The organism is Ohtaekwangia sp. (assembly GCF_036568665.1).
Classification (GTDB): domain Bacteria; phylum Bacteroidota; class Bacteroidia; order Cytophagales; family Cyclobacteriaceae; genus Ohtaekwangia.
In genome coordinates, this window is the sequence record NZ_DATCSD010000148.1 from 1 (window position 1) to 57,671 (window position 57,671).

Consider the following 57,671-nt stretch of genomic DNA (forward strand, 5'->3'; position numbering starts at 1 on the left):
GCACCAGCAAATTGTACCGATGATATTTCTGGTACGCAGAAATAATTACAACCGCCTCTCTGTAAAAATATCCGGCAACGATATGCAGGCTGGTCTCGCGCACCTGGAGAAAACCTGGAAATCATTTTTACCCGATAAACCCTTTGAATATACCTTTCTTAGTGAGCGCTATCGCAAGCTATACGAATCAGAGCAGAAACAGAGTCAGCTCTTCACAACCTTTGCAGGTCTGGCCATCTTCATTGCCAGTATGGGTTTATTTGGATTAGCCACCTTCAATACGATGCAGCGCATGAAAGAGATTGGTATACGCAAAGTACTGGGTGCTTCTACCGGAAGTATATTGCAATTGCTCTCGAAAGAAATCCTGGTGTTGGTTGGCTTAGCCAATCTGATAGCATGGCCAGTGGCCTGGTATTTTATGAACAAGTGGCTGGATAGTTTTGCCTACCGGATTGATATGAACATAGCCCTTTATATAGCAGGAACGATCTGCGCTATAGCTATAGCCTTGCTTACGGTGAGCACACAAACCATACGGGCGGCTTTGAGGAATCCTGCAAAGACCCTTCGGTATGAGTAAATATATAGTTTAAAAAATCTACCTCTGCAGCACAGAGGACCGGACAACGAGCGAAAGGGCTAGAATATGATGATTGCCAAAAGGGTCATCGATACGATAGAGCTGGCAAACATGATAGCGAGGCCCAGAAAGTGATAAACGTTAATCTGCTTCATAAAAAATTAAGAGTTTAAAAGCTAGACTAAGGGCCGACTTTAGACATGAATTGTCTGCAACACATTACTTTTCTCTGGCAGCCATCCCAATAAACCGATCTTGTTAAAGCCGTCAAGATCATTTTTTACGGGTGTTTAGACTGCTAACGTTTGAAGGGTGTTCTGCAAACCATTGCAATTTCCAAAAAAAATTCGTTTCTCAAAGTATTTGCCCCAATTTTTCTCTAAAATTTTCGACCAGATTGCCTGACAGGAAGATGAAAGAAGGTTATTCCGTCTTGAAACTATCGGATAGATATACTTTCACCAGTCAATTTGACCAGTTATACTCTGCTGAACAAGCCATTTTAACTTCAAAAAAGCTGTGGATAGTTTTTTGAGCGGCACTCTTCTACACAAGGAGATTTTTTATGGATGCTTTTTCTTCTATGATCATTGATGCCGTGGAAAAAACAAAAAACGCGGTGGTCAAAATTGATGTCTTCAAGCGAGACAAGAGTAATGTACTTCGCCCGGCCGGCTCTGGTTCGGGTTTTATTTTTTCATCCGATGGCCTCGTATTTACGAACAGTCACGTGGTGGACGGAGCTGAAAAAATTATGGTGAGCCTGTTGAATGAAAATGAGATTGAGGGATTTCTGATCGGCAAAGACCCGGATACTGACCTGGCTATACTCAAAATATATAGTGAAGGATATTCGGTGGCGAAACTAGGTGATGCACAGCAACTGCAGATCGGGCAATTTGTAATTGCCATTGGTAATCCTTACGGCTATCAGCACACGGTTACAACGGGGGTGGTAAGCGCACTGGGGAGAACGTTGCAAACACAATCAGGCCGATTGGTTGATAACGTAATCCAGTCGGATGCCGCGTTGAATCCCGGTAACTCCGGTGGACCAATGATCACTACGGATGGTGAAGTGATCGGGGTAAACACAGCTATGATACAAGGTGCGCAGGGGTTGAGTTTTTCAGTAGATATAAATACTGCGAAGGAGATAGCACAGCAATTGATCAAAGATGGTAAAGTATTCAAGGCTTATCTGGGATTGATGCTGCAAGAGGTAAACGTCAACCCGAAGATCAAACAGCACTATAATTTGAAGAACAAGAAAGGGCTGTTTGTGACAAAGATCCAGGAGAACTCTCCTGCTTCACGATCTCAGTTACAGGAAGGTGATATCATTACTTCCTTCAACAACAAGACGGTCAACACCACGCATGAACTCTTTAAGGAACTAAGCCGAAAAGAGATTGTAACGATGATTGATATTTCAGTGATCCGCCACACGGAGTTGCTCAACTTCGCTATATTTCCCAGCGACCACTAGATATTTAGCAGTAAGTATACGGGTATATATAAAAAAAGGGGCTGAAAATTTCAGCCCCTTTTTTTATAACTCTATCTCCATTTTCCTTTTTGGTTGGACGACCGTGATCTTCCTCCTCCTCCGGAATTTCTTCCTGAAGAAGATTTACCTCTGTCACTACGTCCTCCGGAAGAGCGACCGCGTGAACCTCCGGATTGTTTCTGCTCCGTAATCTCAACACGAACTTGTCTTCCTTTATACTCAATGCCATTCAGTCCGCTCACAATTTCTTCGGCACGGGAAGGCTCCACTTCAAAAAATGAATAGGCACCTTTGAGATCAATTTTACCAATGTCCTTTTTGCTCACACCGGCATGGTCGTCAATGAGTTCTAACATTTTAGAAACATCTATACCATCCATCTTGCCGAGGTTGATAAAGAAACGACTTCCGGTAGAGTAGCGCTCTTCGCCACCTTCACTGCTACTACCACGTTTACCTTCTACATTCAGATCAGGAGCATTGCGATAGTAATCCAGGAAACGGTTAAACTCGATCGAAGCAAAACGTTTGATCAACTCTTGCTTACTCACATCTTTCAATTCTGCTTCTATAGCGGGAAGAAACTCAGCGATCTCATCTTCATTTACTTTCACTTCGCGCACACGATGCATCAATGCGAGTAATTGTTTCTGGCAAACATCAGCACCGGTAGGAATCATCATCCGCTTAAACGGAGATTTCAAAGTCTTTTCGATCTGCTTTACTTTACCAAGCTCGCGCTTGGAGATCATAGCAATCGAAACACCTTTTTTACCGGCACGCGCAGTACGACCACTGCGGTGAGTATAAAACTCCATTTCATCCGGAATGTTGAGATGTATAACGTGCGTGATATCTTCTACATCTATACCGCGCGCTGCCACATCCGTTGCTACCAATATCTGTAACGCGCGCTGACGGAATTTCATCATTACGCGATCGCGTTGCTGTTGTGTAAGATCACCGTGAAGAGAGTCTGCATTATAGCCATCCTTCATCAGCATCTCAGCAATTTTTTGTGTATCAATGCGGGTACGGCAAAAGATCAATCCAAATATATCCGGATTGTAATCGAGTATCCTCTTCAACGCAGGATAACGATTATTCTCCTGTACTATCACATAGTTATGCTCGATGTTTACGTTACCGGTATTCTGTTCACCTACTGTTAACTCAAACGGATCGCTCATATAGTTCTTCATGATGGCCCGCACTTCGCGAGGCATCGTAGCAGAGAACAACCACGTGGCTTTATCATCGGGCGTAAAAGATAGTATCTTATCAAGATCATCTTTAAAGCCCATGTTCAACATCTCATCAGCCTCATCCAGTACTACATACTTGATCGTATTGAGGTTAATCGCTTTACGATCGATGAGATCGATCAGACGACCCGGTGTAGCTACAATGATCTGTGCGCCTTTCTTTACTTTACGGATCTGCTCGCTAATGCTTGAGCCACCGTATACAGCTACTATATTAAAAGACTTGAATTTTTCAGAGAAGTTCTCAAGGTCACTGGCAATTTGTAATCCCAGTTCACGGGTCGGTGCCAATACCAGCGCCTGCGTATCGCGGCTTCTGTCATCAACAAGCTCAAGCAGCGGCAATCCAAAGGCAGCAGTTTTACCGGTACCGGTTTGCGCGAGACCAACAAAATCGCGGTTTCCGTTCAATAAAACTGGGATCGCTTTTTCCTGTATTGGTGTAGGCGTTTCGAAGCCGATCTGCTGAACCGACTCTACCAATCCCCTGGACAGGCCCAGGGATTCAAAAGATTTCATTCTATATTATTGTGTAAGCAGTAAAGGTACGGCTATTAATCGAGATTATAAGATACCCTGCTAACAGCACCATTTTCTGTACCTTTTTTATAGAAAATCAGGAGCACATCCAAGTAAATATTCTATTAGCCCAATAAAGTAAAGCCGGATCGTGAATCTTTTATTAGTGGATGATCAGTTTCCTGTTCACTTGCCATGCAGGCGACACAATTCTTACAATATATATTCCACTCAGAATAGAACCTGATTCTATCGTTGCTGTTCCGGAAGATTGAGATACCGACAGTTGTGCTTTGGCAACTTCAATACCTTGTGTATCCATTATGGTAATGCTGTAGGCTCCAGCCGGCACATCTATCAAGTCTACGGTAACTTGTTCTCCTCTATTTGCCGGATTCGGATATATAGAGGCAAACGGTTCAGCTTGTCCATCCAGCTCTATCCGGATAATATCAAAACGAACAGTGGTTCCATCCAGATCAGTTTGTGAGAGGCGGTAGTAATATATACCTGATCTTACCTGATCATCTATATATTGATATTTACTGGCTGTTGATATAGTCCCGTTACCTTTTACGGTAGCAATCGTTTCAAACTCTTCGCCATTGGCAGAGCGCTCAATAGTAAAGTGATCGTTGTTATGTTCAGAAGCAGTAGCCCATCGAAGTTCTACAGCTTTAGATTCACTGTTATATAAACCCTTAAAGTATAGTAATGAAACCGGCAATGGAGTTGTGCCTGCGTTGCTGACTATTCCGGAATTGGCTGTACCACTGGCGGTGCTTGCTGAGGAAGAGCAGGAACTATTATTACAGCCACCTGTGCCACTTGCAGTGGTTGTTGTAACGTTACTGGTTGGCTGTGCTGAAGAATAAATAACTACTCCCTGACTACCACCACCGCCTCCGGCATGTATCGCTGCATCGGTTACAGATCCACCATTACCACCACTAGCTGCTACAGACAGCGTGCATCCGGGTGCAACACTAAAAGTGCTCACATCCATAATAATACTGCCTCCTGCTCCACCGCCTCCCGCGCCATCATTACCTCCTCCGCTTCCTCCATTGTTTGAGTTAAGCGCTGCACCACCATTGGCAGATATAGTAATAGAACCACAGGAACCAGAGGTTGTGATCGAATTGGCTTTTATTAAAACAATACCACCACCGTCAGCCCCGGCACTTCCAACACCATTATTCTGATGGCCTCCGCCTCCGCCTCCTCCCATAAATACGCGGGTGGAGTTTATATAAGAGCTGAGCGATATACCACCCTGCCCCCCTACCGGAGTAGACGTACACAAATATCCGGGACCGCCATCACCACCTGCAGCATAATTGCCACCACCGGCACCACCGCCATTGTGAATATTACCACCTCCGCCACCATTCAGAATCTTAGCTCGTCCTGCTACATAGCTTGAACTGGTGTTTTTATATATACCTTCTCCCTTTCTGCCAGAGTCACCACTGGAACTTGTTGTGATCCATGTTGTAGTAGCACAGGTTACAGTACCACCGGTACTCGATCTCGCGCCTCCTAAAAAACCTGCAGCATTCGCTGTAAGGCTATGCGCCAGGGTTAATACACCATTTACCCGAATAGCCAGAACACCGCCTACGTTTCCATCCCAATCCAAAGCAACCATGTTAGCTGTAGTGGTATAGTCCGGGCTACCGTACAATCTATAGGATATAATTTGTACCGTAGCATTCGAGTTTATATTGAACGTATTCGTAATCGCATTATTTACTGTAATTGTAGCCGGAAGGCCACCGCTTTCGGTATGAGACTGAATCCTCTTTACTTCATATAAACCCGCAGATTGTATAGAGCCGAGAACACCAAATGTAGAGGCGTTGGTAACATCACCAATCACATTGTCCTGCATCTGCATGATAATGATTTCATCACCATCCTCAAATGTGTGATACGTTTCGTTAACATTTGAAAGTGTGAGCACATTGCCAGATATAGCTGTAACCTTGGCGTAAGCGTTAACTTGCGCATAGGTATCTATACTTAGCATGCTTGTCAAACAAAACAGCAGCAATGATATCCGGTACTTCGCCTTCATATTCGATTATGTCAAGTATCCATTAATACTTCTGAAGAATCACTACCAAGCGTGGCACGCCCAATCAACTGTATTTCAGAAATTAATTTTACCGCTAACATAAAGACAATCCTCGACCCTGCCTGCAAGTATGTAAGTAAAAACAAAACGTTTTAATAAAACAGATCCCGATAGTGAACTTAATGCTATATATATACCTAAATATTAGGTACTAAATATTCACCTAATAACCGTAAGGTAAATATCACCGACACTCGTATAAATTCATTTCAGACGAGCACATCGGAGAAGGGCTAACAGGATTTCGTTGAACTAACTATAATTATTTAATTAAAATGATAGATAAACGGTCTGCCTGGCAGACTATTTATACAACGAGGAGGGATTGAAATTTACAAGAGTACATCTGATTGCTCTTTGAACTCTTGACTTATCTTTTAACTTAACTATAAATTATGGGGTGGAGAATATCGGAGTCGAACCGATGACCTCTTCCATGCCATGGAAGCGCTCTAGCCAGCTGAGCTAATCCCCCAAAAAACTTCCGAACACAATACGCAACAAATATACATCGGTTGGATAAAAAATCAATCGTCTTCGGTGATAGTATTGAATTAATCTGTGCTGGTTACACTCTCCATCTCTTCTTTTCTTTTTCGAAGCTCTTGCTTATGTTCTTCTTTAACACGTTTACCCATGGTTCCGCGAAAGCGCTGCCAGAAACCTTCCCTGTCAAGGATGGAAACAAAATTATCAACATGGCAACTGGTCGTATCTATCGCAGGAAGCGTTTTATTACCGATGTCCAGCATACCAAAAACAATGGGTATGGCTTTTACTCCCGGACAATAACGCCTGGTAAAACTTCGTAATAGTCCCGATTGATAGGGATCTGTAGCGAGCGCTATTTTCTTGAACCCTAAATCTTTCGCCATCTTCCAGGAATAGTATATATTTTCGGTGCTGTGCTCTGCTTTAGTCTCTGCAAAAGTATGTTCAGGCGGAATACCCAATGAATCCGCTATAGTTTTCATCGCCAACGCTTCCACAAACGGACTATATACTGCCGCTCCTGAAAAGATTATATTTTTTGTATACCCACTATCGTATAGATGCTTGGCCCAGAAGATACGCATTTTCATTACCATGGTGGTGTTCTCTTTTTCGTAGGGTACACCCGGAACAATGATCACATCATAAGGCTTATCTTTCCTGGCTTGCTTATACGATTTCTCGGCATATCGCTTAAATGTACAGTGGGTTAATAGCAGCGCTACGGCAATGAATATATGCACGTAAATAAAGATCCTCAGAAATTTTTTTAGTCCCTTTCCCATAATGCTATAACAAATAATCAATGTCTTGGTTCCGATACTTTTAGTCGCCAGGCATCATCGTATTCTAAAACTCCTTCATCTACAAGGTCGCGCACAACATCAGCAAATAACTCACGATCGGTCGGCTCAATCTGCTCTTCCAGTTGTTCAATGGTCATCGAAGTATTTCCTACAATACTTATAATTTCCGAACGCAGATCATCAAATGCTGTCTGGTTGTTATTCTTTCGCTTCTCAATACACACGTCACACATACCACACTCAGCAAATGTATCTTCGCCAAAATAGTCCTGTATAATTTGCATGCGACAACGATGCACTGTAGTAGTAAACGTAACAATAGCCCTCATCTTGTCCATGATAAGCTTCTTTCGTTCCTCCAGTCTCTTGATATTTAACGGAAGACGGTCAGCATCCTGCCGTGGTAAAACGAAAGTTATTTGAGGTTTATCTTTTAAAGGCTGGTATATAACAATCTTCAGTTCGTTCAAGTGTTTCAAAATGGAGGTCATTTCCTTTTCCGATACCTTCATCCCTTTCGCCAGGTACGACTCCGATATCTTTACAAAATCGGCAAACAACTCACCGCCATATAGTCTTAGCAACATTTTTATAACGGGGTCAAATCGCGCATGCGCAATCTGAAATTCATATAGTTTTGTTTTATCTACAGGTATAAACAGATGCGAGGGATTATAAAAACTCTCGTTGAATTGTATCAGTCCCTCCTCTTCCAGCTTCTTTAACGCGATATATACTTCCTGCTGATTGTAATGAAAACGATCTGCAAAATCATGCAGGTCGAAATCATAGCTTTCGCCACCGCTGCTGCCAATGGCAAGCTGATAATAATTGGCAAGCGCCTGGTATACTTTTTTGAGCGTTTCGGGCGCAGGGTGCGATTGTTCTGTTTTGAACTGCAGATTGACTACATCTGCTTCCTGGTATAGTATAACGGCAAATGAACGTTCCCCATCTCTCCCGGCCCGCCCTGCTTCCTGGTAATACGATTCAAGATTTTCCGGGAGATCTAAATGCACCACGAGCCGCACATCGGGTTTATCGATACCCATACCAAATGCATTGGTCGCTACCATTACACGACTCTTGTTATGGATCCACTCCTCTTGCCTCTTGGAGCGATCTTCAAATGAAAGTCCTGCGTGATAAAAGGATGCCGGTATATTTCGCTTCGACAACCACTCGGCTATCTGTTGTGTAGCTTTACGCGAACGTACATAGATGATCGCGCTGCCCTTTACTTTCTGCAATATCTCCAGCAGTTTCTTTTCTTTGTTCTCGGTTTTGCGAACCACGAACGACAAATTATCCCTGGCAAAAGATCGCTGAAATATACCGGCTCCCTCGCGGAAGGCGAGCTTCTGCATGATGTCTTCTTTTACCAGTAGGGTAGCCGTTGCGGTGAGCGCTATAACAGGTGTTTCAGGTTTTAACTCGCGCAGGGAAGTGATCTTGAGATAAGGCGGACGAAAATCGTAGCCCCATTGCGAAATACAGTGTGCTTCATCTACTGCAATAAGGCCCACCTTCATTTGCTTAGCACGTTCGATGAACAACTCTGTTTGAAGACGTTCAGGAGAAACGTAAAGAAATTTTACAGAGCCATAAATACAGTTATCGAGCAGTATATCTATTTCGGAACGGTTCATTCCCGAGTGTATCGCCACCGCCAGTATACCGCGTGCTTTCAACTGCTCTACCTGGTCTTTCATCAGCGCGATGAGCGGTGTTATTACAATACAAATACCTTCACACAACAACGCTGGTACCTGGAAACAAACCGACTTCCCTCCTCCGGTGGGGAGCAATGCCAATGTATCGCGACCACTCAGCACAGAATTGACAATATCTTCCTGCAACGGTCGGAACTGACTATGGCGCCAGTACTTCTTCAGTATCGAAATGGGTGTCTCCAATGGAGACGAATATAGTATCGTTAGCGGTTATTCGTTAACGGTTCATCGCTGTTCCGGTAAATTTATTCTGTAGAACCGGTGATATTATACTGGATAACGATCAAGAGCATCTCTATTCTATGTAAAAGGAGGGTCACTAAAACAGTGCTAGAGATGCCCTTCGTAAGACAACGTCAGCGCTACTGCTTGGAGGCCGATTGCATCAGTTTCATGCCCGCTTCTCCGAGGTGCTTCACCAATATATTTTTATACTGTGCGGTGTTGGTATAACCGCCATTGGCTTTAAGAAATTCATCGAGCACCGAGGCCCAGTCGCTTCCCATCGGCATAATGAAACCGAATTGTTCTGCAGCTTTATCTGCTATAGGATGGCGTTTAATGCTCTTCTTCATCTTTACCGCTTCCAGGTAAAAAGCCAGGTCGAGGTAAGCAAAGCCCTTCGGGTCGGCAAACAATTTCTCCAGTGTTTCCTGACTGGTAGTGGTGTTGACAATTTTCATATCCGGGTAGTAACGGGACTTCAGATCGAGTATACGTTTTTCGTTAAGCGTACCTTTTGCTGCATAAGCTGTGAGCCCGGCAAAATTCTTCGGCATATCTTCGAGTTTGTTAAGGGTAGACACTTTACCCTGTGTGATGAGTATAGCAAAGTTGGTAATGAACGGCTGACTAAACTTTACTTCCTTTTTGCGTTCATCGGTAATGGTAATATTACCGAGTCCGAACACACCACCTTTAGAAGCTTTCACATTATCGTACATGCCGTGGAAATTCGATCCATCGCCTACGAATTTTGTTGTTAGCTCTACTTTCTTTGTTTCTTTCAGCCACGTTACAAAGTCACTCATAATGTCAACACAAATACCGGTAAGTTTACCGGCATCATCTACATATACAAAACTGGGAGTTTGCACATAGGCCAGAGATACACTGCCTTTACTTTTCTTATTCACTTCCTTCCAGGTGTCACCTGAATACGGTTGGGCCAAGAGCGAAAATGAAATCGCACTCAGCAAAATACACATAAGCGTTCGCATGAATTGTTTTGGGTTTATATACTAAATATAGGTACCCTCATAATAAAACATTCAACGCATATTTACTAATGTGCTGTAATATTTAAGTGTTATTTGCCGTGATATTAAATAATTACCACTGTATTTTTTCTTTGTTAAGAAACGCCTGTATACCTCGTACACAATCGCTGCTCGCGCGAGCCTGGGCATTCATCTTAGACGCAAACGTTAGCGCATCTTCCAATGAAAGTGACTGAACAGAAGCAATCATGTGCTTGGTCATTTCCATAGAAGTAGATGAATTAGTGGTGATTAATCGCTGGGCAAAGGTTGTTACTTCCCGCTCAAGTGCATCCGGCGGCACTATAAAATTTACCAATCCTATATTTTGTGCCGCTTCAGCTGTGATCAGATCTCCACTCAGCAATAACTGTTTTGCTTTTGCTTCGCCAATTTTGCGCAGTAAAAAGATCATAACAATAGCCGGTATAAATCCGATCTTCACTTCAGTATATCCGAATTTTGCTTCCGGTACCGCGAACGAGAAGTCGCACACTGTAGCCAAACCACAACCACCGGCAAGCGCGTGGCCTTGCACTTGCGCGATCACCACTTTCTTTAAAGTATATATTTTCAAAAATAACTCTTTGAGATGATCGGAGTCTGCAAGATTCTCTTCGTACGAGAACTGCTGCAGTTGCTGGAGATAGGCCAGGTCAGCACCGGCACAGAATGCTTCACCGTTGGCTTTCAACACTACTACTTTTACAGCATCATCTTTTTCAGCTTGAGTAAAGGCATCTTTCAATGCAGCTACCAGTTCGTGACTCAATGCATTTCGTTTTTCAGGACGGTTAAGTGTGATAAAACCTATACGGCTTTTAACACTATATTCAATCACGTTCATGCTATACTATATTTTGAGTGTAAATCAGATCTCTACCGAAAAAGCTCCTGTATGCCAAACAGAGTGTATACGAATGTTCTGTGCAGAAGCTTGCTTCAGCAATTTACTGGCAAAATAATAAGAGTTACTGCTATCTAAAATTATTTCTGATGCCTCCACCTGTTTCAACAAGGCCGCCAGGTCTTTCACAGCGTTGTTTGAGATGATCAGGTAATCCACCTGAATATGCGAAGGCATGGACTTGTTGCCCATAATCTGCAGAATGAATTTGCCCTGCCATTGTAATAATCGGTAAGAAGAAGTCTGTTCCCTTACAGGAATAACCTGTTCAACACCGTGCTGCAGCCGGTTAGGGTGAATATGAAACCGCACTGCGGAAGCATTCCGCATGAGCAAGGAATCCGTCATGAAATATACCTGGCCTTCCTCCGTAAGATCAACAGCAGAATGATGCGGCACTTTGTATACCGTGATATAGCGTTTCTCTACATCGCTATAAAAATGAAACCACTGTATCGCCACAAACATTATACTGCAAACAGCAGCTACCCATATATACCCATAGGCTTTAAACTGGAAGAGTAACACCATCGATACAATCACAGCCATCAATAACCAGCTTTGTGCTGTGTTGATATAAATATTATCGACCAGGCTAAAGGGAAATGCCTCTACGGTAAACACCACGATATTGAGTGCTTGAATACTCCACTTCAGCAGTATACCAACGAAGGCGGCTACGGGTGGCATAAAACTCACGCATAACACTACGAGCCCGGCTATCAACACAAAAAACGATCCGGGTATTACCAGCAGGTTTGATAACAAAAAGTAGTTCGGGAATTGGTGAAAGTATAAAAGTCCCAACGAAAGTGTAGCGAGTTGTGCGGCTATGGATACCGTTGTAATCTTCCATACCTCATCCCACAATCGCGATGCAGGTTCCCATAACTGGTATAAATCCGGCTTGAGATATACTATACCTAACACCGCCAGGTACGACAACTGAAAAGCCACCGACATAATGAGATACGGCTCGTAGATAAGAAGAAAAAAAGCAGACGCTGCCAGAATGTTATAAATGTTCGTCTGCCGATTCCACGCCCGGGCTACTGCTACAAACGTAAACATAGTAACAGCCCGTAACACCGAAGGCGACAGTCCGGTGATATAGGCATAGCCCCAAAGTATAACCAGGCTTATACCGGCCGCAACCCATTGGCTGGTGCGCGAAGTACCCAATGGCTTTAACAACCAAAGGATGATCATATAGATAATACTGATATGCAAACCCGACACGGCCAGCACGTGCATCGCTCCTGTAGCAGCATACGCATTGAGTAATTCGTTATCCAGCCCGTCCGTGACGCCCAGCACCAGCGCAGAGGCTATAGCTTGCTCGCGCTCACCCGTTACAAACTTTTTCAGTGCAGCATCCGCCCATGTTCGGGCACAAATGGCATAGTATAACAAGTGCGAATCGGGCCTGCTCTCCAATCGCTTTACTTCACTATATTTTACAAAGTGCTGGTGGTATATTTTACGAAATGTGAGAAACCGCTTGTAGTCAAATTCACCAGGATTGCCGGGCACTGGTACCTCCTGCGGCTGCCCGCGAATCAACAATACATCGCCATACTGAAAAGGCGTTGGAAAATCTTTTTTGGGAAAGTATAGCAGAATATTTCCGCTAACATCCTTCCACTCATCCTCGCTCTTTACCTGCATTACTCTTGCTTCTACTTTCCAGGCGTTGGCTTTCTCCTGTATATAGCCGGTTACAACGGTCTGGTAATACGCCACCGGTGTTTTGAGGTTGATGAGATTATCGGCACGCCTCGAATCGGTGCAATGAAGCAACTGCAAATATCCCGCTAACAAAATAGCAAGCAACCCAACGGCTCCCGGATTGAACAACGCCTTTCGGGTGATGCGCTGAAATATAAAATGCCCTATATATACTATAAGAAGTGTTACGAATACAAGCGTAATAATGAACTGCGGAAGAAAATCAGGAAGATATATACCGAGAAGTATACCGGCTATAAAAAACAAAACAATCCGAACAACGGCAAAAGGGATCCAATGAAGCATAACGGGTAAAGTAAAAATGAAAGGTAGGAAAATTCCGCAGAGTCTTCCTAACCTTCCTATACTTTATCGTATATCGTTCGCTTCGCGATGATAGGCTTCAATGATATCGCGCACCAGGCGGTGACGCACTACATCTTTTTCGTTCAGCTCCATAATCCCTATACCACGCACATCGCGCAGTATACGGATCGCTTCTTTTAATCCTGAGCTTTGCTTGGACGGTAAATCGATCTGCGAAGCATCGCCTGTAACAATCATTTTTGAATCGGGGCCCATACGCGTCAGAAACATTTTCATCTGCATCGGTGTGGTGTTCTGCGCTTCATCCAACAGTATAAAGGCATTGTTCAGCGTACGGCCGCGCATATAGGCCAGCGGAGCAATCTCAATGATCTCGCGCTCCATATAATACCGGAGTTTCTCGAACGGTATCATATCGTTCAGCGCATCATATATAGGGCGCAGGTATGGATCGATCTTTTCTTTCAGATCGCCCGGAAGAAATCCGAGGTTCTCGCCAGCTTCCACCGCAGGGCGGGTAATAATAATTTTCTTTACCTGTTTGTTCTTGAGGGCGCGCACCGCGAGTGCCACCGATATATAGGTCTTACCCGTTCCAGCAGGGCCGAGAGCAAACACCAGGTCGTTCTCCTTTACCGTATCAACCAGTTTTTGCTGGTTAACCGTTTTCGGTTTTATAGGGAAACCTTTTGTACCATATATAATAATATCATCGGAGGCCTGCTGGTTTTCCGGAAGCATGATCTCCTGCTCGTGCGAAATGTAGTTCTGTACGTTCTCCTCTGTCACTTTACCGTATTTATGATAGTGTTCTATCAGCGAAGCAAGGATATCATCGATCTGTACAATTTCAGAAGTAGATCCCTTGATGTGTATCTGGTTGCCGCGCGATATTATACGGCTCTTGGGAAAGGCTGCTGCCAGCGTATCAATTGTTTTATTCTCAACCCCGAGGAAATCGATCAGGGAAATATTCTCCAGTGTTACTGTTTTTTCGATCAACTAATTAATGATTTGGTGTTATACATTTTCAGCGTGTGCAGGTGCGCGTGTGGTGTAGCGATGATTATATCTGGTGAACCTTGCACGACTTCGCAAAGTTCAGATACGCTATATGGTTTAAAAATGTTTATTTTGCCATATCAAAATTAATGAATATCTGCCGCAGCATCAACCATGGCCATAGTAACCCTTCTTACAGACTCCGGTGAAAGTGACCATTATGTGGCAGCCATCAAGGCTCGCATTATCAGTATCAATCCGGGTGTACGGGTTGAAGACATCAGTCACCAGATAAAACCATCCGATATAGCGCATGCTGCCTTTGTACTTCGGGCGGTGTTTCGCGATTTCCCCAAGGGCACCATACACCTGGTGGGGGTCGACTCCACCGGCAACCGGGGCGATGCATTTATCGCGCTGCAACTCGAAGATCATTTTTTTGTTGGATGCGATAACGGTTTATTCGGACTCATCAGCGATAAATCTCACCAGCAACTGGTGGAGCTCAACGCCATCAATACCATCAGCACTACATTTCCGGAGCGCGATGTATTTGCACCTGCAGCCGTAAAACTGGCCAGCGGTGTTTCCATTACCAACCTGGGCAAGCCGATGCCTTCGTTCAAGAAGATGATCGACCGCCAGGTGAAAGCCACCAAGAAACAGATCACCGGCAGTGTGATACATGTGGATGGTATGGGTAATCTTATCACCAACATTCCGCGCGAAGCGTTTGATATTCTCAGCGCCAACAAACAATATACTATACAGTTTGGTGGCGAGAAGTTTAGAAGAATCCACACACAGTATAATCAGGCCGAACAAGGCGAATGCTTTATTGTGTTCAACAGCCTGGGCTTGCTGGAGATTGGTATTTATAAAGGTAATGCAACGGAACTGCTGGGGCTCGACTACGACAGCACGGTAAGTATTTTCTTCGAAGAATAGATAACGTTCCGAATATGATTATCAGAATTGTACACATGCATTTTAACGAGGCAGATGCAGAAGAATTTCTGACCATCTTCGAAAAGAATAAACATGCCATCCGGAATTTTGAAGGCTGCACACATCTGGAATTACTGCGTGATGCTAACAACCCGGCCGGCTTTACCACCCTTAGCCACTGGAACCGCGAGCAGGATTTGGAGCAATATCGCCAGTCAGAATTGTTCAGGGCGGTATGGGGCAAGGTAAAACCACTTTTTTCGGAGCGCACGCAGGCTTTTTCGCTTGAGAAATTTATAGAACTATAATTGTGAGAGTTGCAAAACTTTAGGCATATTTGCAGCCCATTTCCACAGCATGCCTGAGTGGCGGAACTGGTAGACGCGCACGACTCAAAATCGTGTGCCGCAAGGCGTGCCGGTTCGATTCCGGCCTCAGGTACGTTATAAAAGGATGGTAAAAGCCATCCTTTTTTTGTTAGCAAAAAATCTATCGTTATGTTCTATGTATATGTACTCGTTAGCCTATCCAGAAACTATATATATGTTGGTTTGACCAACAATCTTCAACGAAGAATTGGAGATCATAACTATGGCTATAATAAAACTACAAAACCATATCGCCCCTTTCGAGTATTGATTACCGAGCAATTCAATTCACGAATGGAAGCCCGCGTTCGAGAGAAATATTTAAAATCTGGAGTTGGTAAAGAGTTTCTCAAAGCTCTGCTTGCAAAACAGAACTGGTAGACACGCACGAATCAGAACCTGCCTATCGGCAAGCAGGTTCGTGTGCCGCATGGCGTGCCGACAGGTAGATTCGATTCCGGCCTCAGGTACGTTAAAGAAAAGGTCTCCTTCAACAGAGACCTTTTTCTTTTTTCAACGTATCACAAGAAATATCTTTCCTACTTCTTAAAATCCTTCGCTGAAAAACTCTTTTGGAGTCACACCCAACGCATTCAACACTTTTAAAAAGCTACTGATCCTTAAATCCTCGCCTTTTTCATACCGACCATACTGAGAGCGACTGATGCCATTTTCATAGGCAAAAATTTCATAGCTTGTATACCCCGCCTTGATCCTCAATTGCTTCATTCTCTCTCCAACCTTTTTAAGGTCAACATCAAGCTCTTTATCTGTTTTTGGTTTAGCTGAAGTTCTTTTAATTGATTTTCCCATAGTCAAATCAAATAAAAGGCCTCCTTTTTAGTTACCCCAAATAGAGAACCACTAATAAAGAACCACTAATTAGGAATATATATTGAAAATAGATTACTTAGTAAAAAGATAGCCTCAACTATATAAACACATAACTATTCCGTTTTATGGCCACACAGAAAGACGATTTATACTACCACAAAATTTTAACGTTCTATAACATATCTCCTACCCCAATCAAAATTGAAGTGCTGCGAGGTATATATACCTGCAAGGCAACATTTGATGAACAGCACTTACGCAATGCCCTGGAAAAGAACGAAACGTATATAAGCCAGAACTCGCTTACAATTATTTTACGACTCTATATAAAGACTCACCTACTGGTGAAAGTAAAACAGGCAAATGCAGATCGCGACACAGAAAAATCATATTATGCATTGAGCGGGAATCATATTTTGCTAATCCCGGCAATTTGATTATTAATAATATAATGGATAGTTTTGTATATAAATAAATACGATTGTATACGTTTTTATCCATGAAGAAAGTAGCGGCAGATAGTACCGGAACGGCAAGGGCTTTCATCAAAAGCCGCGGTGGTATCTTCCGTACTTCCGAAGCATTGAAAGCCAAAATTCATCCACGAACCTTGTATCAACTTCGTGACGCAGGAGAAATTGAGGAAATTTCCAGAGGCCTCTATAAACTTTCGGAGGTCGACATATCGCAACCTGATTTTGTAACAGTAGCATTGAAAATTCCTGAAGGAGTTATTTGCCTGGTATCTGCTTTGGCATTTCACGGCATTACAACTCAAATTCCTCATAAGGTTTTCGTAGCTGTTAAACAAGGAGCCAGAACATCCAGTATAGATTTTCCCCCGCTATCAGTTCATCATTTTTCACCAGATGGGTATATAGCCGGAATAGAGACTCACAAGATCGACAAGGTTCAGGTAAAAATATATAGCGTAGAAAAGACTTTGGTAGATTGCTTCAAATTCAGAAATAAAATAGGAATGGATGTATTTCTTGAAGCACTTAAATTTTACAAATCAAGAAAAAAAATCAGGGTAAAACAGATACTTGACTTTGCTAAAACATGCAAAGTCGAAACCGTTATGCGTCCTTACATTGAAACATTGATATGAGCAAAGTTCCGAAAATCATAGCTGCATCTATTAGAGAAAAATTATTGGTTCGGGCAAAAACAGATAAGAGACCCTTCAATGAGCTGTTACAATATTACGCTATGGAGCGCTTTCTGTATCGCTTCTCTCAATCAAAGTATGTAAAAGATTTTATACTCAAAGGAGCACTCATGTTACGGATGTGGAACGCTCCTGAGTTCCGGGCAACGATGGATATTGATATGCTCGGCAAAACAAAGAATGATGAAGATCACCTGAAGTATATATTTACCGAGGTGGTTCAGATAAAAGTTACTGACGATGGATTGATATTTCTGCCAGACACGATTCAATCTGAGCGAATCACCGAAGATGCCGATTATGAAGGGATCAGAATCCGATTTCAGAGAAAACTTGGCACAGCAAAGATATATATGCAGGTTGATATAGGCTTTGGCGATATTATCTTTCACGGGCCTCAACAATCAACTTTACCAACAATGTTTGGATCACCTGCACCGGTTCTTCAGGCATATACCCGTGAGAGTTCTATAGCTGAAAAATTTGAAGCAATGGTCACTCTGGGCTCTGCCAATAGTCGCATGAAAGACTTCTATGATATATGGCTTTTGTCACGTCAGTTTAATTTTGAAGGCGTAACAATGGCCGAAGCGATACGGTTAACCTTTGAAAAAAGAAAGACCATATTGCCCGAAAAAATAGATGCGTTTGAGTCTGCCTTTATTGACGCCAAAAAATCTCAGTGGTCCTCATTTCATAAACGTCTAAGTCAACCACATATACCAGATATATTTGATGAAGTGATAAAACAGGTTGAACTATTTCTAAGTCCAATTACACAATCATTAACGGGTAAAGATAAAGTTGTTACATGGAATGCACCTGGTCCTTGGGCATAGTATTTCCACGTTCAGACAAGCGCCCGACTGATCAGCAAAGAAAGCTGTACAAGACTGCCCTTCTCCAAGTGTCGAGTAGAAACATCCGATAGCACCAAACAAAAGAACTATATCCTGCCAGATTTTACTCCGGCAGGAATATAGTTTGCATAGCACCGTTGCGGCACTTTTTAATCTCGCAGCTTTACCACGCGATGTTATCGTGAAAGCGAAACACAGCTGTGCGTATACCCAGTGTTATTTCGTGGGTGGTATATCTTGTTCCTACTGAATTGTTGGTTGGTATCTCAAAAGCATATGCAAATTTGAAACGCTCCAGGAAATTCAACTGCGCCAGCAAGCCATACGATTGGAGGTTGCGGGTAAATATACCGGCCGTAAATTTTCGATCAAGGATTACACTGGCGCTGAAATCGGTGGAGAGTGGTGCATGCTTGAGCCCTTTGAAGAGAATAGCTGGCCTGAAAACGACTTTGTCTGACAGATGCATGAGATAATATCCTTGCAGGTAATAATGCTGTTGATATACCTGTAGCTTTTCGTTGCCGGCATCCAGTGTGCTGGGTAATAATCGGGGAACGGAAAACCCAACCAGGTATCGATCGCCTTTTAGTATAGCACCAGCCCCTATATTTACTTTCATCTGACTATAGGAGGCAAAAGCCGGATCGTCTGCGTTATATACCTTAACCTGCGAGGGGTCGGACTTGAAGTTTGTAAAACCTGCCTGCATACCGAAGGAAAAAATCTGTGCTGCATTCAACTTTACCTGGTATGCGTAAGTGGCATTTAAACTGGTATTGGTGTTTTCTCCTATTTTATCTTGCACCACAACAAACCCTGCACCCATTGTATTATTACGTAGCGACATGCTGGCATTGGTCGTTGCTGTTGTGGGATGCCCATCAAAGCCTGCCCATTGATCGCGATAATCTACATTTACTTCCAGGTTATGATACAAGCCGCTATAGGCAGGATTTATAGCAATAGGATTATTAAGGTATAAACTATAGAGAGGGTCTTGCTGAGCAAACGAAACAGTATATATCGTTATCATCGATACGATGAGTACAAATTTTATATTTTTCATGAGGAGAGTTCTTATCGTTAGCGTTTAAGAGAAAGGTATCCGGTGTGGGTCTTTTTGCCAGACGCAAATTCTATTTTGTAGAAATAGGTGCCGGCTGAGAGATCAGCACCACTATTATTTTGCCCTCGAAAAACATGTTCAACATTATCATAATTATAGGTATCGAACACAGCATCACCCCAGCGGTTGTAGATAGTTACATGATTGTTTTTTGTATCTGCCAGCACATCAATAAACTGAATGAAGAAGATTGCATTCTTATCATCGCCATTGGGAGAAATGCCTCCGTATACCACTATATCACCGGCTACATCAATGCTGATCTGCTGCTGCGCACAGCGATTCGTAAGATCACATACTTCTACCAGGATCGTTTCTTCTCCTGAAAAAGCTATACCGGTATAATCGATAATGAGTTGATGATCGGCATTGATAGAAGCAATCGCTCCGCTGGCCGGAGGTTGTACAATCTTTAAAGACGACAAGTCTATATTATTATCCGGGTCGCTGACCAATGGTGTAAGGTCAACGATAACTTTTCCTTCCAACGCAACGGATACGGTACTGGCCGATATAGCCGGAGGATTATCGCAGGGATTGATCACTACATTGATCGCATCTGAAGAAGGACTTATACATCCCTGTGCATCACTCACCACAACGCTATAACTGCCACTGGCAGTAACATTTATTGCCTGACTTGTTTCATTATCCGACCATTGATATAGAAAACCCGCTGGCGCTGTTAACGTAGTTGTAGTTCCATCGCACACTGTAATGGTATTTCGTATTAATGCCGGCTGTGTAGTAATAGCAGGCTTGGCCAGTGTAACCGGGTTGACAACGGCATCGACATTGGTTCGTGTACTCTCGCACAAGCCGTTATTGATAGCAACAAAATATGTTGTAGTGGCATTTACCACGGGTGTGCTATACGCACTTTGAGTTTGGCCGGCAATCGGTGTTACCGCGGTAGCAGAAGTATACCATCTGTACTGTCCGTTGGTTCCTCCACTGGCTTGTAAAATTACGGAAGCCGCTTTACAGGTTTGTGCGCTGGTTGTTACAGGCGCGGGTGGCACTATATTTACCGTAACCGTAACAACGTTGGTATATATAGTCGGTGCCAGATCGCCGCTGATCTTACACCGAAAACTGATCACACCGTTAATACCTCTTGTATTCATAGAAAGTTTACCGGTAGCATAGCCGCTATAGGTAGCATCATCATTTACGTCTATATATCCTCCGGCATTTTTGTCGTATACCTGCCATTGATACACGATATTCGTAGTACCTGATGCTGCTGTGGATAACGATGCCCCTGTACCTTCGCATACCGTTGTTGATGCCGGCGGTGTTGTAACGGTAATTACAGAGGCGTTGCTGATCTTGTTTTCAAAAACAGAGAGCACTGCTTTTGGCGAACCGGTTCTGGCAACAAGTATATCGGCTTTACCATCCAGATTCATATCGGCTGTTGCCAATGCGTAGGGTACATTCGGGAGACTATAGGTTATTGCCGAACCAAATGAAATTGTTCCGGATATACTCTTATTCTGAAACAAACTGAACGAACCTGCAAGCGATACCTGGTTAATGATAACGATCTCCGCTTTACCATCGCCATCCAGGTCATCGGCCACTATACCAACGGTACCGGCAGGCGCAGGTATATCGGTGCGCTGAAAGTTTATTATGCCCGATGTACTGGTATTACGATAAACAGTAACAAAAGCACTGCTGTTATTTCCTACTGCTATATCATTCTTTCCATCACCATCAAAGTCGGCTACCGCCATATACTGTGGATCATTACCGGAAGAGAATGTTACCGCTGCTGCAAACTGCGATGCTGTTATATTCTGCTTCAATCCATTGTTACGCATCACAGCAAGTGTCGGTGCGCCTCCGGCAACACCCATCGCTATATCTTCAAAGCCATCACCATCAAAATCGGTTATGGCAAGATCCGTCACTGTGCCACCTGCGTTAATAGTTACGGGCGACATTGTGAACGATGGAAATGTGCTTGATGAAAAAGGAATGTTATTACGAGTAAAGTTCTCGCTAATACCCACCTTGTTACCGGTAGAATATACCACTTCAGGTTTTCCATCCAGGTTAAGATCATGATTGGGAAACAGACGATTTACGCTATTGCCTGCAAAATATACCGGAGCGGCAAATGATATAGGCTGAGCTTGTGTGCCACTGTTATTTTTATAGATAGAACCATTTACCACAAGGTCAATCCATCCATCACCATCCAGGTCGGCAGGCTTGCCGTGGTATACATATGTGAGCGTATTGGTGAGAGCCGTGAGTGTTGTTGCTGTTACGGCACTACCGGCTGTTGTCTGTGTATTCCGGAAAATCTTTCCGGTAATATTATCATCAATCAGCACATCAGGTTTGTTGTCGTTATCGTAATCGGCTATAGCCATGGCATCGCCCGCTACGGAAGACGATAATGCAAAATCTACACTGGCCGGAAATGTAGTATTATCCAGCACACCAGAACTGGAAAATGTAGTGGTGAACGACTGTTGTGCAAATGCCGAAAGACCATGCAACGTTACCCCTACATGCCTGTCGCTATTGCCTGCGATCGCAGATGCCGTGGCCGATGTATTGCTTACTGCCGACAAAGCACCCCGTAATCCTTCCACTCGCGAATCGGGTATATCGCCATACGTGTTCAGATAATTACCAACAATCTTGAACGATGTGTTGGCATTTCCCGCTGTGCTGCTCAGCGAGGTGATCTGCGGTGGCGGGAAACTTTCATTCCTGTAAATAAATATAGCTTTAGAAGCGGTAGCGATGGAAGGATTGGTATATCCCATAATCACTTCCGGTTTGTTATCGCCATCAAAGTCGGCAATGCAAGGGCCGGTAGCATATATAGCATCACCACCCGCTGCGCCTTCAAATAGAACTCCGGGCAAAAATGAATTAACATTCAATGATCCGCTACCCGTATTCTGATATATAGCCATGTCAGAAAATCCGACCACCACTATATCATTCAGTCCATCGCTGTTTATATCAGCTGATGCCAAATGCGTTGGGTGAGCAATGGATGATGTATAGGTAAGGTCTGCACCAAAGGCAGTTGCATCCAGGGTACCGCTGCTATACTGGTTCTTTTTTACAAATAGCGATGTGGCGCTATATCCCGCCCATGCCAGATCGGTTTTAGCGTCATTATCCAGATCGGCCAATATAAGTCTGGCATCGCTGATTGTAGCTACCGAAGGCGTAATAGTAAAAGATGGCCCCATCGATATAGTGCCTGGTATAGATGCGTTGGGGAATACCAGAAATTGATTTGAGGAGTAGTACGAAACAATCATTTCCTTTTTACCATCATTATCGATATCGCCCGTGGCAATGTGACTATAGGCACTCGGTGTACCCAGCAATATAGATCCGGCAAAGTCTATGTTGCCGGGTGAACTCAAATTCTGGTTTACCCATATATAGCTTCCCGAACTCCCGTTGGTAGCGATCAGGTCAATACGTCCGTCACCGTCAAGATCATCGGCATGAATAACAGCCGCAGTATAATTGGGAAGTTGTACTGCTACAGGTGCTGCAAAAGATATACTTCCCGGTGAGCTGGTGTTTCGGAATACATTAAAATATTCGAAGGAAGCTCCCTGATAAAGACCTGCTATATCCAGCAAGCCATCGCCATCAAAATCGGCTGTTACCACTTCGCCATCTACCTGCCCCGGCAAAGTAACAGGCGTAGCAAAAGAAGAAGGTGCAACCGGCATTGTTCCTAACGACCGGTATATATATACCTTTTTGGTAGCTGTTTCGGTAGTCACCAGATCTTCTCGACCATCCTGGTCAAAATCGCCCATCGCTAATCCGCCAAAATTATTGGAGCTGTTGCTCATAGGCAGCACCGTCTGGTTCGCGATAGACATGGTAGAGGGTATAATTCTCCCACCGTAATCTTTGTTGTTATCAAAGCGCGAATAAAAATGCAAGGTTGATATAGCCTGCAAACCGGTGCCTGTATTTACTACTGTGATTGGACCTTGTGGTGCACCAGCTGGAACGTTCACCGTAAGCTGCGTTGCTGTAGCAGCTGTAACCGTGGCTTTAACCCCGGAGAAGTATACACTGTTCTGGGCAATGGTTGTATGAAAGTTCGATCCTGTTATAGTTACCGTTGTGCCCGGCAAACCATTTCTAGGAGTAAACGAAGTAATCACCGGAGCTATACCCAATGTAGCAACCTGCAGCACTACATTATCCAGTTTGGCAATATAACTACCCGTAACAACGCCCATATACTTGGCGCGGATCTTTAGCGAAGACAGATTTACCAGTGTCCGCTTCATTTCATCTTTGGTAGGCGCTGGCCCGGAAAGGTTTCCTTTTTTCCAACCGGCTGTTTCGTTCAGCGCTATAGTATAGGAAGACCACGATGCTGTAGCCGGCTTGGTTGGCAACGGATAATACAAAGTATAGCCATCAGCCGTATTGGTTAATACTACATCTCCGAATATACTTACATCCGTTCCGCTCTGCGACTGCTGCAAATCGAACGACAAGGTCTGGTTATATGAGAGACTCCGATTACCCAGAAACTTGGCAGGCGCCAGCCAAAACCACAGGTTGGAATTAGGCAGCGATGTAGTAACGATATCTTGCGAAAGGTATCCACCGGGGTTTCCACCGGCAGCACTATAGGCAGGCGTAACCGTAGTGCCTCCTTGTTCGATGCACGTCCATCCATCGGCACCGGAATTAAAATTGCTCACAACTTGAGCCTGACTTACCGTGGCCAGGAGACTGAGCAGCACGGCAAGCCGCATAACAGATTTTGCAACCATAATAGATTAAAGCGTTAGACAGGGTTTAAGAATATTTGTCGGGCGACAAAAATAAACGGGCAGTATAATGCGAGTAAACGGCTGTGACTTGCTGTTAACCTGACGGGCTTTGTTTTCAGCGCAATTTTGAGGTTTACCTATATCTTGTTAACCTTTTGCTAACGGCTCTACCCTGATCATGTGATGCCCCAATGCCTATATATAGGGATATAAAAGTGGAGACATCCGGATGGTTTATCCAAATGCAGCGAGGAATTTGGAGAGGTTCTGGTCGGTTTCTAGATTGAGTTTTTTACGAAGACGCGATCGTGATACTTTGGCACTCTCGGGAGATATACCCATCAATGAAGCGATCTCTTTTGTTTCAAGGTTGAGTTTTAGCAGGGCGCAGAGTTTCATTTCAGTGGCCGAGAGGTCAGGGTATTGCTCCAGTAATTTTCCGAGGAAGCCGGTGTGCACCTGTTCGAAGTAACGCTTGAATCCATCCCACTCCCGATCGAGGTGAGCGCTATAGTTCAATTTCTGTATGAGCCCTCCCACGGGGTTTGATCCTTCTTTACTCAGACTTTCCAATCCGGTGCGCAGTTCTTCCATCACTTCATTCTTCTGAATAAGATTGAGTGTGTACGTGGTGAGTTCTTTATTCTTGAAATCGATCTCCTGCTTCAACCGTTCTTCTTCCAGTTGTCGGGCGCGAAGTTCTGCTTCCAGTAATCCCTTCTGTTGTATACTCAGTTGCTTCTCTTTGGCCGCCAGCTCACGTGCTGTTTTTACTTTCAATTTACTGCGACTTATCAACAGCCACGCCATTAACAACACCAGAATGAGAATGGTTGTAAGTGTATAGGTCCATAGCCGGGCGATGCGTTTATCTTTTTGCAGCAACGATATTTCAGATTCCTTCTGGGCACTTTCATATTTAGCGCTCATCTCTTCTACCACCTGCCGGTTCTCTGCCTGCGTTAAACTATCTTTCAATGTGGTAAATTTCTCATAGTATGCCAGCGCCTCCGGATAGTGATGTTCTTCTTTCTCCACTTCGCTCAGCATCTGGTAAGCGTCCATCACCAGGTAAGGATGCCGCGTGTTTTGCGCCAATAGTCGCGAAGAATCGAAATATACCCGGGCCTGACTCAACTGCTTTAATTCATAATAGGCAAACCCCTTGGAAGAGTATATATAGGTCATAATAGAAGGGCCTTCAATCGCCCTGGCATATTCCGTTGCTTTATCCAGCGCCCGCAGAGATTGTCTATATTCCTTTTTGTCGTAATAGATGTTGGCTATACTTTGCATGATCTCGGCTGCATTCAGCTTATCGCCCTCGCGAATATACTGCTGCAGTGCCTGCTGACATTGGTATAGAGCACTGTCTAACTTCTGTTGCTTGCGATATATGCGTCCTAATAATTTATAGGCAAAGGTGATTCCGCGATTGTGATGGCTGGCGAATGCCTGCTGCTTACCACGTGTAGCATACGAAACGGCTTTGTCAAGATTACCGAGTACGTAGTGTACATTACCAATATTGAGCAGTGCCGTGGCAGAACCAACACCATCGTGCAGCACACTGTCGTATAGCCGGGCCGTTAGCAGATATTCGTTCAGAGCTTTTACATAATCGTTTTGTTCGATGGCTACATTTCCCCAATCGTTGTGGATATGGGCCAGGCCCTTATAATCCTTCTCATTCGTACCGAGAGCCAGCGCTGTTGTGAGATAATATACTGATGAATCGAATGCTGACTTCCGCAGTTGAATCTGTGCCAACCCGCGATAGGCTTCTATCTTCGCTTCTGCTTCAGGGCGGTTCGCTAATGCCCGGTGAAAGAATATAGCACTTGAATCGTACTGACTCTGGCGGATGTAGAACCAGCCCAACGTACTGAATACACGCGGAGACAATGCAGCGTTGTCCTCGTTCAGCAGTTGCTCGGCTTGCCGGTATAGCTGGCGTGCATGCCGGGGTTCTTTTAATTCCAGCGCTACGCCCTCGCGCAATAAACGACTTATCACAGCGGTGTCTGTCTCTATCGCATGAGGAGTATAGTGGTCTTTGAAATTTCTGCGAGTTGTGGAAGAAGGACCGGCCACAGATATACCGATCGGCAATACAAACAGTACAATCCACCGGTATAGCACCGGCAACAAACGGGTAGGCATGATTTGAAAAATAAAAACTGGGTGTCTAAAGATATAGTATCTGCGGGGAACTTTCTTTACTACATTCCTTAATATTAGCTTAAAATTTGTCTGGTGGTAATTATTTTTTCTGACCGGAGATTCATCCCATCATTTTCCTAAAAAAAAAGAACTTTTAAACGAAACCAATCTTTTAAGGTCACGTTACTTAATAAGTACACATATTATATTAACAATTATTATATAAGCCATTATGATTACCGGAACATTCTCTGCTACAACACGCCTGGTTACAAAAGAAAAGATCTGGCACCTGATGGCCGATGTTAACGGCTGGAAACACTGGGATACTGGCGTTGAACATGCTGAACTGCTCGGCAAATTTGAAAGCGGATCTTCCTTTATACTAAAACCCGCGAGCGGCCCGCGTATAAAGATCAAGCTGGTAGATGTACAACCCTATGGCTACTTCAAGGATCAGACAACTTTTCCATTGGCAAAGATGTACGGCGAGCATTGGTATGAAGATACTCCGGACGGGTTGAAGATTACGGTTCGCATGACTATGACCGGTTTATTGGGTGCCCTCTGGAATAAACTGGTGATGAAGGATATAGTATCAAAACTGGAAGAAGATGTACACCTGCAAATCGCTATAGCGCAAAAACGATAAGCACAATGCAATCTACACAACGCTATTGGATAACGGTGGCCTCCAAAGACCATGTGCAGCATGGTATAGCCGGTGGCTTTATACAAGCCTGCCACGGAAAAGCTGCACCACTGAAACGGATGAGGCCGGATGACTGGGTAATTTTTTATTCACCCAAACAAACGATGAATGGCACGGCAAAATGCCAGACGTTCTCTGCTCTTGGCAAAGTATGCGATGAAAATGTATACTCTTTCGCTATGAGTGAAGATTTTATACCGTTTCGCAGAAATATAGCGTTTGTGTCGTGCCAGGAAATACCGATCACATCGTTGTTGCATGAGCTTGAATTTATAGCTGACAAAAAATCGTGGGGTTATCCGTTTCGATTTGGCTTTTTTGAAATCGGAGAAAAAGACTTTACTTTAATCAGCAATAGAATGCTGAATCATGAGCGATAATACTTTCAGTTTTGATCGGGCGGATGATAGCTCCGGATTTTTACTCTGGCAGGTAACTACTCTCTGGCAGCGGGGGATAAAAAAAGCATTAACCAAACATAAGATCACACACGCACAGTTTGTGTTACTGGCCAGTTTACTGTGGCTATCCAAACAGGAACAGGATGTTATGCAAATCGATCTGTCATCGCACAGCAAGATCGATCCGATGACTACATCTACTGTGTTGCGCACCTTACAAACCAAAGGCTTCGTTGCCCGACAAGAGCACGCTACGGATACACGCGCCAAAGTAGTAGCGCTCACTACAAAAGGTATAGCTATTACCAAACAAGCTATAAAAACCGTAGAGCAATTTGATAAAGATTTTTTTTCTATACTCGCTGGCCGCCAGCAGGAATTTAACAAGCTGTTGGTGAGGATAGCTGCCAGCGCTGGATGAGTAGCCGATAATCGTTATTCGTTGTTCGTTAATCGTAAAGGCACCGGATTCACTTCAGCATTCGGCATTCCGTGTTCAATATTCGATATTCAATCAACACGCATTACCATATATAGTATATCTCTCCCCACACTTCCCGTCTTTCCGTGTTTTCCGACTTCCTGACTTTCCGACTTCCCTAGCTACCAGCATTTATCACCGGCTTAATATCAATTACGGGTGTACCATCCAATACTTCCAACGGATATACCTGCAGATTTCCGCCTTCCACTATAGCCGTAACTGTTACGGGGTGAAGCCCTACAGGATTTGGGCGATCGGGTGAACGCGTACTGAACACACCAACATGCGGAGCGCTAATATTATTGCGCGGGTAGCATGTAAGTACACTGCGGTTGCCTGCGTGCAGCCAGGTGAGTAGTATCAGTTCACTGCCCACAGATATACCCTGCAAACCCTTCGCGTAGGCTGATGCAACTTCAATTATAGCGCTCACTTTTCCCTCATATCCCTGCAACGGACAATCTTCAAGCGATTTTAAAGGTGAACGAACAAAACCAATGGGTTCAATCTGTATATTTTCCATATAAACTATATTATCCCGGTTGTGTTCAACAAGTTATAAAAAATACGGATCACATTCTTTAAACTTTTTTTAAGCTCGCTATATATCGCATAGAAAAATGGTATGGTCTACAGAAATCCGGTATAACTCTCATACCCTATATTTTTGTTCGCCACAAATGTAACAAAAAAAGATACTCTGCCGTTTTGCATCTAACTGTGTCCTTGAACTAATTTTGAGGACCAAAGCGCATATATAGCGCTCAACCATTTCGATCGTTTACCCCTCTGATAAAACTGGTTGTTCCTTATCCGATGATATTTCCCGGATAAGATCATTTCGTTGTTACCCTTGCAATGAAAATCCAGGTAACTCCTTATTAAAACACTAAGCGAATGGTAACAACAGGCGTGGCAGTGGCTTGTACCTTACTATGCATCGTAATGGATGGATATAGGAAGTAACACTGCTACACAAACTATAACCCAAATAAAAATATATATCATGACAGAGCTTTTGCATAACCTGAGTCTGAAAAGAAAATTTCTGATTCTTAGCTTAACGTTTCTAATATCTTTTATACTGGTGCTGGTGGTGGTTTTCGCCTCACAAAATATACTCAAAAAGAAAGCCGATCAGTTAGAAGCAATTGACAAGTTTGAAGTAGACCTTTCTGAATTACGCATGAGTCTCAATGCGCTGCGAGGCGAAATTCTTATTTCATTGTTGGCCGATACCCAAACCATGAGTACGCAGATTGCCAGGAACCAGGCAAACTACGATACTAATCGCCAACGAGTAGATTTATTGAAAAAAAACATTCGGGAGTCACAGAAAAAGCTGGGTAATACAAATCTCTCCAATTCTATCGAAACACTTTCCCTGATCGTTAATTCCCTTACCGATTTCACGGATCAGAATATGGCACTGGCGGCCAAAGCCGATGGCTCACGACAGGACACCCTATATATGTCGGTGCGTGCTAAAATTCTAACGGAATATGCTTCGATGTTCGAATCATTTAAAAAGTCGATTGCCAAATCAGCGGATATCGCTATGGCTATGCGCGACCAGACCTATACTGATTATGAGCACACGGTTACAACCGCCAACGCATTGCTTCTCACTTTCTTTATAGGAACGATCATTTTCGTTTTCACCTTTTCGCAATACCTCGGCAATATGATTGCGCGGCCTATACTACAGACGAAAGATACGCTAATGAAAATCTCTGAGGGAGAATTACCGCCTGTTGATGTAAAGGCCGGTAAAGATGAGATCGGTAACATGCTCACCTCACTCAAAACATTGGTATATAATCTCACCAACCTGCGCTCCTTTACTACTGATGTTGGCAAAGGCAATTTTGATACAGAGGTAAAGATCTTCAACAACCAGGGTGCTATAGCAGAGTCGCTGTTGTTGATGCGCGATAATCTTAAACAATCAGCACTAAAAGAACAACGAGCAGCGTGGGTATCGCAACGTGTTGCTGAAGCGGGCAAGATCATGCGGCAAAAACATGAATCGCGCGCGGCCCTGTATGATACAGCTATTCAGTTTGTAGTTCGGTCGATGACGGCCTCGCAAGGTTCATTATTTATTATAGCGGATGATGATGCTGAAAAGCTAAATCTTGTTTCGTGCTATGCGTACGAGCGGAAAAAGTTTCTCGAGAAAACCATATACTTTGGCTCGGGTCTGGTAGGACAGGCATGCCTGGAAAGAGACATGGTATATCTCACCGATGTTCCGCACGATTATGTAAAAATTACATCAGGTCTTGGCACAGCCAGTCCTAACAACCTGGTGATTCTTCCGCTTATTCATAATGATATAGTGCAAGGTGTAATTGAAGTGGCATCGTTCAGCAAACTGAAGCCGCACGAGCTGGAATTTTTCAAACAGTTTGGCGACCTGATGGCTTCAGAGATTGCCAATGAAAAAGTAAATGCACAAACACGCTACTTGCTGGAAAAATCGCAGCAGCAGGCGGAAGAACTTCGCTCGCAGGAAGAAGAGATGCGCCAGAACATGGAGGAGCTGCAGGCTACACAAGAGTTGATGCAGCGGCAAATGCGCGAAGTAAAAGACGTGCAGTATTCATAAGCTAACAACTGCTATATTTCAGGCTTTCGTACCTTTGTTGTCAATTATATCAGCGGAGATCAAGGTTATGACAGAATGGGGAGAGTAGTTTAAAGTTCAAGGTTAAGGGTTCAAGGGGATTCGGCATGAAACTTTTAAAACCTTAATTATTTTTTGATCAGGAATATATTCCAGGCAACGGCAAACGTTACGACCATAATCAGCAGGAAAATAATGGCAATAGCTTTGTGCATCCATTCGTCTTTTCGATTTAGGGCGGCTACAGGAACCAGTATCATCAACAGAAATATCTGCACGACCTGATCGTTGATACTATAGCCTCCTATAAATATATTTTCGATGATTGAGTGTACCGGAAGGAAGATCATAAAGAGATATATCTTCCGGTAATTTTCAAAATAGAATTTTTTCAGGTCAATCTCCTTTGCTGCCCATCGTGGCGGAAACAGTATACGCGCCAGTATGTACAAATTTACCGGATATAGTATAATAAAAAGAAAAGTGGGCAGCCGCCAGTATTCATAAGCATGAAGTTCGTACGTTGCCCACCAGTCTTGTATGTGAATGATAAATACCAGCAGAATCAGGATCATGTGTGGCCAGTATATCTTTACCCGCTCCCATTTAATAACAATTGCGGCAAAGCCTGATACTAACTGTGTTATTCCCATCCCCAGCACGATCGAGATCAGTACGGTTACATATTCAAAAGGTGATTCCATATACCGCCCGGTCTGTTGATAGTACGTATATACCGGGAAAGGTAACAAATATCATCACGAAGCCGAAGCGAACAAAAAGTAATTCAGGAAAAATGTCGCCTAGTATACCGATCGCTCTTTCGCTAGCGCTTTACCAGTTTCAATTCATGTTCCTGTATGGCCAGGTCATTTATACTGGCGAATCGTTTCCGCATTAAACCGTTTTCATCAAACTCCCACAGTTCATTGCCATAGCTTCTATACCATTGGCCGGCATGATCGTGCCATTCGTATTCAAAGCGTACGGCCATACGGTTTTCGCGAAAGCCCCAAAGTTCTTTCTTCAAAGTATAGTTTAGTTCCTTCTCCCACTTGCGTTGCAAAAATGCGCGCACCTCATCACGTCCTCTCAAAAACTCTGTGCGATTGCGCCATTCCGTATCGATCGTATAGGCCATCGATACTTTTACAGGGTCCTTTGTATTCCAGGCATCTTCTGCGGCCTGTACTTTCTGTAGTGCCGTTTCCTCGGTAAAAGGTGGAAACGGAGGTCTTCTCTCTAACTCACTCATACACGCTATAGCTATAGGTAAAAATTTTTATGGATCCGCATCTTACAACTCCTGGGCTACCGGAAAATCGATAGGGACCTGGGTGAGGTTATGCAAATAATTCATGGCAATCTTATCGCTGATCTGCAGAATAAGATCAACAAGGGTTCCATCCGTATATCCGGCAGCATAAAAAGCATCCAACACAACTGACGATGCGTGTCCTTTCTTCTCTGTAATTTCTTTCGCTAATGCTACCAGTGCCTGCAGTTTTGCTTGGCTGCTGTTTCCCTTCCTAAGATCAATAACCTCTGCATCAGAGAAACCATTCATTTTACCCAGCACAGTATGTGCACTCTGACAATAGCGACAGCCATTCACCTGACTCACTACCAGGTTAACCGCTTCTTTCTCTTTATTGGATAGCGATGATTTTGCTTGCTGAAATGCCAGATATTTACCCAATCCGTTTTCTGAATAGGCAATCGTAGCGTACAAGTTAGGCACCATGCCTAATGCTTGCTGAAGTTTGTCGAAGAGCGTCTGGTTGGCAGGTGATACTTCTTCGCGTGCAGGTACTTTGTAATTTTTCATGGTATAATAAAATAAGTATGTTCCGTCATCGGACGGATTGCTTTCATTGGCAATCATGTGCGAACGACAAATCAAAAGTACCGGGCTGTTAAAAGAATGCATGACACAGTTTTCGGATAAAGTGTCACAAAAGGATGAATGAGAAATTATATAGTCCGTAAGATACAACCTACACTATAGATGTTTGCTTCGCAGAGAAGATTTTCCGGCAGCAATTTTCTTTTGGAACTGTCCGGGAGTTATACCGGTAATTTTCCGGAAGAATCTTCCAAAATAGGTTGGCGTTTCAAAGCCGAGGTAATAAGCAATTTCAGCAATGGAAGAATCGGAATATTGTAACAATCGTTTCGCTTCCAGCACTACGCGATCGCTGATCAGGCCGGTAGTTGTTTTACCGGTTATCTTCTTCACAATACTGGCGAGATGGCGCGTAGAAATATTCAATCGTTCGGCATATATAGCAGGCGATTTCTCGGTGAGGAAATGTTCATTGATAGCCAGTTTCAATTTACGCACCGCCCACTCACCTTTATCATCGTGCAGCAATACCGGGTGCTGTTCGGTAAAGCCCGCCAGGAATTTTGCCAACAGTATATTCAGGTAACTACGCAAGATCGTTTCGCGTGCTATGCCATGGTTCGTGTATTCACGCGCTATCTGCTGCCCCAGCACTTGCAGATCTGCCACCAGCGCTTTATCCGGTTTCAATACAGGAGCCTGTGCTGATGAATGAAAGAATGGAAAATCCAGTAGCGCCTTGCTGTGCGAGTCTTGTAAGAAGAAGTTTGCTGTAAACAGAAAGGCATATCCTTTTACTTTCTTCTTTATCTCCCAATAATGTACCTGCTCGCTCGACAGGAAATATACTACAGGTGCTTTTATAGTATATCCTTTAAAATCGATATACTGCGTGCCTTCGCCCTCGCTTACCCAGAGTATCTCGTAGAAGTTATGGCGGTGTGGTAATTGTTCAGCCTTAATAATACCGGGCATGTTCTCAATTCTGCCAAATTCAAATTCAATTGAATCACCCGCGGGAATAATAAAATCAAATATAGGTATATTAAGATTCATGTTCGAATGTATCCAACACGATGTCTAACTGTCGCAGCACTTCACGCATACCTTTACCTTTCGCCATCTCTGTCCAGAGTTTTACAATCTTTTGCTGTTCGAAATATACCTCAAATCGTTGTGGCGCTGTTCGCACTTCCCTGAATGCAGGTGCAAAAGGAGCTATAGCAGCACTTGGCAATTGAAGCGCTCTTGCATGGCGACCGGTGATGCAGAGCTGCCCCAGTATAACCTGATCGCGTTGCTCTATATTCTGAAGAGTATATCGCCAACCGTCAAACGCCTGAATGATTCCCTGCTGCCCTTTAATAAAAGCCTCCCGTGTAAAAGGCGGAAAATGACCGTTAAAAGTAAATGTGTCTGCCAGGTTATCTTCCAGCCACGCTGTGTCGCATCGCTCCATAGCGTGGAAAAAATTATAAGTACGTTCGGTTAGTTCAGCTGCGCTCATGGTATACCTGCAATGGCCTCATGCTTGTTCTTAGTTAGAAAAACAAATGTATACTTTTCAGAGAATTGTTACTCCATTCAATGATTGACTGGTATATAGCTATGGCGGACGGCATTACCCAAAGAAAGGTTGCCAGAGATAATGGCTATTTTATTCAATACACAAAATTAAAAATACTCCAGATGTCGTGCTGATGACATGAGGCCATTTCGCGAACAGACAATTTGCATCACTTTAAAAATTGCAAAGTCTTATGAAAAAATTCAAAATTCTTTTAGTCAGTGTGGCGCTTGGTGTAAGCATGTTTGCCTGTAATGACGATGACAATGAAAGCAAGGAGATCTACGATCCGAATACAGCTGCTGTAGCTTCCGTTGATCGCTTCAGTGCTGCTGCCGGACATTTGCAGGTGCGTACTACAACGAATGGTCTACCGGCCGCGAATGCCGCGGTAAATTTCGATCAGGGTCCGTTCATTACCAAAGGACTCGGGCCCTCCGGGCAGCATGTAGCCTACTATAATTTCGATGTGCAGTCTACAACGCCTGCTCCTATCTGGGTACTATACCACGAAGGAGAATCAACACCGGTAAGTGGTCAGTTAAATATCATTGATGTACTACCGGGAGAAAATGGTTACAATGATTTCTGGCAGATTGTAAAAGTTACGGTTCCTGCCGATTACCAGGCGAATGAAGTGGCTAGCTATGATGAGATCAATTCGCGTGGTTATAAACAGGAAACAACTTCTACGCTGGTAAATTGCCCCGTGGTACCACAGGGTTCTACCGCTTCCTTGCGATTGAATGGCGAATCTTCAGGTATTATACGAGGATGGTATAAAGAGAAAGTGGTATACTATTTTACTTTCGGTGAAAAAGCTTTGACAGTAACTTCCGGCAAGGTGCCTGTCTCCCCTATATATGTGAGCTTTAACATCAACCCGGATGCCAACAATGCTAACAGTGGTCCTGCTTCAGGTTTTGTTACCGAGGACGGATCAACGCAAACACACAACGTAGTGGCTACGCTTCCATCGGATGCTGCGTATTCTCCGCTGTGGTCAGTAAGTGCTTATGATAACGCAGACTTTGATAAGGTAAATAATATAGCAACAGCCGTGTCTGCTACTTCTGTGGGTCAGGGACTGGCGAATGTAAATTGCCCGATCGTAAGTATTCCATAACACAATCTATATTCTTATTGAATGCCCTGCACGATCTGTCATGCAGGGCATTCTTTATTTATGTGCCAGCCGATATATAGTGTGTTTCAACAAAGTGTTCAGAAAGTATATTTCTTACAGCATCAGCAGAAATTGTCGCCTGGATTACAAATCCTGTCATTGCAGGCGCTTTCTTTTGTACTCTCTAAACCCGGGCATTACACGGCTCGTTTTCAAGTCAACACCTATACAATCATTTACTATGAAAAAACTAATCATTGCATCACTGTTCCTGTTTGTACTCACACCGCTATTGGCACAGACGGGAGAAATCTTTACCACCGAAGAAGGCGCTATACGCGGGTATGATCCTGTAGCATTTTTCAAAGAAGCAAAACCTGTAAAAGGGAAAAAAGAACTGGCGTATTTCTGGAATGGCGCTACATGGTCGTTCTCCACAAAAGAAAACCTGGAAGCATTTAAAGCTGCACCTGAAAAATATGCTCCGCAATATGGAGGCTATTGTGCTTATGGTACTTCGCAAGGACATAAAGCTCCAACCCAAACCGATACCTGGACAATCGTGAACGATAAATTATATTTCAACTATAACAAAAGTGTACAGGCCACCTGGAAGAAAGATCAACCGGAATTGATCAAGAAAGCAGATGCCAACTGGCCTACTGTAAAAACACAATAGGTACTGGCAAGCACAACGGCCGGGACACCGGCCCAGTCCGGTATATACTCCCCTAATACATCCGACATGCGCTTTGTAGAAATATATACTATATGCCTTACATTCCTGTGTGTAAGTGCCATTGCTCCTGCTACACTTGCACAGGAAAGTCCGGCCCGCTATTACGAGCAGCATTATTTTGATGTGGCCGTGAGTGGTGGCAGCGGAAAATTTGCAGGCGCTCTCGCGTGGAACCACCTGCATGGCTTCGGCAAAAAGCAACAGCGATTCAAGGCCGGTTATGGCGTGCGCTTTACCGGTTTTGTAGCTGCCAACAAATATTACACTACGGCTCCGGCCAAATATACCAGCACCGAACAGAACCTGGGCACCATATTTTCCAAAACGCTGCAGGAAAATATAGATACCATCACTACCGCTACGGCCGCTACGTATTCGGTAAACCTGGCGGTATATCTCCAGTATACTCTGCGCCCCAGACTTGATATAGGTGTGAATATCGACTTGCTTGGTTTCAGCTTCGGATCGGAAAAGAGGTTCAATATACTTTCCAGCGTATATGATGCCGGGCAGGCACCGGTGCAGCAAGCTTCACCTACATCGTTTAATCTGCTACTCACCAGCGATAATGATAAAGGTTCGTTGAACTCAGAGTTTTATATCCGATACTGGCTTACCGAAAAGATTGGCATACGCGCAGGCTATACTTTTCTCTTCAGTGAGTATCGCACGAAACAAAATCTCTCTTTCGACAACGGGAGAATTATGAACGACCGGTATCGCTATAAAGCAGCCATGGCTTTAGTGGCCGTAACGTTCAAACCTTTTGGTAAATCATAAGTATGTTAACAACTATATATAGTATGATAACGCGTTTACAATGGGTGATTATCAGTAGTATGTTGATGTTCGCCTGTAATTCAGAAGACAAGCCCCAGCCTGTAAACACAATAGTAGAACCCCCGGTAACAAATCCGCAGGCGGGCTCCTCATCTTCTGCGGGTAGCTTTGTAAGTTACGAACATGGTTTGGCCGGGAAGGTGCTGCTATATATAGATACTACGAATGTAATCACGTTGCGTCTGGAGCAATTTACCATGACACAAGGGCCAGATGTACATGTATATTTATCAAAGTCCAGCAATTATAGTGCGGCCAACGTGCTGGAAGTGACAAAGCTCACCACGGGGTTTCAGGGGAGCAGTATAAATTTTACTTTCCATGATACCCGCTATACCGCTGCACATGTATTTGTGCTGGTCTATTGTAATCAATATAATTCCTTGTTTGGTTATGCGGAGTTACAGTAATCACCTGTAACTCCACTATAACCATTTTTTTAGTTAGCAGCCAACGGACCGCAAAGTTTCTCGGGCAGTACCCAGTTGATCTTTTGCAGTTTTATCGTTTCGGTAGTATTGGTACCTTCCGTAATTTTAATAAATTGATTGGCCGGTATATTTTTGAATACCTCTACGGTATTACTCCCGTGCCAGCGGATTTCAAGTTCATCGATCCTGGTAGCAGCACCTAGTCCTATTTCTCTCCGCAGAGGCGATGAACCAAAACTTCCTCCTGAATTTACATCGCGATATATCGTGCGCTTCCTGCCATTCTCTGTGCAGGTGATTTTCAATCGCGAGCCAATTGCCTGCCGATTTACTTTTGTGCCTTCGAGTTGAATGCTGATCCAGTTATTATTACCCTGGCCCGGATTCATAAAGAAAGAATTTTGATAGGCATCTCCAATAAACGCACCGCCCATCTCAATAAATATATCCTGGTCGCCATCGTTATCCATATCGGCAAAAGATACAGCATGGCCTTTCTGTAAATGTCCTACACGTGCAGACGCTGTTACATCTACAAATTTTTCTCCGTTTACATTCCTGAACATTTTGTTCGGCACCAGTGATTGATAATTAGGATTGCCTGTGCCAAGGTACATATCGAGATAGCCATCGTTATCTATATCGCCAAAGTTAGACCCCATGGCAAACGCCATTTTATCTAACCCGTATGCCTTTGCCACATTGGTAAATGTACCATCACCATTGTTGTGATAGAGAAACATCTTGTCCGGATTACCGGCAGGTATATTCAGCTTCTCCGCAGCCGCATAGTAAGCAAGAGAATTATCAAATGTATAGTCGCACACGAATATATCCAGCCAGCCATCGTTATCGAAATCCCAGAACCACGAAGGAAATGTTCTTCCTGCATCTTTATCTATACCGGCATAGCCCGATACATCTTCGAAGATAAGTTTACCATCGTGCAATCCTTTATTGCGAAAGAGGTGCCGCCCTTTATCCATAGTAGAAATAAATATATCTTTCCAGCCATCGTTGTCGTAATCACCGGAAGTAACAGATTTTACAAATCCCTGGAAGTTGGCATTTGTCTTCGTAGCTACTTCTGTAAATGTACCATCCTGGTTGTTGATATATAGTTCGCACGGATGAGGTTGCTGAATACCTTTGGAAGGAGACTCGTTTCCTATATATACATCCAGCCATCCGTCATTGTTAAAATCATTCCAGGTGGCCGTCTGTGTTGGGTGAAAGGATAGTAAACCGGCTTTTGTTGTTACATCGGTAAATGTACCATCACCGTTGTTGCGCAGCAGCGAGTTCGGGTCTTGTCCGTACTCACCTTTCCAGGCACCGCGCAAAACAAATATATCCTTCAATCCATCATTGTTGTAATCTGTCTGCATCATGTTCAGTCCACCGGAAATTCCTTTTAGCCCGGAAGTAGCCGTACGATCTTCAAACGTTCCATCAGTCTTGTTATGAAAATAGTATATCTCATCATCCAGCGACCATCCACCGGTAATCAGATCAATGTAACCATCGTTATCAAAGTCTTCAGTAATACTGGCTCCGGCCATGCTTTTCAGATCAAGTTTCAGATCGGCCGCTATATCTATAAATGCATTTACCCTGTTGGTAGTATCTCCTTGCATATCGGGTAATAAAAATGCCGGAGGTACTTTATCCGGATATTCACCGAGTGTCATATAGGCTATATTCAGCAGCCAGCGCGACTCGAGATCTTTCGGATTTTTTGCAAGCACTTTTTCATATATCGCGATCGCTTTGCGCGAACCGGTTTCATCACGGTGTACACCCAATCCTTTTATAGGAAGTACGCATGATTCGGAAGCGTGATTGCTGATGCAGTTGTTGCGCTCTCCTACACGGAGATATGCCAGCGCCAGGTCTTTCGCGATCTTTTCTGCCTGATAAGAATTTACATTCTGCACCAGGTGTTCAAAGAGTTCAATGGCTTCTTCTTCTCTGCCCATCTCCAGAAGTATATTTGCCTTCAGGTATTGGCAGTATGCTATCTCGCTGGGGCTGCTATGCGGCACAGCCAGCAGTGAATCCATATACCGCATCTTTTCGTACGGCATATACTGGTTGTCGGCATCTTTATTTTCAACTTTTGCTTTGGCAAGGATAGCAATCATTTCTTCATGACAGGTGTTTGTTTGTGTGCAGGATGTCAGCACCAATACGCACAACGAAACGGTAAGAATAATACTCGGTATAAATTTCATAGTCGGGTTTGCATTAACTTAAGCACTTACAGGTTTAGGAAGAGTATAACCAACCGCCGCCAAACGTACGCCCATGGCATCGTACTCTTTAGGATCAGTTGGTGTAAAGCTGGCGAGGCCATCGACATAACGATTAAACATGGAGAAGGCGGCTGCGATCAGTACGGTATCATGTATATCGCGATCGGTAGCACCCTCTGCACGTGCTGCTGCTATATCTGCTTCGGTAACATTTTTACCGTTCTGTTGCACATGCCCGGCTATTACCAGTAGCGCTTTCATTTTGGGTGTAACCGGAGCAGCATCTCCATCCCGGATCACACAATCCACTATAGCACGATCTTCTTTATATAGTTCACGTGCTGCTGCTGCATGACTGCTCATACAAAACACACACGCATTGCGTGCCGATACATGTGTAGCGATAAGTTCGCGCTCGGCTGGTGTAAGCGGAGATTCTTCGCGCAATAATACTTGTGCGAGTTTATATAGGTATTGTCCCGTTTCCGGGCGAAACATTACGAGGCTGCGTATACCTGGCACGCCTTCGGGTACTTGTATGTGAGGCATATAGTTGGGCGGATATGGTTCAAGGTTTTAATGGTTCAGGTTGAAGTATCTTTTATACTTTCTGCTTTATACTTTTTCGCTTTCAGCTTACTTCTTCTTCAGGTGATCGTACCCTTGTGGCAGGCGGGTATAACCGTGGTTTACCAATCGTTCGGCAAGTCCTTTGTAAAATTCGGGGGCGGGTGGGGCTACCGTTGCAAGGCCATCGACATAGCGGTTATATAAACAAAAGAGTGCGGCAATCAATACAGTATCGTGTATCTCTATATCCGTGGCGCCAGCATCTTTTGCACGCACTATGTCGGAGGTGGTGACTTCTTTTCCTCCCTGTTGCACATGCCATGCAATCATGAGGAGTGCTTTCATTTTTTCGCTTACAGGCGAGGTTTCAATATTCTGTTTTACTTTTTCCGTAACGCTATCATCGTCAAAAAGCAGGTCGGCTGCAGCGGTATGTGCTGCTGTGCAGAAGCGACACTGATTGTTATAGGAAACTATGGTGGCTATAAGTTCACGCTCGCCTTCAGTTAAAGTGGAAGGACCACGCAGTAAATATTGGGTAAGCTCGCGAATAGGCTCTGCGGAGTCTTTGCGATATTCGAGCAGTCCGGTAATACCCGGCAAATGCTCCTCAACAGAAATATAGGGCATAGTAAAAATCGTTACGGTATAGTTACCTCTTCGCTTTGCAAAGCATGCTATACCTGGCTAATCGTAAATAATAATGTTAAAAGGAATGATGCCGTAACAGGAGATATATAGTTCTCCTATTGAATGACGATACTGAAATCAGGCACCTGATTTTTTCAGGCGACAGCCTGGGGAGGTGGCGTAAAGATGGAATGGATACCGGAAAGCAGGATATACTCCGAATCCTTGAAGGAGGTATTGTTACAAAACCAACCGGCAGCAGATTGAAGACTGCCCGAAGTATATATTTCAAAATCTTTGATGAGACTACCCAGTCCCTTCAGTGTTTTAGAAGTCGCAGGCAGATCGTTCATGCTCTTGACGAAGTCTGTTATAGCAGTATGCAGTTTTCTCTCCTGGTGATCGGGGATACATACTATATATAGCGTATCGTTTACCAGTTTTTGTTTTACCAGCTTGTAGAAGGCACCGGCATGTTCAAACCCTCCGTTTATACGCTCATATTGATTTTCGTGCTGTAACGGATAGGGTAACGACAATGGAATTTTGAGCGTTACCGCTTCGTGCTCAGCATAATTGCCCGCATCCAGTTGCTGTTGCATGTTGGCACGCAGGTGCTCGCGGGTAAGCCAAAACAAACCATAATACCCTATTACATTGAACAGGAATACCAGCAAAAATGATATCGCTATAAACCGCTTCACACAATTAATTAATCATAGATACGAAAAAATATATTTATTTCCATATACCCGGCCGTAAACATGGAAGAGAAAGCCGGCTGGGCTATTGCTAATCGCGGATAACAAGCCTGGCAACAAGCTGTGCCGGGTGTGTGGCCACACGCACAAAGTAGCTGCCGGCATGGAGTTGCTGGTGAAAATCGAAGGTTTCTGTAAAAGATTGAAGACGCTTTCGCAGCAGCGGTCTTCCAAAAAGATCCGTTATGTCCATATAGGTATCATCGTCTGGCATAAAGCTCAGGGTAACAGTAACTGCACTGGCCGATGCAGGGTTAGGCGAAACCAGAAGCTGTTTATTCTTCAGTTCATAGAGAACCTGTATAACATTGGAATGAGCAATCGCCCCATCTATATCCACTATTTCCAGTCGATAGTATAGCTTGCCGGGTACAGGCGCTGTATCGCGGAAGGTATAGTCTTTTCGTTCGTGCGTATTTCCGGAGGCTGGTATATTTCCAATGGCAGTAAATATACTGCCATCAACCGATCGTTGTATAGCAAAGTGGTCGCTGTTTATTTCGGAAGCCGTAGCCCACATTAAGTCAATGTACTCTATATATACCTTTGCTTTCAGAAACAGGAGCGTAACCGGCAATGCTGTGCTGCCGCAGAATGAAGCCGGGCCTGTGCAGGTACCATCGAGATGAAAGCAGCCAGCACAACCATTCAGGTTCGAGCCGTTGCCTACATTTACATTGCCATCTACATCTATACTTCCGCTTACCGTAACGTTCGTGTTATTGCCACCGGTAAAATTTCCGTTTACACTCAGATTACCGGATACGGTTACATTCGCATTGTTACTGAGAATAACATTACCTTTTATAATTACCGTACCCGATATAGTCCAGTTGATGTTGTTGTTCACTACCAGATTTCCCCATATAATCAATGTACCTGATACGCTAATGTTTGCATTGTTATTGGTAGTGAGATTAAATGCATTGGAAGCATCGCCTATATTTAGAGTACCAGTCACCTGCAGCGTATTATTATTACTAAGCGTTGTATTACCAACCGTAGCAGTGTATCCGGAAGGAACCGTAGGATTTATATTATTATTGATAGTAACTGTTTCTGTAACCAGGTCGCCTATATTACTGCCGCTCCAGTTGGTGGCAACATTCCAGGCTCCGGAAGACGTCATGGTAGCAGTCTGACTATATACAGGCAGGTATAGCAGATTCGTGGATAAAAAACACACCAAAATTCCTCCACCTACTCTCATAAGCGATCGTAGTTTGATTCTGGCTTGTAACTGTTATTACGCGGGCAAGCGGATGGGCTCCGTTTATAAGGAAGATACTAAAAATAAATATGCATTGCTACATCTATTGGCAACTAAAGTGAAAGTATACCGGGTGCAACACGATATATACCTGGTATTTTTTCTGTATATTCTCATCGGAAAAGAAGCCCGTCCATTCTGTTAGTATTTTTTTTCACAAAACAGTAAAAGCAAAGAGGCCGCACGCACGGCCTCCGGAAATGTTTGTGTCGTAATCTCTAGCCCATCCGCTCTCGGGGGAGAAGACATCCGTGCTTCTCCCTGCGAGACGCGCTAAAATTACTCGGTAAGTTTTTTACCCATACCTTTTACAGCGGCTACATTAAAGAAGCCTAATGCTTTGGTACCTTTCGGATTTGTATTGACAATATTGGTTGATACGTTTGCCAGCGGAGTAGAGAACAGTTCGGCAAAACCACCAGGCCTGTCGGTTTGCGTTACCACTTCGTTCAGAAAATTATAGGCCGCCAGTGTAACAGAATGTATTTCTACATATACCGAGTCGCCCGGTTCGTAAGGAGATATAGGGTTATCATTCTCATCCTCCTCATCCGGATTTACACTGCGCAACGGTGGCAGAAAAGTAACGCCATCAAAATTACCCCCGGCCGAAAAACCTGCATCATACGCTACGGTTATCTCACTTGGCTTTAACAAGGCTACTTTGTTTTTATAGGCGCGTATCCAGTATGTATCACCTTTCCCTACAGGATCGGTCGCCCAGAACTCCGCGGTATAGGAGTTATCCGGATACTGCGGATCGCGCTCTTCAAACTTGAATGTTATACTATCGATCGGTGTCGTGCGATTGATGCGTGAAACAGCCTCGTAGGTCTCTTCTCCTATACTTACCGTTAATTTATAGTCACGACCAATTGTACCGAACACATCTTTCGAAGTAGCTTCTGTTGCTACCCAGCGATAGGTGCCGGGTGTGCCAGCATCTTCCGTAAAATTTATAGCACCACCATCATACGTTAATGTTACAGATGCACCGGTAGCAGCCGGTGGCAATTCATTTTGCAGGTAAGGCTGCGACCACGTAAGTGTTACGATCTGGTCTTCTACTTTATCATTCAGCCATGCATCTACTACCAGCATAGGGTCTGCATCTTCTAACGCAGGATTGATCGTTTCTTCACAGGAGAAAAACAGTGATGCTCCCAATAATATACCCGTTAGTTGTTTATATAGTCTCATACCTGTTATTAGAATTTGAAGTTGTAAGATATAGCGGGAACGAAGTTACCGATAAGCGAAAGTTGTGTTGCCTCTGATTTAATGGGCTGACCAGCCGGCACGCGATCGTTGGATTGCGCGAAGTATATAGAGAACGCGTTCTTGCGCGAGTATACATTATATACCGAGAACACCCAGTAGTCGCGGTTCTTGCGCAATTTACCTTTACGGTTATACTCTTTGCCTTCCAGGCGGAACGACACATCCAGACGATTATAGTTTGGCAAACGTACGTTGTTACGCGAGCCATTGGCATTCTCCGGTATTAATATACCCTGCACTACATAACGCGATGTAGGGAATGTGGTAGGCGTACCGGAGATGAATATAAAGTCGGCTGATACAGACCAGCGTTTATTAATATCATAGAACGCAGCTACTTTTACATTGTGTGTTTGGTCGTAACGTGTAGGATACCACTGACCATTATTTATACCATCTACTTTCAATTCCGTTCTACCCAGTGTATAGCTTACCCATCCGTTCAACCGGCCGGTCTTCTTCTGCAGATAAAACTCCAAACCATAGGCACGTCCTCTGCCGCTGAGTAAATCTCCCTCTATATATTTATTGATCAGCAGATCGGCACCATCAATATAGTCTATCTGATTTTGCGTCTTTCGGTAATACCCTTCCACCGATGCTTCCCACTTGGCATTACCCATGGCCAGCGAGCGGAAATATCCTAAAGTAAACTGATCGGCTACCTCAGGCTTTATATTGTTGGAAGTGGGTGTCCATACATCCAGCGGATTGGATGCCGTTGTGTTGGAGATCAGATGTAAATATTGCACCATGCGGTTATAGCTTCCCTTGATGGAGCTTGTTTCCGACAGCGAAGCTTTTACAGAGAAGCGTGGCTGCCAGTTACTATAGTTGGCAATGGTCTTGCCGCTTTTATAGGTTGTTTCAGAAGCAACACTTCTTCGCTTGCCAGGTATAGTGTCGTTATAGGTATATACTGTGCCCGGACCAAAGTAACGGAAGTTCGAGTAGCGCACACCATATTCTACAGACAGTGCTTCGTTTATCTTGAGGTTGTTATTTACATACAGTGATGTTTCCAGGTTATACTTGCGATCGAGGCTCACGTCCGTAGGCTGTCCGTTCGATATACCTTTGGCATTGGCAGGCTCAAAGAAATAATAGATTGCTTCTGCTCCGAAGTTTACTTCATTATTACTGCTGATGAAGTAACTAAATTCCGGTTTGAGAATGAAGTTGGAGATAGATGAGTTCCACTTGAAACGGTTCCTGTCGTCATCGCCAAACTGTAGTTCGTATTGATAGCTGCTATATACTCCGGTAATGTTAGAGAATAACTTTTCGTTGAAGAGGTGATTCCAGCGGATGGTTGCTGTGGAATTTCCCCAGTTAAAACCCTGGTTCTTATCGAAGTAGAAATTATCGCGACCAAAATATCCGGAGAGATATACTCTGTTCCTATCGTTAAGGCTATAGTTTGCTTTAGCGGTGAGGTCGTAAAAGTTTAACGCACCACCATCTTTCAATATATCTACAAAAGGCCGCGCCAGTATATCGATATACGATCTGCGGGCCGACACAATGAAAGAGCCTTTGTCTTTTACGATCGGTCCTTCAAACGACAAACGACTGAAGATGGTACCTATACCACCCGTGGTTTCGTATTCTTTGCTGTTACCATCTTTCATGCGCACATCCAGAATAGAAGCAAGCCTGCCACCATAGCGCGAGGGTATAGCACCTTTATATAGTTTGGTATCTTTCACAGCATCGGGATTGAATGCCGAGAAGAACCCGAGCATGTGCGATGAATTATATACCGGGGCTTCGTCTTGCAGGATCAGGTTCTGCCCTACGCTGCCACCGCGAACGTTAAAGCCTGATGCGCCTTCCCCTACCGTTGTAACCCCCGGCAACAGTTGCAAACTTTTAATCACATCTACTTCGCCCAGAAAGGCCGGGATCTTGCGTATCGTTTTAATGTCGAGCTTGGCCGTGCTCATCTCTACACTCTGCACGTTGGCCGTTTGCTGTTCATCTTCTGCTGTTACTACTACTTCCTGCAGTTGTTCACTTTCCGATTGCAACTCTACATCTATACGCGCATCTTTATCCAGCGTAAGCTGCTTCACGGTTTTCTGATAGCCTATAAAACTATACTCCACCGTGTAGCCCGAGGGTGGTACGGTAATGGAATAGAATCCATACACGTTGGTAGTAGCTCCCCTGCCAATCTCCTTAATGTAGACCGTGGCTCCCACCAGTACTTCGCCATTCGAGGCATCTTTAATATAGCCGCTCAGCGTATGTCGTTGCTGCGCCTGGGCCGGTTGTAATGCTGGTGCCAGAAGCACCATGAGTAAAACAGATATTCGTATCATCATGCGTTATAAGGTTCTGATTCATTCACGACAGCCAAAAGGTATTTCTCCCCCATGCCTATTGTATTTTTATTTTCGTTAGACACATCTTGTTAAGAGATTATTCCCTAACGGTAAAGTTTAATTCCTGCTAAAAAAATATCGTCTCCTTCACACACCTTACCACGTATACGACCGCATGAAAACGTAAATGTTACGCTCACATTGCCTTTTATTATGAGGTCGAAAGCAGAGCCCGGATATTTTACGGGCGCAAACTTATACGTTCATGGAGAGATAACATGGCATGCAAAGGTTTGTTCTCTGAAATTTCATATACAAGTTTCGTTGTTCCGTATTTCTGTCTTCACAAAAACAGAATCTGTATTTTTGCAGCATGACTACGTACTCTCTTCCGGAAGATTTGCTGGCGGCCAAGAATCAGCCTGGCGATGATCTGATTGTGTTTGATTATCAGACAACGAATAAAGAACCGGTAAAGACCCGCATCGTAGCAAACAAGCACGTGTTCAGTTTTCTGCAGGAAGGAGAAAAGGAAGTACACTTCTACGATCAGTCCGTTCGCTTTACTCCGACAAAAGCGTTACTCATTCCTACTGGTAACAGTATTATGACGGAGCGATATTCGGAAGCCAGACAATACCGCAGCCTTCTATTTATGTTCTCCGATAACAATCTCGGGGCATTCAGAAATAAATATGTCTCGCTCTTTACACATGCTTCGCGCAATACATCGGAGCGGTTATCGCATTTCTTATTCATGCAAGACGACTTCATTAAAAACTTTGTGCGTTCGCTGCAGCATATTCATACCAATCCCTCTACATTATCAGCATCACTCTTACAGATAAAGTTTGATGAGATCATGCTATATCTCTGCGATCAGCATCCGCAGTTTCTCAACTTTCTGTTGGGGGTAAATGCATCCGATTTGTCGCTGCGAAAAGTAGTGGAGAGTGAAACGTCTATCAACCTCTCGTTGGAAGAATTATCGTTTCTCTGCAACATGAGTGTTTCTACATTTAAACGAAAGTTCGAAGAAGTATATGGCATGGCTCCTTCGCGCTGGTTTCATTTAAAGAAGATGCAACAGGCCGCGTTTATGCTAAAGCACGAAAAAGCAAAAGCCAGCGAGATACATCACGAACTGGGTTATGAAAACCTGTCGAGTTTTGTGCAGGCATTCAAGAAGGAGTTTGGTAAAACTCCCAAGGCTTACCAGCAGAATGTTTGAGCTGTTTGATATAGTTTTTGATCTATCAGCGATAGCCCGCGCAGGTGGCTGGCACGTAATTTTGCATCAAACAACAATTAAAAATTATTCGCTATGAAAAAACTATTTTTCGCTGCGCTGGCGCTATGCATAGTGGCCGTTGCTTCTGCCCAGACATTTACCTTAAAGAGTAATGAGATTGGCGGTCAGGCTACCAACAAACAATTCTTCAATGGTTTTGGCTGTTCCGGTGAAAATGTTTCTCCACAATTATCGTGGGAGCATGCACCTAAAGAAACTCAATACTTTGCCGTAACGATTTACGATAAAGATGCGCCTACCGGCAGCGGTTTCTGGCACTGGCTTATCTTTAATATACCGGCTAATGTAAACGAATTGAAATCTAACGCGGGCGATATAACAAAAGCTATTGCACCCGCTGGCGCAGTACAGAGCTTAACTGATTTTGGTAAACAAGGCTATGGTGGTCCTTGCCCTCCGGCTGGTCCTATACACGAATACCTGATCACGGTATATGCACTGAAAAATAAAATCGACCTCGATAAAAATACAGGTCCGGCACTGGTAGGTTTCTATATCAACCAGGCTGTTATTGCCAAGGCATCCATCGTGATGTATGCCAAGCAATAAGTAGTATACTATAGGCATAGAGGCCGTGTTATCCGCTGGGTAGCACGGCCTCTTTCGTTTTAAGGAAACCGTCCGGATGCGATCATTTTTCGTACACACCACGGTATAATTGTATGTATACCTATATAATTGTTTAACGGAAAATATAGTCTTCCATTGGAAGATTCATTGATTCTGATCATTTTACGTATGAAATTGATTCCACCGAAAAGAAATGCTGTGTATACCTGTATACCGGCAAGGCTATTGCACGCGTTCACTATAAAACAAAACCAAAAGCACTTTTGCGCATGAAAAGAATGTTTCTCGCCATTTGCCTGATGCTCTTGCTAAAGACTGTCATGGCACAGCAACTACCCTCAAACTTCCACCTGACCAAGCTCAAGAACGGATTGGAAGTACTGGTCATTGAAGACCGCACGGTTCCGCTTATAACCATCGAGGTTTGTGTAAAGAACGGAGCCTATACCGAGGACCCGGAGTATAACGGGCTATCGCACTTGTACGAACACATGTTCTTTAAAGCAAACAAAGACCTGCCTTCACAGGAAGCTTTTCTGAATCGTGTAAATGAGCTGGGTATATCGTTCAACGGTACTACATCAGACGAGCGCGTGAATTACTTCTTTACACTCAACAGAAAATTTCTGAACGAAGGGCTCTCGTTCATGAACTCGGCTATACGCTATCCGCTGTTTGATGAAAAAGAAATGAAGAATGAAAACCCGGTAGTGGACGGGGAGTTTCAGCGTGGTGAATCCAATCCTACCTTCTGGCTCTTCCAGGATTTTGGTCGCAATATGTGGGGCGATCTATATAGTCGTAAGAATGCTATTGGCGATCACCAGATCATTCTTACCGCTACTACACAGAAGATGCAGACCATCCAGAAAAAATATTATTACCCGAACAATTCTATACTGGTAATTGCCGGTGATGTAAATCACGATGAAGCATTCAAGAAGGCAACTGCATTGTTTGAAAGCTGGCAGCCGTCTGACTTCGATCCATTCGCGAAATACCCGATACCGGAATTTAAACCGCTTACTGAAAACAAACTGTTTATAACCGAGAATGCCAATGCGCGCAATCCATTTATAGTAATGGGATGGCACGGGCCGGATACTCGCCACGATCTGCAGGCAACGTATGCTGCTGATGTGTTCTCCTATATATTGCAACAACAGTCATCTAAATTTCAGCAGGAACTGGTTGAAAGCGGACTCGCCTTTAATGCCAGTGTAAATTACCAGACCTGCAAATATACCGGCCCTATCACAGGATTTATTGTGCCCAACCCTGACAAGATCAAGGAAGTAATCGAAAAAGTTGAGGAGCACATTAACCAGTGGGACAGCGATACGTACTTTACGGATGAGCAACTCGAAACTGCTAAAACTTTATTGGCGATCGATGACGCGCACGGCCGTGAGAAAACTTCCAACTTCATTCACACCGTTACTTTCTGGTGGGCATCAGCTACTATCGATTACTATACCGGGTATGTGAACAACCTGAAGAAAGTTACCCGCGAAGATATTAAGCGTTATGTGCGCACCTATATCAAAGGCAAGCCGCATGTGATCGGTGTGTTATCTACACCCCAAAACAAATCAACGCTCGAAGCCAGCCTCAAAACCCTAAAGAAATAGTTCTATGAAAAAATATATCTGCTATATACTGGTAATGGTGACGTGTATAACGCAAGGTTTTGCTGCACCACCAGACGATAAACCCCGCGAGTTTACCGTGGATGGCATCAAGGTAATTTTCAAGCCATCGGTAAAAGAGATCATCAGCGTTCGTTTCTTTATTAAAGGCGGCACCGCCAATTATACGAAAGAACAGGAAGGTATAGAAGCACTGGCGCTTTCGGTTGCTGCAGAAGGCGGCACCAGGAGCCTGAATAAAACGGCCTTCGCTACAGCACTTGAAAAAATAGGAACTACGATCGGCTCCAGCACTTCGCTTGACTATAGCGAGATAAGCATGTCGTGTATAAAAGAATTTTGGGATACCTCCTGGAAATTATATACCGATGCCATTGTAAACCCGGCCTTCGATGCAAAAGAGTTTGACCTGCTGAAGGGTCGCGCAGTATCAGCTGCCAAAGAAGAAGAAGCCAACCCTGATGCACGCCTCCGTAACCAAAGCCTGGAAAATGCTTTTGCCGGGCGCAACTATAGCAAGCTATACAACGGTACGGCTACCAGCCTGGATAAACTAACGTTAGAGCAGGTGGCTGCCCACTATCGCTCCATTCTTGGTAAACAAAATTGTTTTATTGTAGTAGTAGGAAACATAGCCGAAGCCGAACTGAAACAAAAAGTATCTGCAGCGTTTAAAGGCTTACCTGCCGGTAAAGCATTACAGCCCGAAAAGAAAATTGAGTTGAAAGCTGATGCCACCATCGAGAATCGTGATATAGCAACAAACTATATCCGCGGCTTGATGAACGCTCCGCTGGTTACCGATAAAGAAGGTGTATCAATGATGCTCGCAACGGCTATCCTGTACGACCGTTTCTTTATAGAACTACGTACCAAACGCAGCCTCTCGTATGCACCCGGAGTAGGCTACGCTTCGGCTGCTATAACCAATCCGTATGCAACGTTCTATATATCTACTACAGACCCGAAGCAGTCGCTGCAGGTAATGATGGACGAGATCAATAAGGTAAAGAACCAGGGCTTCTCGGAAAAAGAGTTGAAAGACATGAAGGAAAGTTATATCACTAATTTCTTTATGGGCCAGGAAACCAACGGCACACAAAGTATGACGCTTGGCACCCGCGAAGTAGCAGGCGACTGGAGGAAAGCCGAAAGCCTTATGGGTGACATTGAGAAACTTACCGTTCAGGACCTGAATGCTACGTTCAAAAAATATTCTACTTCTATTAACTGGACGTATCTTGGCAAGGAGAGTGCTGTAAGTAAAGATGATTTCAAACAACCACAGCTCTTCCCGGATAACACCAAGATCTCTCCTAAAAAATAACAAAAAAATAATCCTATACCGGGAAGTTAAAAGTCCGCAGAAAAAACTGCGGACTTTTTATTTTAAATTTATACCAGGCTGCACCTGCCATCGCTATATTGCGTTGTAGCGATACTACGGAATTACTAATCAGGTTAAAAACGCAGAATTGCATAATCGCGCTGCTATTTAAAGTGAGGACAGAAATTCGGGAAACTTTACCAGCATGTTCTCTTGTTCTGCACCGAAGAAACTGTAGCTGATCGTAATCTATATATTTATGCTTACCTATTTATAGCGACTATATGTCACTTGCATCCGAGAAGAAAATTATACTATATCCCACACTGGCCCAGTATATTGAGAAAATAGCAGCGGAATATACTCTTATACCAGAAGCGCGAAAACAGGTACTTAAAAAACTGGCGCGTGTTGTTGAGAAGAATATTACCGCGGGGAAAAAAGCTGAGCTCATTTTTATCTGTACCCATAATTCACGCAGAAGTCACATCTCACAATTGTGGGCCCAGGCTATCGCTGATTATTTTCAACTGCCCGGTATAGCAAGTTACTCCGGCGGCACAGAAGCAACTGCCTTTAACCCGCGTGCCGTAAGAGCGATGCAGGAAGCAGGCTTCGCGATTGATGCCGTAACCGAAGGCGATAACCCGGTATATGAAGTGCGTTATGCCGAAGATGCCAGCATGATGCGGGTATATTCCAAAACGTTTTATGCACCGGGTAATCCTGCAAAAGATTTTTGTGCCGTGATGACCTGCACGCATGCCGATGCAAACTGCCCGATCGTGGAAGGAGCTTCATCGCGTATATCCCTCCCGTTTGATGACCCCAAAGATTTTGACGGAACTCCGATGGAGTCAGAAAAATACAGCGAGCGCGCCCGGCAAATAGGCAGGGAGTTGCTTTACGCTTTCTCTCAGGTTCGCAGATAACCTTTATTTATACCAGACAGGGAACAGTTTTTGGGAGACTTTCTCCTCAAAGACCATCCATAATAAGCATGAAAAATTCTGAAAGCTTCTTGGTTGACTGGCGAGTAATTATCGTTTGTATGAGCCCCAAAAGCAGATTCGAAAAAATTATCAGGGTTTTAGTTGGAGATCACAACCTGACCTGTTTGTTTTGCGTTAACAAAATTGTTAAATATTTTTGATAAATGGCTACTGAACAACTTCAAACCGAAGATTTGATTAAGGAGACCGCGAAGCGCCTCTTTTTTCAAAAGGGCCATATCCATGCTACTACACAGGAAATTGCCGATGAAGCCGGTGTTAACCGTGCGCTGATACACTATTACTTCCGCAGCAGAGATCTGCTTTTTGAGAAGGTGCTGCAGGAAACGATGACCAACATGTTTGCGAAAATTGAAGGCATCTTTACCACCAACACTTCGCTTCGCGTCAAGATCAGTCAATTCATTGATGCATTCCTCGAAGAGAACATCGATTATCCGTATCTGGAGAATTTCATGATCACGGAGATGGCCAGAAACCCGGAAAAATTAAAAATGTTTCATCCAGAAGAGCGTAAGGCTAAAATAAAAGGAATTGTAACGCGTCAATTAGAAGAGGAGATCAAAGCCGGATTGATGCCTCCTATACCGATTGAGCACTTCATGGTGAACCTGATGTCGCTCTGCAATTATCCGCTGGTGGCTAAACCAGTGATCCAGACCGTGTTTGGAATGAATGACGCAGACTACAGAAAGTTTTTACTGGAACGGAAAAAGATAATCTACCGCTCGATCTTTAACGAAGATTTACCAGGCTGATTTTTTTTGCCTATTAATTAACTAAAATGTTAAACAATATAATTAAACTAAAATGACAAGAAGACTCTGTTTGATCGTACTGGCACTGTTCACGATCAGCACCCTTAGCATAGCCCAGCAACTCTCCCTGGAAGAGTGCATTAGGATCTCGCTCGAGAATAACCTCAGTGTAAAAAACAGTAAACTGGATATTGAATCTACGGAACACCAAGTGAGCGAAGCCCGCAGCGGTTTGCTTCCCACGGTTGATCTAAACGGACAGTATCAGTACTATCTGAATATGCCTTCTCAATTTATACCCGCTGCTACCTTTGGTGGTACTCCCGGTGAATATGTTTCGGCAACGCTCGGTGTACCTCAAACTACATCTGCCAATGTACAGCTGACACAGAAGCTATACGACCAACGTGTTATGGTAGGCCTCAAAGCTGCGCGCGCTGCACGAACATCTTCCAGCCTGCAACTTAGCATGACTAAAGAAGATATAGTATATAATGTAACCTCTACCTACTATAACATTCAGGTGCTCTCTGATAACCTCGCATTGCTTCAGTCGAACATGACAAGCCTGGAGAAAACAGTAAAGACCAACGAAACGCTCCGTAAAAATGAGATTGTGTCGAGCAGCACCTATAAAAGATTGCTCATCAATCTGGAGAACTTGCGCAATCAATATGAGAACGAAAAACTCAGCCAGACAAAATACTATAACATGCTGAAGTATTTAATGAATGTACCGCTGAGTGAGAATGTGGAAGTAATGCCTTTTGATTTCAATGCTTCTGTAGAAGACCTCAAAGCTGGCGACATTGGTCAGCGCACTGATATACGCTTGCAGGAAGAACAAATAAAACTCTCTACACTGGATCGCAAGAGTACATTAGCAGGTTATTATCCTACCCTTTCTGCTAATCTCTTTCACGGATATACTGGTTACTACAACAAATTCTCTCCGCTCGATCGCATCAACAACCAGTGGATCAATAGTACCTATTTCTCTGTATCGCTAAAGATACCTGTGTTTGACGGCTTCACCCGAAAATACCAGGCAAAACAAAAGGCTGTGACGATACAAAAAGATATCAACACACTGGCTCTTAAAAAACTGGATGCCGAACGCGAGATACAGGATGCGATGAATAACTATATCAGCAACAAAAACCTGCTTGCCAACAGCAAGCGCAGTCTCGACCTTGCCGAACAATTATTCAAAGATTCCAACATCGAGTATAACAATGGGCTAATCTCCATTACCGATCTGCTCGATTCGCAGGACGATCTCTCCGATGCACGCAACAACTACAGCACAGCACTTATCAACCTGAAAGTTGCCGAGCTCGATGTAAAGAGAGCCAACGGAGAACTCGCTAAAAACTAAATATACTTTTCACAACACTATATCACCGACTTAAAATTATTACTGTATATGATTAAGAAAATAATTTTCACCATCGTTGCTTTACTGGTTACTGCGCTGGCAGCCGTAAAGTTGTTCAGCAACCAGCAAACCGTGCAGGAGAAAGTATACCGACCTGATGCCGACAAAAAAGTACTCGTAAAAGCGCAAACCGTAGAACCCAAAGATCTGAACAGAGTCTTTACCTATACCGGTACATTCCGCCCCTTCCGCGAAGTAATGCTTACACCACAGGTAGAAGGAAAAGTAACTGCGTTATATTTTGAAGATGGCTCGGTTATACCTGAAGGAAAATTACTGGTACAGATAGACGATGAGCTGCTGCGCGCCCAGTATATATCTGCTGAAGCATCGTACGAAACGGCCAAGCGCAATTTTGAACGTTACGAAAAAGCAAGTGAAAGCGAAGGCGTAAGCAAAATGCAATACGACAGCTACTGGCAACAGTATAAAAATGCTGAATCTCAATTGAAGCAACTCGATAAGAATATACGTCTCAATAAAATCGTTGCACCATTTGCCGGCACTATTACACAGAAAGATGTAGAAATTGGTTCGGTAGTAAACAAGAACAATGCTGTTGGTCGTTTAACAGACCTCTCGCAGTTAAAGCTTGAAATATCAGTACCCGAAAAAGAAATATACCTGTTTCACGAAGGCGAAAACGCCAGCATCCAGACAGAAATATACCCTGGCCAAAATCTTACCGGCAAGATCGATTATGTATCAGACCGTGCTGATGACTCACACAACTATACTGTAAAAATACTGATCAAAAATACTAAAGCCACTGAACTTAAAGCCGGTATGTATGGAACCGCTGTAATCGGTAAAGACCTGCAGACTTCTACACTGGTTATACCTCGCTCAGCATTGCTAGGCTCTGCTAAAAATCCACAAGTGTTTGTAGTACAGAACGACACGGCTACACTGCGCGATATACAGACCGGCAGTAGCAACGGACTGGAGATAGAAGTAATAAAAGGACTGAAGCAAGGCGAAGTAGTTGTATTCAGCGGACAGATCAACCTGTCAAACGGATCACCAGTAACTATTGCCCAGTAAAAAATTAAAAAACAACGCGCTATGTCATTAACCGAAATTGCCGTTAAAAGACCTTCGCTCATCATTGTGATATTTTCAGTGCTGATGCTTGGAGGATTGTTCAGCTATAGCAAGCTCAACTACGAGCTGATGCCCGACTTCGATATACCTACGCTGGTAATTTCAACACCGTATCCCGGTGCTGCACCAACCGATGTAGAGCAGTCGGTAACGAAAAAAATTGAAGATGTTGTTGCCGGTATGGATCGTGTAAAGAGTATACTCTCACAATCATACGAAGGTGTATCCGTAATCTCTGTAGAGTTTAGCGTAGGCACCGATATGGATGATAAACAACAGGAAGCACAACGCAAGATCAACAATATACTTTCCGATCTTCCGGATGATGCCGAGTCTCCATCTATCTCCAAAGTATCGCCCAGCGACAGACCGATCATGCAGTTAACAGCGGTATCGAACATGGGTACCAAAGAGTTTTATGACCTGGTAGATGACGAAGTGCTTCCGCAGTTACAACAAATAGAAGGTATAGGCGAAACACAATTACTCGGTGGCCAGGAACGTGAGATACAAGTACGTGTAAACAAAGACAAACTTTTATACTATGGTATATCTCTGTCGCAGGTAACACAGGCTATCAATAATGCCAACCTGGATTTCCCTACCGGTAAAGTAAAAAATCAACAGGAGCAGATGACCGTGCGCCTCGCAGGTAAATTCAGTACTATTGAACAAATTAAATTACTGGGCATTACTACAAGCTCCAACGGCAGCACTATACGCGTGCAGGATGTAGCCGATATAGAAGATGGTGTAAAAGAACAAACTTCACTGAACCGCTTCAACGGTCAGGATGGTATCGGTATAACGATCAAAAAACAAAGCGATGCCAACGCGGTAGAGATCAGCAAACAGGTAAAAGCAAAAATTGCTGCACTCGAACAAAAGTATGCCGGCAAGGAACTGAAGATCATCGTAGCTGACGATACTTCTGATTTTACTCTTGAATCTGCTGATGCCGTAACACACGATCTTATCATTGCTGTTGTGCTGGTAGCTGCTGTTATGTTGCTCTTCCTGCACAGCATGCGCGATTCGTTGATCGTACTCGTAGCTATACCGGCATCTTTACTGTCTACATTTATAGCCATGTACCTGTTTGGTTACTCGCTGAACCTGATGACACTCCTCGCGATGTCACTGGTAATCGGTATCCTTGTAGATGACTCGATTGTGGTGTTGGAAAATATACACCGCCACCTGCACATGGGTAAAAATAAAGTAGCCGCTTCTATTGAAGGACGCGCTGAGATAGGCTTCTCTGCAATTGCTATTACCATGGTGGACGTTGTGGTGTTCGCTCCTATAGCACTCATCAATACAACTATTGGAGAGATACTTCGTCAGTATTCCATTACCATCGTGGTATCTACGCTGATGAGTTTATTTGTTTGCTTTACCCTTACACCGTGGCTTGCATCACGCTTTGGTAAAGTAACACACCTCAATCCGAAGAACTGGTTCCATAAACCATTGATCTGGTTTGAAGCGTTCATCACAGCACTCACCAATGCATACTCACGTCAGTTGCAGTGGACGCTGCGTCACAAAATTATTACAACGCTCGCAGTGATCGGTGCATTTGTAGCAACAGGCTATATCATGAGCATGGGTATACTCGGACAGGAAATGGTGGCTGCTGGTGACCGTGGTAAATTTACCATCGAACTGGAGTATGATAAAAGCACACCACTGACGGAGAATAACCTCACGACACGCGACATCGAAAACTACCTGCTCGCTCAACCGGAAGTATCTACTGTATTTGCCAACGTAGGGGGCGCAAGCTCTGCCGGTTTAGCTGCTGTTGCCAACGTAGGAAGCGAAAACAAAGCGTACCTCACGGTAGGGCTGGTTGATAAAGAGAAGCGCGACTATACATCTGAACAGTATATGCTGCGCGTGCGCAAAGTGATCGAAGCTAAATATCCGGGTATAGAAGTAAATACATCAGTAATCGGTATAACAAGTTCCGATGAACCTATTCAGATAGCATTAAGCAGTGAAGACCGCAAGGCATTGATGGAATCCGCTTCTAAACTGGAAAATCTTATTCGCAATATGCCAGGTGCCAATGACGTGAGCGTAAGT

General features: G+C 43.9%; 51 protein-coding genes and 2 tRNA genes (1 of these 53 running past the window's edge). 26 read left to right on the forward strand and 27 right to left on the reverse strand.

Going from position 1 to position 57,671, the window contains the following annotated elements; genetic code table 11:
- Both VIN08_RS07945 and VIN08_RS07950 read left to right on the forward strand, forming a co-directional pair.
- A partial coding sequence (locus VIN08_RS07945; RefSeq protein WP_331962826.1) for an ABC transporter permease occupies positions 1–583 on the forward strand: 583 nt, incomplete at its 5' end.
- 565 nt (positions 584–1,148) lie between these two features.
- Entirely contained in the window at positions 1,149–2,072 is a 924-nt protein-coding gene (locus VIN08_RS07950; protein WP_331962829.1) for a S1C family serine protease, read from the forward strand.
- 71 nt (positions 2,073–2,143) lie between these two features.
- Here VIN08_RS07950 and VIN08_RS07955 read toward each other — a convergent pair whose 3' ends face one another.
- From VIN08_RS07955 to VIN08_RS07995, 9 genes are all read right to left on the reverse strand, one after another.
- Complete coding sequence (locus tag VIN08_RS07955) at positions 2,144–3,877, reverse strand: DEAD/DEAH box helicase (RefSeq protein ID WP_331962832.1); 1,734 nt, start codon at positions 3,875–3,877, stop codon at positions 2,144–2,146.
- A 163-nt stretch (positions 3,878–4,040) separates the two neighbouring features.
- Positions 4,041–5,909, reverse strand: a complete 1,869-nt coding sequence (locus VIN08_RS07960) for a T9SS type A sorting domain-containing protein (protein WP_331962835.1) — start codon at positions 5,907–5,909, stop codon at positions 4,041–4,043.
- A 509-nt stretch (positions 5,910–6,418) separates the two neighbouring features.
- Positions 6,419–6,492: transfer RNA gene (locus tag VIN08_RS07965), tRNA-Ala, on the reverse strand.
- Between the two features lie 79 nt (positions 6,493–6,571).
- The gene (locus VIN08_RS07970; RefSeq protein ID WP_331962838.1) at positions 6,572–7,294 is read right to left on the reverse strand and encodes a YdcF family protein; all 723 of its coding nucleotides are present in this window, start codon (positions 7,292–7,294) and stop codon (positions 6,572–6,574) included.
- 17 nt (positions 7,295–7,311) lie between these two features.
- Positions 7,312–9,231 carry an ATP-dependent DNA helicase RecQ gene (locus tag VIN08_RS07975; RefSeq protein WP_331962841.1) on the reverse strand — a complete coding sequence of 640 codons (1,920 nt, stop codon included), beginning with the start codon at positions 9,229–9,231 and terminating at the stop codon, positions 7,312–7,314.
- A 179-nt stretch (positions 9,232–9,410) separates the two neighbouring features.
- Positions 9,411–10,220 (reverse strand): substrate-binding periplasmic protein, encoded by an 810-nt coding sequence (locus VIN08_RS07980; RefSeq protein ID WP_331962844.1) that lies wholly within the window; start codon positions 10,218–10,220, stop codon positions 9,411–9,413.
- A gap of 160 nt (positions 10,221–10,380) precedes the next feature.
- On the reverse strand, positions 10,381–11,154 hold the full coding sequence (locus VIN08_RS07985; protein WP_331962847.1) for an enoyl-CoA hydratase/isomerase family protein: 774 nt from the start codon (positions 11,152–11,154) through the stop codon (positions 10,381–10,383).
- 24 nt (positions 11,155–11,178) lie between these two features.
- Positions 11,179–13,248: a ComEC/Rec2 family competence protein gene (locus VIN08_RS07990; protein ID WP_331962850.1), complete on the reverse strand. Its 2,070-nt coding sequence runs from the start codon at positions 13,246–13,248 to the stop codon at positions 11,179–11,181.
- A 63-nt stretch (positions 13,249–13,311) separates the two neighbouring features.
- Positions 13,312–14,271 carry a PhoH family protein gene (locus tag VIN08_RS07995; protein ID WP_331962853.1) on the reverse strand — a complete coding sequence of 320 codons (960 nt, stop codon included), beginning with the start codon at positions 14,269–14,271 and terminating at the stop codon, positions 13,312–13,314.
- 174 nt (positions 14,272–14,445) lie between these two features.
- Here VIN08_RS07995 and VIN08_RS08000 point away from each other — a divergent pair, with 174 nt between their 5' ends.
- The 4 genes from VIN08_RS08000 (at position 14,446) to VIN08_RS08015 (ending at position 15,968) form a co-directional block, all read left to right on the forward strand.
- On the forward strand, positions 14,446–15,219 hold the full coding sequence (locus VIN08_RS08000) for an SAM-dependent chlorinase/fluorinase (RefSeq protein WP_331962856.1): 774 nt from the start codon (positions 14,446–14,448) through the stop codon (positions 15,217–15,219).
- A gap of 14 nt (positions 15,220–15,233) precedes the next feature.
- The gene (locus VIN08_RS08005; protein WP_331962859.1) at positions 15,234–15,527 is read left to right on the forward strand and encodes an antibiotic biosynthesis monooxygenase family protein; all 294 of its coding nucleotides are present in this window, start codon (positions 15,234–15,236) and stop codon (positions 15,525–15,527) included.
- A gap of 51 nt (positions 15,528–15,578) precedes the next feature.
- Positions 15,579–15,660: transfer RNA gene (locus VIN08_RS08010), tRNA-Leu, on the forward strand.
- A 56-nt stretch (positions 15,661–15,716) separates the two neighbouring features.
- Entirely contained in the window at positions 15,717–15,968 is a 252-nt protein-coding gene (locus VIN08_RS08015; protein ID WP_331962862.1) for a GIY-YIG nuclease family protein, read from the forward strand.
- Positions 15,969–16,133: 165 nt separating this feature from the next.
- On the opposite strand, the gene VIN08_RS08020 is transcribed toward VIN08_RS08015, so the two are convergent.
- Entirely contained in the window at positions 16,134–16,400 is a 267-nt protein-coding gene (locus VIN08_RS08020; RefSeq protein WP_331962865.1) for a helix-turn-helix transcriptional regulator, read from the reverse strand.
- Between the two features lie 146 nt (positions 16,401–16,546).
- On the opposite strand from VIN08_RS08020, the gene VIN08_RS08025 reads away from it, so the two are divergent.
- The 3 genes from VIN08_RS08025 (at position 16,547) to VIN08_RS08035 (ending at position 18,431) form a co-directional block, all read left to right on the forward strand.
- Complete coding sequence (locus tag VIN08_RS08025) at positions 16,547–16,858, forward strand: hypothetical protein (protein ID WP_331962868.1); 312 nt, start codon at positions 16,547–16,549, stop codon at positions 16,856–16,858.
- 62 nt (positions 16,859–16,920) lie between these two features.
- Complete coding sequence (locus VIN08_RS08030) at positions 16,921–17,532, forward strand: type IV toxin-antitoxin system AbiEi family antitoxin domain-containing protein (RefSeq protein WP_331962871.1); 612 nt, start codon at positions 16,921–16,923, stop codon at positions 17,530–17,532.
- 101 nt (positions 17,533–17,633) lie between these two features.
- Positions 17,634–18,431, forward strand: a complete 798-nt coding sequence (locus tag VIN08_RS08035; RefSeq protein ID WP_331962874.1) for a nucleotidyl transferase AbiEii/AbiGii toxin family protein — start codon at positions 17,634–17,636, stop codon at positions 18,429–18,431.
- Between the two features lie 184 nt (positions 18,432–18,615).
- On the opposite strand, the gene VIN08_RS08040 is transcribed toward VIN08_RS08035, so the two are convergent.
- The 3 genes from VIN08_RS08040 to VIN08_RS08050 all read right to left on the reverse strand — a co-directional run bounded on the left by VIN08_RS08040 (position 18,616) and on the right by VIN08_RS08050 (position 26,540).
- On the reverse strand, positions 18,616–19,521 hold the full coding sequence (locus tag VIN08_RS08040; protein ID WP_331962877.1) for a type IX secretion system membrane protein PorP/SprF: 906 nt from the start codon (positions 19,519–19,521) through the stop codon (positions 18,616–18,618).
- A gap of 17 nt (positions 19,522–19,538) precedes the next feature.
- Positions 19,539–24,377 (reverse strand): FG-GAP-like repeat-containing protein, encoded by a 4,839-nt coding sequence (locus tag VIN08_RS08045; RefSeq protein ID WP_331962880.1) that lies wholly within the window; start codon positions 24,375–24,377, stop codon positions 19,539–19,541.
- Between the two features lie 234 nt (positions 24,378–24,611).
- A complete protein-coding gene (locus tag VIN08_RS08050; RefSeq protein WP_331962883.1) occupies positions 24,612–26,540 on the reverse strand; it encodes a tetratricopeptide repeat protein in 1,929 nt (642 codons plus the stop codon).
- Between the two features lie 232 nt (positions 26,541–26,772).
- Here VIN08_RS08050 and VIN08_RS08055 point away from each other — a divergent pair, with 232 nt between their 5' ends.
- From VIN08_RS08055 to VIN08_RS08065, 3 genes are read left to right on the forward strand one after another with little or no spacing between them, the layout of a single operon-like run.
- Positions 26,773–27,192, forward strand: coding sequence for an SRPBCC family protein (locus tag VIN08_RS08055; RefSeq protein ID WP_331962886.1), 420 nt, complete (start codon positions 26,773–26,775; stop codon positions 27,190–27,192).
- 5 nt (positions 27,193–27,197) lie between these two features.
- Entirely contained in the window at positions 27,198–27,632 is a 435-nt protein-coding gene (locus VIN08_RS08060) for an EVE domain-containing protein (RefSeq protein WP_331962889.1), read from the forward strand.
- Positions 27,622–28,074, forward strand: coding sequence for a MarR family winged helix-turn-helix transcriptional regulator (locus tag VIN08_RS08065; RefSeq protein WP_331962892.1), 453 nt, complete (start codon positions 27,622–27,624; stop codon positions 28,072–28,074). Before VIN08_RS08060 ends, VIN08_RS08065 begins: the two co-directional genes overlap by 11 nt.
- Before the next feature lie 178 nt (positions 28,075–28,252).
- Here the strand turns inward: VIN08_RS08065 and tsaA are convergent, their stop codons facing one another.
- Positions 28,253–28,660 (reverse strand): tRNA (N6-threonylcarbamoyladenosine(37)-N6)-methyltransferase TrmO, encoded by a 408-nt coding sequence (gene tsaA / locus VIN08_RS08070; RefSeq protein WP_331962895.1) that lies wholly within the window; start codon positions 28,658–28,660, stop codon positions 28,253–28,255.
- A gap of 483 nt (positions 28,661–29,143) precedes the next feature.
- Here tsaA and VIN08_RS08075 point away from each other — a divergent pair, with 483 nt between their 5' ends.
- The gene (locus VIN08_RS08075) at positions 29,144–30,748 is read left to right on the forward strand and encodes a GAF domain-containing protein (protein WP_331962898.1); all 1,605 of its coding nucleotides are present in this window, start codon (positions 29,144–29,146) and stop codon (positions 30,746–30,748) included.
- A gap of 146 nt (positions 30,749–30,894) precedes the next feature.
- On the opposite strand, the gene VIN08_RS08080 is transcribed toward VIN08_RS08075, so the two are convergent.
- The 5 genes from VIN08_RS08080 to VIN08_RS08100 all read right to left on the reverse strand — a co-directional run bounded on the left by VIN08_RS08080 (position 30,895) and on the right by VIN08_RS08100 (position 34,071).
- Positions 30,895–31,470 carry a hypothetical protein gene (locus tag VIN08_RS08080; protein WP_331962901.1) on the reverse strand — a complete coding sequence of 192 codons (576 nt, stop codon included), beginning with the start codon at positions 31,468–31,470 and terminating at the stop codon, positions 30,895–30,897.
- Between the two features lie 122 nt (positions 31,471–31,592).
- Positions 31,593–32,021 (reverse strand): nuclear transport factor 2 family protein, encoded by a 429-nt coding sequence (locus VIN08_RS08085; RefSeq protein ID WP_331962904.1) that lies wholly within the window; start codon positions 32,019–32,021, stop codon positions 31,593–31,595.
- 42 nt (positions 32,022–32,063) lie between these two features.
- Entirely contained in the window at positions 32,064–32,696 is a 633-nt protein-coding gene (locus VIN08_RS08090) for a carboxymuconolactone decarboxylase family protein (RefSeq protein ID WP_331962907.1), read from the reverse strand.
- A 72-nt stretch (positions 32,697–32,768) separates the two neighbouring features.
- A complete protein-coding gene (locus tag VIN08_RS08095) occupies positions 32,769–33,668 on the reverse strand; it encodes a helix-turn-helix transcriptional regulator (protein WP_331962910.1) in 900 nt (299 codons plus the stop codon).
- Positions 33,658–34,071, reverse strand: a complete 414-nt coding sequence (locus tag VIN08_RS08100) for a hypothetical protein (protein WP_331962912.1) — start codon at positions 34,069–34,071, stop codon at positions 33,658–33,660. Before VIN08_RS08100 ends, VIN08_RS08095 begins: the two co-directional genes overlap by 11 nt.
- A gap of 301 nt (positions 34,072–34,372) precedes the next feature.
- Between VIN08_RS08100 and VIN08_RS08105 the strand changes: the two genes are divergently transcribed.
- The 4 genes from VIN08_RS08105 (at position 34,373) to VIN08_RS08120 (ending at position 37,294) form a co-directional block, all read left to right on the forward strand.
- Positions 34,373–35,305 carry a hypothetical protein gene (locus VIN08_RS08105; protein WP_331962915.1) on the forward strand — a complete coding sequence of 311 codons (933 nt, stop codon included), beginning with the start codon at positions 34,373–34,375 and terminating at the stop codon, positions 35,303–35,305.
- A gap of 241 nt (positions 35,306–35,546) precedes the next feature.
- Positions 35,547–35,984, forward strand: coding sequence for a YHS domain-containing (seleno)protein (locus VIN08_RS08110; RefSeq protein WP_331962918.1), 438 nt, complete (start codon positions 35,547–35,549; stop codon positions 35,982–35,984).
- Positions 35,985–36,050: 66 nt separating this feature from the next.
- A complete protein-coding gene (locus VIN08_RS08115) occupies positions 36,051–36,824 on the forward strand; it encodes a hypothetical protein (protein WP_331962921.1) in 774 nt (257 codons plus the stop codon).
- A 23-nt stretch (positions 36,825–36,847) separates the two neighbouring features.
- Positions 36,848–37,294: a DM13 domain-containing protein gene (locus VIN08_RS08120; RefSeq protein ID WP_331962924.1), complete on the forward strand. Its 447-nt coding sequence runs from the start codon at positions 36,848–36,850 to the stop codon at positions 37,292–37,294.
- Positions 37,295–37,323: 29 nt separating this feature from the next.
- Here VIN08_RS08120 and VIN08_RS08125 read toward each other — a convergent pair whose 3' ends face one another.
- The 7 genes from VIN08_RS08125 to VIN08_RS08155 all read right to left on the reverse strand — a co-directional run bounded on the left by VIN08_RS08125 (position 37,324) and on the right by VIN08_RS08155 (position 46,409).
- The gene (locus tag VIN08_RS08125) at positions 37,324–39,549 is read right to left on the reverse strand and encodes an FG-GAP-like repeat-containing protein (RefSeq protein WP_331962926.1); all 2,226 of its coding nucleotides are present in this window, start codon (positions 39,547–39,549) and stop codon (positions 37,324–37,326) included.
- Between the two features lie 18 nt (positions 39,550–39,567).
- Positions 39,568–40,119: a peroxidase-related enzyme gene (locus VIN08_RS08130; RefSeq protein ID WP_331962929.1), complete on the reverse strand. Its 552-nt coding sequence runs from the start codon at positions 40,117–40,119 to the stop codon at positions 39,568–39,570.
- Between the two features lie 87 nt (positions 40,120–40,206).
- Entirely contained in the window at positions 40,207–40,770 is a 564-nt protein-coding gene (locus VIN08_RS08135) for a carboxymuconolactone decarboxylase family protein (RefSeq protein WP_331962932.1), read from the reverse strand.
- 155 nt (positions 40,771–40,925) lie between these two features.
- A complete protein-coding gene (locus tag VIN08_RS08140) occupies positions 40,926–41,474 on the reverse strand; it encodes a hypothetical protein (RefSeq protein WP_331962935.1) in 549 nt (182 codons plus the stop codon).
- Positions 41,475–41,562: 88 nt separating this feature from the next.
- Positions 41,563–42,741, reverse strand: coding sequence for a hypothetical protein (locus tag VIN08_RS08145; RefSeq protein ID WP_331962938.1), 1,179 nt, complete (start codon positions 42,739–42,741; stop codon positions 41,563–41,565).
- A gap of 339 nt (positions 42,742–43,080) precedes the next feature.
- On the reverse strand, positions 43,081–44,001 hold the full coding sequence (locus VIN08_RS08150; protein WP_331962941.1) for a DUF4249 domain-containing protein: 921 nt from the start codon (positions 43,999–44,001) through the stop codon (positions 43,081–43,083).
- 8 nt (positions 44,002–44,009) lie between these two features.
- A complete protein-coding gene (locus VIN08_RS08155; protein WP_331962944.1) occupies positions 44,010–46,409 on the reverse strand; it encodes a TonB-dependent receptor in 2,400 nt (799 codons plus the stop codon).
- Positions 46,410–46,782: 373 nt separating this feature from the next.
- Between VIN08_RS08155 and VIN08_RS08160 the strand changes: the two genes are divergently transcribed.
- From VIN08_RS08160 to VIN08_RS08175, 4 genes are all read left to right on the forward strand, one after another.
- Positions 46,783–47,640, forward strand: coding sequence for an AraC family transcriptional regulator (locus tag VIN08_RS08160; protein ID WP_331962947.1), 858 nt, complete (start codon positions 46,783–46,785; stop codon positions 47,638–47,640).
- Positions 47,641–47,733: 93 nt separating this feature from the next.
- Positions 47,734–48,270, forward strand: a complete 537-nt coding sequence (locus VIN08_RS08165; protein ID WP_331962950.1) for a YbhB/YbcL family Raf kinase inhibitor-like protein — start codon at positions 47,734–47,736, stop codon at positions 48,268–48,270.
- 290 nt (positions 48,271–48,560) lie between these two features.
- Positions 48,561–49,922 (forward strand): pitrilysin family protein, encoded by a 1,362-nt coding sequence (locus VIN08_RS08170; protein ID WP_331962953.1) that lies wholly within the window; start codon positions 48,561–48,563, stop codon positions 49,920–49,922.
- 4 nt (positions 49,923–49,926) lie between these two features.
- The gene (locus tag VIN08_RS08175; RefSeq protein ID WP_331962956.1) at positions 49,927–51,267 is read left to right on the forward strand and encodes a pitrilysin family protein; all 1,341 of its coding nucleotides are present in this window, start codon (positions 49,927–49,929) and stop codon (positions 51,265–51,267) included.
- 13 nt (positions 51,268–51,280) lie between these two features.
- Here the strand turns inward: VIN08_RS08175 and VIN08_RS08180 are convergent, their stop codons facing one another.
- Complete coding sequence (locus VIN08_RS08180) at positions 51,281–51,421, reverse strand: hypothetical protein (protein WP_331962959.1); 141 nt, start codon at positions 51,419–51,421, stop codon at positions 51,281–51,283.
- Between the two features lie 130 nt (positions 51,422–51,551).
- Between VIN08_RS08180 and VIN08_RS08185 the strand changes: the two genes are divergently transcribed.
- From VIN08_RS08185 to VIN08_RS08205, 5 genes are all read left to right on the forward strand, one after another.
- The gene (locus tag VIN08_RS08185) at positions 51,552–52,199 is read left to right on the forward strand and encodes a protein-tyrosine-phosphatase (RefSeq protein ID WP_331962962.1); all 648 of its coding nucleotides are present in this window, start codon (positions 51,552–51,554) and stop codon (positions 52,197–52,199) included.
- Between the two features lie 224 nt (positions 52,200–52,423).
- The gene (locus tag VIN08_RS08190; protein ID WP_331962965.1) at positions 52,424–53,038 is read left to right on the forward strand and encodes a TetR/AcrR family transcriptional regulator; all 615 of its coding nucleotides are present in this window, start codon (positions 52,424–52,426) and stop codon (positions 53,036–53,038) included.
- A gap of 52 nt (positions 53,039–53,090) precedes the next feature.
- Positions 53,091–54,416, forward strand: a complete 1,326-nt coding sequence (locus VIN08_RS08195) for a TolC family protein (RefSeq protein WP_331962968.1) — start codon at positions 53,091–53,093, stop codon at positions 54,414–54,416.
- Positions 54,417–54,464: 48 nt separating this feature from the next.
- Entirely contained in the window at positions 54,465–55,520 is a 1,056-nt protein-coding gene (locus VIN08_RS08200; RefSeq protein WP_331962971.1) for an efflux RND transporter periplasmic adaptor subunit, read from the forward strand.
- A 21-nt stretch (positions 55,521–55,541) separates the two neighbouring features.
- Positions 55,542–57,671, forward strand: the 5' portion of a protein-coding gene (locus VIN08_RS08205) for an efflux RND transporter permease subunit (RefSeq protein ID WP_331962974.1). 1,041 nt of this gene lie beyond the right edge of the window; the window shows 2,130 of its 3,171 coding nt (coding positions 1–2,130); it begins with the start codon at positions 55,542–55,544; its stop codon lies beyond the right edge, outside the window.

Coding starts and splice junctions, on each gene's coding strand:
- VIN08_RS08100 (WP_331962912.1), bottom strand. CDS start 34,071: ATGGAGCGATGCGACACAGCGTGGCTGGAAGATAACCTGGCAGACACA.
- VIN08_RS08130 (WP_331962929.1), bottom strand. CDS start 40,119: ATGCCTCACATACAAGTACCCGAAGGCGTGCCAGGTATACGCAGCCTC.
- VIN08_RS08015 (WP_331962862.1), top strand. CDS start 15,717: ATGTTCTATGTATATGTACTCGTTAGCCTATCCAGAAACTATATATAT.
- VIN08_RS08185 (WP_331962962.1), top strand. CDS start 51,552: ATGTCACTTGCATCCGAGAAGAAAATTATACTATATCCCACACTGGCC.
- VIN08_RS08135 (WP_331962932.1), bottom strand. CDS start 40,770: ATGCCCTATATTTCTGTTGAGGAGCATTTGCCGGGTATTACCGGACTG.
- VIN08_RS08190 (WP_331962965.1), top strand. CDS start 52,424: ATGGCTACTGAACAACTTCAAACCGAAGATTTGATTAAGGAGACCGCG.
- VIN08_RS08065 (WP_331962892.1), top strand. CDS start 27,622: ATGAGCGATAATACTTTCAGTTTTGATCGGGCGGATGATAGCTCCGGA.
- VIN08_RS08055 (WP_331962886.1), top strand. CDS start 26,773: ATGATTACCGGAACATTCTCTGCTACAACACGCCTGGTTACAAAAGAA.
- tsaA (WP_331962895.1), bottom strand. CDS start 28,660: ATGGAAAATATACAGATTGAACCCATTGGTTTTGTTCGTTCACCTTTA.
- VIN08_RS07985 (WP_331962847.1), bottom strand. CDS start 11,154: ATGAACGTGATTGAATATAGTGTTAAAAGCCGTATAGGTTTTATCACA.
- VIN08_RS08170 (WP_331962953.1), top strand. CDS start 48,561: ATGAAAAGAATGTTTCTCGCCATTTGCCTGATGCTCTTGCTAAAGACT.
- VIN08_RS08200 (WP_331962971.1), top strand. CDS start 54,465: ATGATTAAGAAAATAATTTTCACCATCGTTGCTTTACTGGTTACTGCG.
- VIN08_RS07990 (WP_331962850.1), bottom strand. CDS start 13,248: ATGCTTCATTGGATCCCTTTTGCCGTTGTTCGGATTGTTTTGTTTTTT.
- VIN08_RS08045 (WP_331962880.1), bottom strand. CDS start 24,377: ATGGTTGCAAAATCTGTTATGCGGCTTGCCGTGCTGCTCAGTCTCCTG.
- VIN08_RS07955 (WP_331962832.1), bottom strand. CDS start 3,877: ATGAAATCTTTTGAATCCCTGGGCCTGTCCAGGGGATTGGTAGAGTCG.
- VIN08_RS08075 (WP_331962898.1), top strand. CDS start 29,144: ATGACAGAGCTTTTGCATAACCTGAGTCTGAAAAGAAAATTTCTGATT.
- VIN08_RS08025 (WP_331962868.1), top strand. CDS start 16,547: ATGGCCACACAGAAAGACGATTTATACTACCACAAAATTTTAACGTTC.
- VIN08_RS08105 (WP_331962915.1), top strand. CDS start 34,373: ATGAAAAAATTCAAAATTCTTTTAGTCAGTGTGGCGCTTGGTGTAAGC.
- VIN08_RS08080 (WP_331962901.1), bottom strand. CDS start 31,470: ATGGAATCACCTTTTGAATATGTAACCGTACTGATCTCGATCGTGCTG.
- VIN08_RS08090 (WP_331962907.1), bottom strand. CDS start 32,696: ATGCATTCTTTTAACAGCCCGGTACTTTTGATTTGTCGTTCGCACATG.
- VIN08_RS08115 (WP_331962921.1), top strand. CDS start 36,051: ATGCGCTTTGTAGAAATATATACTATATGCCTTACATTCCTGTGTGTA.
- VIN08_RS08040 (WP_331962877.1), bottom strand. CDS start 19,521: ATGAAAAATATAAAATTTGTACTCATCGTATCGATGATAACGATATAT.
- VIN08_RS08150 (WP_331962941.1), bottom strand. CDS start 44,001: ATGAGACTATATAAACAACTAACGGGTATATTATTGGGAGCATCACTG.
- VIN08_RS08155 (WP_331962944.1), bottom strand. CDS start 46,409: ATGATGATACGAATATCTGTTTTACTCATGGTGCTTCTGGCACCAGCA.
- VIN08_RS08160 (WP_331962947.1), top strand. CDS start 46,783: ATGACTACGTACTCTCTTCCGGAAGATTTGCTGGCGGCCAAGAATCAG.
- VIN08_RS07970 (WP_331962838.1), bottom strand. CDS start 7,294: ATGGGAAAGGGACTAAAAAAATTTCTGAGGATCTTTATTTACGTGCAT.
- VIN08_RS08005 (WP_331962859.1), top strand. CDS start 15,234: ATGATTATCAGAATTGTACACATGCATTTTAACGAGGCAGATGCAGAA.
- VIN08_RS08060 (WP_331962889.1), top strand. CDS start 27,198: ATGCAATCTACACAACGCTATTGGATAACGGTGGCCTCCAAAGACCAT.
- VIN08_RS08000 (WP_331962856.1), top strand. CDS start 14,446: ATGGCCATAGTAACCCTTCTTACAGACTCCGGTGAAAGTGACCATTAT.
- VIN08_RS08145 (WP_331962938.1), bottom strand. CDS start 42,741: ATGAGAGTAGGTGGAGGAATTTTGGTGTGTTTTTTATCCACGAATCTG.
- VIN08_RS08165 (WP_331962950.1), top strand. CDS start 47,734: ATGAAAAAACTATTTTTCGCTGCGCTGGCGCTATGCATAGTGGCCGTT.
- VIN08_RS08085 (WP_331962904.1), bottom strand. CDS start 32,021: ATGAGTGAGTTAGAGAGAAGACCTCCGTTTCCACCTTTTACCGAGGAA.
- VIN08_RS08110 (WP_331962918.1), top strand. CDS start 35,547: ATGAAAAAACTAATCATTGCATCACTGTTCCTGTTTGTACTCACACCG.
- VIN08_RS07960 (WP_331962835.1), bottom strand. CDS start 5,909: ATGCTAAGTATAGATACCTATGCGCAAGTTAACGCTTACGCCAAGGTT.
- VIN08_RS08030 (WP_331962871.1), top strand. CDS start 16,921: ATGAAGAAAGTAGCGGCAGATAGTACCGGAACGGCAAGGGCTTTCATC.
- VIN08_RS08175 (WP_331962956.1), top strand. CDS start 49,927: ATGAAAAAATATATCTGCTATATACTGGTAATGGTGACGTGTATAACG.
- VIN08_RS08020 (WP_331962865.1), bottom strand. CDS start 16,400: ATGGGAAAATCAATTAAAAGAACTTCAGCTAAACCAAAAACAGATAAA.
- VIN08_RS08050 (WP_331962883.1), bottom strand. CDS start 26,540: ATGCCTACCCGTTTGTTGCCGGTGCTATACCGGTGGATTGTACTGTTT.
- VIN08_RS08180 (WP_331962959.1), bottom strand. CDS start 51,421: ATGCAATTCTGCGTTTTTAACCTGATTAGTAATTCCGTAGTATCGCTA.
- VIN08_RS08035 (WP_331962874.1), top strand. CDS start 17,634: ATGGAGCGCTTTCTGTATCGCTTCTCTCAATCAAAGTATGTAAAAGAT.
- VIN08_RS08095 (WP_331962910.1), bottom strand. CDS start 33,668: ATGAATCTTAATATACCTATATTTGATTTTATTATTCCCGCGGGTGAT.
- VIN08_RS08195 (WP_331962968.1), top strand. CDS start 53,091: ATGACAAGAAGACTCTGTTTGATCGTACTGGCACTGTTCACGATCAGC.
- VIN08_RS07950 (WP_331962829.1), top strand. CDS start 1,149: ATGGATGCTTTTTCTTCTATGATCATTGATGCCGTGGAAAAAACAAAA.
- VIN08_RS08120 (WP_331962924.1), top strand. CDS start 36,848: ATGATAACGCGTTTACAATGGGTGATTATCAGTAGTATGTTGATGTTC.
- VIN08_RS08125 (WP_331962926.1), bottom strand. CDS start 39,549: ATGAAATTTATACCGAGTATTATTCTTACCGTTTCGTTGTGCGTATTG.